The sequence below is a fragment of the Pseudomonas sp. GCM10022186 genome (assembly GCF_042656385.1).
Taxonomy (GTDB): Bacteria; Pseudomonadota; Gammaproteobacteria; order Pseudomonadales; family Pseudomonadaceae; genus Metapseudomonas.
The window spans coordinates 102,907-156,586 of the sequence record NZ_JBHSOU010000028.1 but is presented as its reverse complement, the minus strand read 5'-3'; the positions used below and the strand labels follow the sequence as shown (position 1 = coordinate 156,586).

Annotated in this window: 57 protein-coding genes (1 of these 57 cut by a window edge); 25 read left to right on the top strand and 32 right to left on the bottom strand. The window is 66.8% G+C overall.

All coding sequences use genetic code 11. The features are described from left to right. The 3 genes from ACFPU0_RS12805 to ACFPU0_RS12795 all read right to left on the bottom strand — a co-directional run. Positions 1-981 carry the beginning of an HAD family hydrolase gene (locus ACFPU0_RS12805; protein ID WP_377693409.1) on the bottom strand. 1,884 nt of this gene lie to the left of the window's left edge, so only the first 981 of its 2,865 coding nucleotides appear in the window; it begins with the start codon at positions 979-981; its stop codon lies off the left edge, out of view. A gap of 32 nt (positions 982-1,013) precedes the next feature. Continuing rightward, on the bottom strand, positions 1,014-1,313 hold the full coding sequence (locus tag ACFPU0_RS12800) for a hypothetical protein (protein WP_377693407.1): 300 nt from the start codon (positions 1,311-1,313) through the stop codon (positions 1,014-1,016). A gap of 72 nt (positions 1,314-1,385) precedes the next feature. Continuing rightward, positions 1,386-3,503 (bottom strand): hypothetical protein, encoded by a 2,118-nt coding sequence (locus ACFPU0_RS12795; protein WP_377693405.1) that lies wholly within the window; start codon positions 3,501-3,503, stop codon positions 1,386-1,388. A gap of 358 nt (positions 3,504-3,861) precedes the next feature. Here ACFPU0_RS12795 and ACFPU0_RS12790 point away from each other — a divergent pair, with 358 nt between their 5' ends. Then, positions 3,862-4,299, top strand: a complete 438-nt coding sequence (locus ACFPU0_RS12790; RefSeq protein ID WP_377693404.1) for a rhodanese-like domain-containing protein — start codon at positions 3,862-3,864, stop codon at positions 4,297-4,299. Here ACFPU0_RS12790 and ACFPU0_RS12785 read toward each other — a convergent pair. Then, positions 4,280-4,612, bottom strand: a complete 333-nt coding sequence (locus tag ACFPU0_RS12785; RefSeq protein WP_377693402.1) for an EscU/YscU/HrcU family type III secretion system export apparatus switch protein — start codon at positions 4,610-4,612, stop codon at positions 4,280-4,282. The two genes, ACFPU0_RS12790 and ACFPU0_RS12785, sit on opposite strands and share 20 nt — an antisense overlap. 121 nt (positions 4,613-4,733) lie before the next feature. Beyond that, positions 4,734-6,272 (bottom strand): flagellar hook-length control protein FliK, encoded by a 1,539-nt coding sequence (locus tag ACFPU0_RS12780; protein WP_377693503.1) that lies wholly within the window; start codon positions 6,270-6,272, stop codon positions 4,734-4,736. A 151-nt stretch (positions 6,273-6,423) separates the two neighbouring features. Here ACFPU0_RS12780 and ccmA point away from each other — a divergent pair, with 151 nt between their 5' ends. From ccmA to ACFPU0_RS12725, 11 genes are all read left to right on the top strand, one after another. Next, positions 6,424-7,059 (top strand): cytochrome c biogenesis heme-transporting ATPase CcmA, encoded by a 636-nt coding sequence (gene ccmA / locus ACFPU0_RS12775; protein ID WP_377693401.1) that lies wholly within the window; start codon positions 6,424-6,426, stop codon positions 7,057-7,059. Continuing rightward, a complete protein-coding gene (ccmB, locus tag ACFPU0_RS12770) occupies positions 7,056-7,727 on the top strand; it encodes a heme exporter protein CcmB (protein ID WP_271408429.1) in 672 nt (223 codons plus the stop codon). The genes ccmA and ccmB overlap by 4 nt, the downstream gene beginning before the upstream one ends. A gap of 73 nt (positions 7,728-7,800) precedes the next feature. Then, complete coding sequence (locus tag ACFPU0_RS12765; RefSeq protein ID WP_377693399.1) at positions 7,801-8,553, top strand: heme ABC transporter permease; 753 nt, start codon at positions 7,801-7,803, stop codon at positions 8,551-8,553. After that, positions 8,553-8,729 (top strand): heme exporter protein CcmD, encoded by a 177-nt coding sequence (gene ccmD, locus ACFPU0_RS12760; RefSeq protein ID WP_077521965.1) that lies wholly within the window; start codon positions 8,553-8,555, stop codon positions 8,727-8,729. The genes ACFPU0_RS12765 and ccmD overlap by 1 nt, the downstream gene beginning before the upstream one ends. Further along, positions 8,726-9,172 (top strand): cytochrome c maturation protein CcmE, encoded by a 447-nt coding sequence (gene ccmE, locus ACFPU0_RS12755; protein WP_377693397.1) that lies wholly within the window; start codon positions 8,726-8,728, stop codon positions 9,170-9,172. The genes ccmD and ccmE overlap by 4 nt, the downstream gene beginning before the upstream one ends. Positions 9,173-9,176: 4 nt before the next feature. After that, the gene (locus ACFPU0_RS12750; protein ID WP_377693395.1) at positions 9,177-11,150 is read left to right on the top strand and encodes a heme lyase CcmF/NrfE family subunit; all 1,974 of its coding nucleotides are present in this window, start codon (positions 9,177-9,179) and stop codon (positions 11,148-11,150) included. Further along, complete coding sequence (locus ACFPU0_RS12745) at positions 11,147-11,683, top strand: DsbE family thiol:disulfide interchange protein (RefSeq protein ID WP_377693393.1); 537 nt, start codon at positions 11,147-11,149, stop codon at positions 11,681-11,683. Before ACFPU0_RS12750 ends, ACFPU0_RS12745 begins: the two co-directional genes overlap by 4 nt. Continuing rightward, on the top strand, positions 11,680-12,168 hold the full coding sequence (locus ACFPU0_RS12740; protein WP_377693392.1) for a cytochrome c-type biogenesis protein: 489 nt from the start codon (positions 11,680-11,682) through the stop codon (positions 12,166-12,168). The genes ACFPU0_RS12745 and ACFPU0_RS12740 overlap by 4 nt, the downstream gene beginning before the upstream one ends. Continuing rightward, entirely contained in the window at positions 12,165-13,376 is a 1,212-nt protein-coding gene (ccmI, locus tag ACFPU0_RS12735; RefSeq protein WP_377693391.1) for a c-type cytochrome biogenesis protein CcmI, read from the top strand. The genes ACFPU0_RS12740 and ccmI overlap by 4 nt, the downstream gene beginning before the upstream one ends. Then, positions 13,373-13,825, top strand: coding sequence for a hypothetical protein (locus ACFPU0_RS12730; RefSeq protein WP_377693390.1), 453 nt, complete (start codon positions 13,373-13,375; stop codon positions 13,823-13,825). Before ccmI ends, ACFPU0_RS12730 begins: the two co-directional genes overlap by 4 nt. A 414-nt stretch (positions 13,826-14,239) precedes the next feature. Next, positions 14,240-14,794, top strand: coding sequence for a DUF4124 domain-containing protein (locus tag ACFPU0_RS12725; RefSeq protein ID WP_377693389.1), 555 nt, complete (start codon positions 14,240-14,242; stop codon positions 14,792-14,794). 33 nt (positions 14,795-14,827) lie between these two features. Here ACFPU0_RS12725 and ACFPU0_RS12720 read toward each other — a convergent pair whose 3' ends face one another. The 3 genes from ACFPU0_RS12720 to ACFPU0_RS12710 all read right to left on the bottom strand — a co-directional run bounded on the left by ACFPU0_RS12720 (position 14,828) and on the right by ACFPU0_RS12710 (position 19,167). Beyond that, a complete protein-coding gene (locus ACFPU0_RS12720; protein WP_377693387.1) occupies positions 14,828-15,478 on the bottom strand; it encodes a hypothetical protein in 651 nt (216 codons plus the stop codon). A 310-nt stretch (positions 15,479-15,788) separates the two neighbouring features. Continuing rightward, positions 15,789-16,787 (bottom strand): sulfate ABC transporter substrate-binding protein, encoded by a 999-nt coding sequence (locus ACFPU0_RS12715; protein ID WP_377693385.1) that lies wholly within the window; start codon positions 16,785-16,787, stop codon positions 15,789-15,791. A gap of 199 nt (positions 16,788-16,986) precedes the next feature. After that, the gene (locus ACFPU0_RS12710) at positions 16,987-19,167 is read right to left on the bottom strand and encodes a patatin-like phospholipase family protein (protein WP_377693383.1); all 2,181 of its coding nucleotides are present in this window, start codon (positions 19,165-19,167) and stop codon (positions 16,987-16,989) included. A 72-nt stretch (positions 19,168-19,239) separates the two neighbouring features. Between ACFPU0_RS12710 and ACFPU0_RS12705 the strand changes: the two genes are divergently transcribed. Next, positions 19,240-19,524, top strand: coding sequence for a SelT/SelW/SelH family protein (locus ACFPU0_RS12705; RefSeq protein ID WP_377693381.1), 285 nt, complete (start codon positions 19,240-19,242; stop codon positions 19,522-19,524). A gap of 214 nt (positions 19,525-19,738) precedes the next feature. Here ACFPU0_RS12705 and ACFPU0_RS12700 read toward each other — a convergent pair whose 3' ends face one another. The 3 genes from ACFPU0_RS12700 to ACFPU0_RS12690 all read right to left on the bottom strand — a co-directional run bounded on the left by ACFPU0_RS12700 (position 19,739) and on the right by ACFPU0_RS12690 (position 21,791). After that, a complete protein-coding gene (locus ACFPU0_RS12700) occupies positions 19,739-20,623 on the bottom strand; it encodes a DMT family transporter (protein ID WP_377693380.1) in 885 nt (294 codons plus the stop codon). Further along, positions 20,620-20,955: a tRNA-binding protein gene (locus ACFPU0_RS12695; RefSeq protein WP_377693378.1), complete on the bottom strand. Its 336-nt coding sequence runs from the start codon at positions 20,953-20,955 to the stop codon at positions 20,620-20,622. The genes ACFPU0_RS12700 and ACFPU0_RS12695 overlap by 4 nt, the downstream gene beginning before the upstream one ends. Before the next feature lie 83 nt (positions 20,956-21,038). After that, positions 21,039-21,791 (bottom strand): AraC family transcriptional regulator, encoded by a 753-nt coding sequence (locus tag ACFPU0_RS12690; RefSeq protein WP_377693377.1) that lies wholly within the window; start codon positions 21,789-21,791, stop codon positions 21,039-21,041. Positions 21,792-21,926: 135 nt separating this feature from the next. Here ACFPU0_RS12690 and ACFPU0_RS12685 point away from each other — a divergent pair, with 135 nt between their 5' ends. Together ACFPU0_RS12685 and ACFPU0_RS12680 are read left to right on the top strand one after the other, a co-directional pair. Further along, positions 21,927-22,760 (top strand): UDP-2,3-diacylglucosamine diphosphatase, encoded by an 834-nt coding sequence (locus ACFPU0_RS12685; RefSeq protein WP_377693376.1) that lies wholly within the window; start codon positions 21,927-21,929, stop codon positions 22,758-22,760. Beyond that, positions 22,757-23,788: a glycosyltransferase family 4 protein gene (locus ACFPU0_RS12680; protein ID WP_377693375.1), complete on the top strand. Its 1,032-nt coding sequence runs from the start codon at positions 22,757-22,759 to the stop codon at positions 23,786-23,788. Before ACFPU0_RS12685 ends, ACFPU0_RS12680 begins: the two co-directional genes overlap by 4 nt. A 119-nt stretch (positions 23,789-23,907) precedes the next feature. Here ACFPU0_RS12680 and ACFPU0_RS12675 read toward each other — a convergent pair whose 3' ends face one another. Together ACFPU0_RS12675 and ACFPU0_RS12670 are read right to left on the bottom strand one after the other, a co-directional pair. Beyond that, a complete protein-coding gene (locus ACFPU0_RS12675) occupies positions 23,908-25,278 on the bottom strand; it encodes an adenylate/guanylate cyclase domain-containing protein (protein ID WP_377693373.1) in 1,371 nt (456 codons plus the stop codon). A 147-nt stretch (positions 25,279-25,425) separates the two neighbouring features. Further along, a complete protein-coding gene (locus ACFPU0_RS12670; protein WP_377693372.1) occupies positions 25,426-25,743 on the bottom strand; it encodes an Mpo1-like protein in 318 nt (105 codons plus the stop codon). Positions 25,744-25,885: 142 nt separating this feature from the next. Between ACFPU0_RS12670 and ACFPU0_RS12665 the strand changes: the two genes are divergently transcribed. Next, positions 25,886-26,887 carry an AraC family transcriptional regulator gene (locus ACFPU0_RS12665; protein ID WP_377693371.1) on the top strand — a complete coding sequence of 334 codons (1,002 nt, stop codon included), beginning with the start codon at positions 25,886-25,888 and terminating at the stop codon, positions 26,885-26,887. Between the two features lie 166 nt (positions 26,888-27,053). Here ACFPU0_RS12665 and ACFPU0_RS12660 read toward each other — a convergent pair whose 3' ends face one another. Beyond that, positions 27,054-28,508, bottom strand: coding sequence for a TrkH family potassium uptake protein (locus tag ACFPU0_RS12660; RefSeq protein ID WP_377693370.1), 1,455 nt, complete (start codon positions 28,506-28,508; stop codon positions 27,054-27,056). Between the two features lie 101 nt (positions 28,509-28,609). Then, a complete protein-coding gene (locus ACFPU0_RS12655) occupies positions 28,610-30,064 on the bottom strand; it encodes a TrkH family potassium uptake protein (protein ID WP_377693368.1) in 1,455 nt (484 codons plus the stop codon). 218 nt (positions 30,065-30,282) lie between these two features. On the opposite strand from ACFPU0_RS12655, the gene ACFPU0_RS12650 reads away from it, so the two are divergent. Then, the gene (locus ACFPU0_RS12650) at positions 30,283-30,840 is read left to right on the top strand and encodes a nitroreductase family protein (protein ID WP_377693367.1); all 558 of its coding nucleotides are present in this window, start codon (positions 30,283-30,285) and stop codon (positions 30,838-30,840) included. On the opposite strand, the gene ACFPU0_RS12645 is transcribed toward ACFPU0_RS12650, so the two are convergent. The 6 genes from ACFPU0_RS12645 to ACFPU0_RS12620 form a co-directional block, all read right to left on the bottom strand. Continuing rightward, positions 30,841-32,166, bottom strand: a complete 1,326-nt coding sequence (locus tag ACFPU0_RS12645) for a sensor histidine kinase (protein WP_377693366.1) — start codon at positions 32,164-32,166, stop codon at positions 30,841-30,843. It lies immediately after the preceding gene. A gap of 81 nt (positions 32,167-32,247) precedes the next feature. Continuing rightward, entirely contained in the window at positions 32,248-32,658 is a 411-nt protein-coding gene (locus ACFPU0_RS12640; RefSeq protein ID WP_377693365.1) for a Spy/CpxP family protein refolding chaperone, read from the bottom strand. Between the two features lie 176 nt (positions 32,659-32,834). Next, entirely contained in the window at positions 32,835-33,512 is a 678-nt protein-coding gene (locus ACFPU0_RS12635) for a response regulator transcription factor (RefSeq protein ID WP_377693364.1), read from the bottom strand. Positions 33,513-33,520: 8 nt separating this feature from the next. Next, positions 33,521-33,688: a hypothetical protein gene (locus tag ACFPU0_RS12630; RefSeq protein ID WP_377693363.1), complete on the bottom strand. Its 168-nt coding sequence runs from the start codon at positions 33,686-33,688 to the stop codon at positions 33,521-33,523. A 39-nt stretch (positions 33,689-33,727) separates the two neighbouring features. Continuing rightward, positions 33,728-34,027 carry a YciI family protein gene (locus tag ACFPU0_RS12625; protein WP_377693361.1) on the bottom strand — a complete coding sequence of 100 codons (300 nt, stop codon included), beginning with the start codon at positions 34,025-34,027 and terminating at the stop codon, positions 33,728-33,730. A gap of 8 nt (positions 34,028-34,035) precedes the next feature. Beyond that, complete coding sequence (locus tag ACFPU0_RS12620) at positions 34,036-34,626, bottom strand: septation protein A (protein ID WP_377693359.1); 591 nt, start codon at positions 34,624-34,626, stop codon at positions 34,036-34,038. Positions 34,627-34,692: 66 nt separating this feature from the next. On the opposite strand from ACFPU0_RS12620, the gene ACFPU0_RS12615 reads away from it, so the two are divergent. Further along, positions 34,693-35,559 carry a PHP domain-containing protein gene (locus tag ACFPU0_RS12615; RefSeq protein WP_377693357.1) on the top strand — a complete coding sequence of 289 codons (867 nt, stop codon included), beginning with the start codon at positions 34,693-34,695 and terminating at the stop codon, positions 35,557-35,559. A gap of 13 nt (positions 35,560-35,572) precedes the next feature. Continuing rightward, positions 35,573-36,202 carry an L-threonylcarbamoyladenylate synthase gene (locus ACFPU0_RS12610; RefSeq protein WP_377693356.1) on the top strand — a complete coding sequence of 210 codons (630 nt, stop codon included), beginning with the start codon at positions 35,573-35,575 and terminating at the stop codon, positions 36,200-36,202. A 9-nt stretch (positions 36,203-36,211) separates the two neighbouring features. Here ACFPU0_RS12610 and ACFPU0_RS12605 read toward each other — a convergent pair whose 3' ends face one another. Then, on the bottom strand, positions 36,212-36,568 hold the full coding sequence (locus tag ACFPU0_RS12605) for a PA2779 family protein (protein WP_377693354.1): 357 nt from the start codon (positions 36,566-36,568) through the stop codon (positions 36,212-36,214). A 288-nt stretch (positions 36,569-36,856) separates the two neighbouring features. On the opposite strand from ACFPU0_RS12605, the gene ACFPU0_RS12600 reads away from it, so the two are divergent. The 3 genes from ACFPU0_RS12600 (at position 36,857) to rluB (ending at position 39,748) form a co-directional block, all read left to right on the top strand. Next, positions 36,857-37,555 (top strand): segregation and condensation protein A, encoded by a 699-nt coding sequence (locus ACFPU0_RS12600; RefSeq protein ID WP_377693502.1) that lies wholly within the window; start codon positions 36,857-36,859, stop codon positions 37,553-37,555. Further along, positions 37,556-38,344 carry an SMC-Scp complex subunit ScpB gene (gene scpB / locus ACFPU0_RS12595; RefSeq protein WP_377693353.1) on the top strand — a complete coding sequence of 263 codons (789 nt, stop codon included), beginning with the start codon at positions 37,556-37,558 and terminating at the stop codon, positions 38,342-38,344. It abuts the gene before it with no gap. 111 nt (positions 38,345-38,455) lie between these two features. Next, positions 38,456-39,748, top strand: a complete 1,293-nt coding sequence (gene rluB, locus ACFPU0_RS12590; protein ID WP_377693351.1) for a 23S rRNA pseudouridine(2605) synthase RluB — start codon at positions 38,456-38,458, stop codon at positions 39,746-39,748. A gap of 98 nt (positions 39,749-39,846) precedes the next feature. Here the strand turns inward: rluB and ACFPU0_RS12585 are convergent, their stop codons facing one another. Further along, a complete protein-coding gene (locus tag ACFPU0_RS12585) occupies positions 39,847-40,089 on the bottom strand; it encodes a hypothetical protein (protein WP_377693350.1) in 243 nt (80 codons plus the stop codon). A 182-nt stretch (positions 40,090-40,271) separates the two neighbouring features. Between ACFPU0_RS12585 and ACFPU0_RS12580 the strand changes: the two genes are divergently transcribed. Then, positions 40,272-40,919 (top strand): FadR/GntR family transcriptional regulator, encoded by a 648-nt coding sequence (locus tag ACFPU0_RS12580; protein WP_377693501.1) that lies wholly within the window; start codon positions 40,272-40,274, stop codon positions 40,917-40,919. A 29-nt stretch (positions 40,920-40,948) separates the two neighbouring features. Further along, positions 40,949-42,229, top strand: coding sequence for a CynX/NimT family MFS transporter (locus ACFPU0_RS12575; RefSeq protein WP_377693348.1), 1,281 nt, complete (start codon positions 40,949-40,951; stop codon positions 42,227-42,229). A gap of 180 nt (positions 42,230-42,409) precedes the next feature. Here ACFPU0_RS12575 and ACFPU0_RS12570 read toward each other — a convergent pair whose 3' ends face one another. After that, positions 42,410-43,342, bottom strand: a complete 933-nt coding sequence (locus ACFPU0_RS12570; RefSeq protein WP_377693347.1) for a LysR family transcriptional regulator — start codon at positions 43,340-43,342, stop codon at positions 42,410-42,412. 120 nt (positions 43,343-43,462) lie between these two features. Between ACFPU0_RS12570 and ACFPU0_RS12565 the strand changes: the two genes are divergently transcribed. Then, positions 43,463-44,212, top strand: coding sequence for a 3-oxoacyl-ACP reductase family protein (locus ACFPU0_RS12565; RefSeq protein WP_377693346.1), 750 nt, complete (start codon positions 43,463-43,465; stop codon positions 44,210-44,212). A 105-nt stretch (positions 44,213-44,317) separates the two neighbouring features. On the opposite strand, the gene ACFPU0_RS12560 is transcribed toward ACFPU0_RS12565, so the two are convergent. The 8 genes from ACFPU0_RS12560 to ACFPU0_RS12525 all read right to left on the bottom strand — a co-directional run bounded on the left by ACFPU0_RS12560 (position 44,318) and on the right by ACFPU0_RS12525 (position 53,439). Next, positions 44,318-45,241: an aldo/keto reductase gene (locus ACFPU0_RS12560; RefSeq protein ID WP_377693344.1), complete on the bottom strand. Its 924-nt coding sequence runs from the start codon at positions 45,239-45,241 to the stop codon at positions 44,318-44,320. Beyond that, the gene (locus ACFPU0_RS12555; RefSeq protein WP_377693343.1) at positions 45,238-46,521 is read right to left on the bottom strand and encodes an NTP/NDP exchange transporter; all 1,284 of its coding nucleotides are present in this window, start codon (positions 46,519-46,521) and stop codon (positions 45,238-45,240) included. The genes ACFPU0_RS12560 and ACFPU0_RS12555 overlap by 4 nt, the downstream gene beginning before the upstream one ends. Before the next feature lie 213 nt (positions 46,522-46,734). Further along, positions 46,735-48,057 carry a sigma-54-dependent transcriptional regulator gene (locus ACFPU0_RS12550; RefSeq protein ID WP_377693342.1) on the bottom strand — a complete coding sequence of 441 codons (1,323 nt, stop codon included), beginning with the start codon at positions 48,055-48,057 and terminating at the stop codon, positions 46,735-46,737. Next, a complete protein-coding gene (locus tag ACFPU0_RS12545; RefSeq protein WP_377693500.1) occupies positions 48,054-49,964 on the bottom strand; it encodes a sensor histidine kinase in 1,911 nt (636 codons plus the stop codon). Before ACFPU0_RS12545 ends, ACFPU0_RS12550 begins: the two co-directional genes overlap by 4 nt. Positions 49,965-50,093: 129 nt before the next feature. After that, positions 50,094-50,828 carry an amino acid ABC transporter ATP-binding protein gene (locus tag ACFPU0_RS12540; RefSeq protein ID WP_377693341.1) on the bottom strand — a complete coding sequence of 245 codons (735 nt, stop codon included), beginning with the start codon at positions 50,826-50,828 and terminating at the stop codon, positions 50,094-50,096. After that, a complete protein-coding gene (locus ACFPU0_RS12535) occupies positions 50,825-51,493 on the bottom strand; it encodes an amino acid ABC transporter permease (protein WP_377693340.1) in 669 nt (222 codons plus the stop codon). The genes ACFPU0_RS12540 and ACFPU0_RS12535 overlap by 4 nt, the downstream gene beginning before the upstream one ends. Next, positions 51,490-52,236: an amino acid ABC transporter permease gene (locus ACFPU0_RS12530; protein ID WP_377693338.1), complete on the bottom strand. Its 747-nt coding sequence runs from the start codon at positions 52,234-52,236 to the stop codon at positions 51,490-51,492. Before ACFPU0_RS12530 ends, ACFPU0_RS12535 begins: the two co-directional genes overlap by 4 nt. A gap of 294 nt (positions 52,237-52,530) precedes the next feature. Next, positions 52,531-53,439 (bottom strand): glutamate/aspartate ABC transporter substrate-binding protein, encoded by a 909-nt coding sequence (locus ACFPU0_RS12525; RefSeq protein WP_377693337.1) that lies wholly within the window; start codon positions 53,437-53,439, stop codon positions 52,531-52,533. Between the last annotated feature and the right edge of the window lie 241 nt (positions 53,440-53,680).

Genomic DNA, 53,680 nt, shown 5'->3' with positions numbered 1-53,680 from the left:
GTAGATCAGGTTGGCCGGGATGAAGGCTTCCAGGTAACGCCCGGCGCCGAGGTCGGTGAAACCGAAGTTGAACACCAGGCGCGGGCCTGGGCTCCAGGTGATCTGCGGCTGATAGGAACCGGCCGTCGAGGCCTGCGGCATGCCGACCGCGTAAGTCAGGCGCAGGTTGTGACTGCTACCGGCTTCCAGCACTCGGGCGAGCACCCGCAGGCTGGAATGGGCGCCGCCGCCGAAGTCGTGGGCGGCCACCTCGGCGAGCGGGATGGGGGCGCCGTCCAGCCAGGCGCCCGTGGGTGTCTGGCGCAGGTCGAAGATCGGGCATCCGGCGTTGGCGCCCAGGCGAAACTCCAGGGTCGCATCGCCGCTGGCCTGTTGGGTCGCGGCGTCGAAACGCAGGGCCGCGCTGATTTGCGCGATGTCCACCGGAACCGCCCAGAGACCGTCCACCAGGCGTGGCGGTGGCGCCAGGTCGAGGTTGCCGACGTCGCTATCGGCCAGTGCCGGCAGCCGCTCGAGCAGTGCCCGGAGGCCGGCGACGCACTCGCCGTCGCCGGGCACGCAGGCGCCGCCATTGCGCTTGCGGATCGCGCGCCAGCCGAAGCCCCGCGCGGCGAGCACGTCCGCTGCCGTTTCGCTGACGAAGATCGCCCCCGGGCTGGCCGCATCGTGCCCGGCCTTGACCAGGGCCAGGTCGAAGATCGGTTGCGCCGGTTTGCCGACGTTGCCCGGGATCTCCGTGGACAGGGTGACCAGCCCGGACTCTATGTAGCGGGCCAGGCGCAGTTGCTCGAGCTGGGCCTGGACGGCGGCGATGTCGGTTCCGGCCGGCTGGTTGCTCAGCAGGCCCAGGCGATAGCCGCGGGCCTTGAGGATCTGCAGGCAGTCGAGGGTGTCGGCGTAGCGCTGGCGCACGCCGCCGACGGTGGTGACCAGGGTGTCGCCCAGGTCGAAGAAGACCGTGGTGGGGTAGGGGCCTGGCATATCGCCCTCCTGGCAACGGTTCAGGCCGGGGCTCAGGCGTCGCGCAGGTAGGCGACCCGGCAGCCCGAGGCATCGGTGATGGTGAGAATGTCGACGTCCAGCTGGTAGGCGTAGGTGACCACGGCGTCGTTGGCGGTGGCGAGCGCGAGTTGACCGGGAGCCCGGAGTGCCCAGGTGCCGCCATCCCACCAGGTGAAGCTGCCGGGTGGGTCGCCCAGGCCGAAGTACAGGCCATTGGCTTCGAAACAGAGCTGCGCGGCGTATCCGTTCGCGCTGGCCTTCTCCGTGATCCTTCGCCAATTGCCCACCAGCCGCGGATCCAGTTCCGCCATCTTCGAGTCTCCCAGCGGATTGATCGGGGCGATGCGCCGGCCAGTGCCGGCGCATCGCTTTCCTTCAGCGCGTTACTTGGCGCGCACCAGGTTGGCCGACTTGGCCTTGCCCTTGAGCGCCTTCGCCAGGTCCTTGGAGGCGGCGCCGCCCGCGTCGTCGATCAGCGCAGCGAGCTTGCTGCGTTCCGCGTCGCTCATCACGGCGTCCTGTTCGAGCAGGGCCACTGCGGCCTTGACGTCGGGTTTGCGTTTGCTGAAGCGGCGTGCCAGGCGCTTGGCCGCGATGGCGGCGAAGTGCGGCCGGAGCACGGACGAGTCGAGGGCCGCCTGCAGTGCATCCAGGCCCTCGCCCAGGTGGTCGCCGCCGATCGCCAGCACCAGGTGCAGGTCGGGGGTGGCGAGCACCTTGTGCGCCGCCTCGGCATGGCGCGCGTCCACCGCGGCGGTGACCATCACCGTGGCGCTGCCGGCCGCGCGGGCGACCATGCCCTCGATTTCCCAGTGCACCTCGACCCTGACTACGTGGATGCCGGGAACCCCGAAGAGCGCACCTTCGGCACCCCGCAGCAGGGTCATGGAGTCTTCCAGGCGCTCGCCGGGCTGCAATACCCGGAAGGGGTGGTCCTCGATGCAGTGCACCACGGTGCGGAAGCTGCGCACGCTGCCGGCCGGGTCGGTGACGCTGCCACTGACGAAGTCGCTCTTCAGGCTCAGGGTCGCCGGTACCCGCACCGGCTGATCACCCTGGTTGACCAGGGCCACGTCGACGCGCACGGGCGCACCCAGCGGCACTTCGCCGAGGAGCGGGGTGATCTCCACCGCCAGGCCGAAGACTTCCGCCTCGAGGTCGGTCGGGGTGATCGCCGGGGTGCTGGTGGACGCACCGCCGAAGGCCACCGAACCGGGACGCACGAAGGGGTCGGGATAGTGGCGCAGCTGCTTGAGGTTGTCCGGGTGGAAGGACCACTGGATGTTGCTGGGGAAAGGCGTGGCCGGCGTGCCGGCGGCGGCGATCACATCGCTGGTGCACATGAAGCCGTGATCGGCGAAGTTGTGATAGAGCCCCATGGCGTGCCCCAGTTCATGCACCGCGGTGCGGAAGTAGGGGGCGGCCGCCGTGCCGAAGCGCTGGCCGCTGACCGTGCCCCAGCCCGGGTCGATGATCCAGTGGGAGGAGATGCCGAGGCCTTCGCGGGGCACGTTGTTGGAGTCGGTGCCGCTGGCGTCGTACATGATCCCTCGCGGCGTGGAGTCGATGTTCTTCACCGCCAGGATGTGATAGCGCCACTCGCTGTCGAGGTTCACCACCGCGCGGCGCGCCAGCATCGCGGCGTGCATCTCGGCATCGGACCAGGAGTTGCCGGAGGGCTCGGCGACGTTGGTGTCGCTGAGGTTCACCGCGGCCTGGAAGCCGATGGCATCCATCACCGTGGCCCAGGTGTGGCCGGCGCCGCTGTTGGTGGGCTGCTCGGAGCCGGACACCGTGTCGATCTCGATGCTGCAGCGGCGGAAGTAGCTGGACAGCCAGCCCATGGTGAGTCGCCCGACCACGGTGTTGGCGGCGTTCTTCACATCGCCTTCGGCGTAGTCCGACGGCGAGGGATAGCCGGCCGGCGCCGTCATCCGCGTCATCTGCGCACTGAGGGTGGATTCCAGGGCCCAGCTGTTCGGCGCGGTGAAGCGGTACAGCTGGAAGGTCAGGCCGAAGCTGTTGCCCAGGTAGAAGTACTCCGGTAACGCGGTGACGCGGATGTAGTAGCGGTAACGCGAGCGCGCCAGGATCGGGATGCCCGAGGCCGGATTGGGCCCGGCGAGGAGAATCGGCTTGAGCGAGAGGTCCGGGGTGATGCCCGGTTGCCCCTGGAGGACCGGGAAGGGCGAGGGGATGGGAATGGGCAGGAAGATCACCGGACGCTGGTAGAGGTCGCCGCTGGCGGTGCGTCCTTCGCTGTGGCTCTCCACCCGCAGGGTCCCGTCGTAGGACACCAGGGGGGCGCCGCTGGGCTTGTAGTTCAGCAGCCAGCAGCCGGCGCGCACGCTGCGGATCGGCGGCAGGATGATGCGCCCGGGGTTGGCCAGCGGCAGGTTGGGATTGAGCGCGGTGGGGGTGGCTGCCGGGCCGTCGTCCTGGGTGGGGAGGATCAGGTCGGGCATGGGGGGAACGCCAAAGGTTTCTGGCAGGTTGGACACGTTGAACACTCCTATTCAACAAGGGGCGTACCCTGCCCGTGAAATCCAACGTCTGCGCGGGCTACTGCACTGATCCGGTACGGCGCCCCTGGTATTGTTTCCTTCACTGAGGTCGGGTCATGCATGGCGACAATCGCATGACGTCAAAAAGTATGGGCCGGCGCCAGCATCTGTAAAACACCGCTCATCGTCTGGAGGCCGCATGGCACGCGGGTTCCAGCTTTTTCAGAGGCATCCGCGGGAGGCTTAGAGCGGCGTGTTCTTACGCGGCTGCCGGGCGTCGCCAAGAGTTCCAAGTCGCCGCAGCCTGCCTGGCCTAAGCTGAAATTCCGGGGCTTCTCTCCGGGGAGGTCCGGCCATGCGTCTACTTCCGATCCTGCTTTTCTGCCTGGTGCCGCTGCTGCAGGCCCAGGAAGCCCCCATGGAAGTAAAGGGCGCAATGACGGTGAACGTGCTGCAGGCGCGCTACCTGTACGAGCGCGGTGCGGTCTTCATCGATATTCGGCCCACCCGCGAATGGGCCTGGGGTCATATCCACGGCGCCCTGCATCTCGACCTGCTCGGCCGTTTCAATGACCTGTCCCAGTCGCACTGGCCGCGCCAGGTGCCACTGGTCATCTACTGCGACAGCGAAGTCTGCCCCCATGGCGCGGAAGCCGTGCGGCTGGCGGTGAGCTGGGGCTATCGGCAGGTGTTCTATTTCCGCGAGGGTTACTTCGCCTGGCAGCTGCAGGACTTCCCCCAGGGCAAGGGCCTGAAGGGCGAGCGGCTGGTGTTCAGTCGCCCGGTCCGCTGAGTCGCGGCAGCGGCTGCGTGGCGTCGCGCTCGGTGTCGGGGGCGAAGCCGGCCGGGCATTTGCCCTTGAGGTACCAGGCGAAGGCGATGATCTCGGCGATGGTGCGGTACAGCGCCTCGGGGATGGCGTCGCCCAGTTCCAGCCGTGCCAGCAGGCGCACCAGTTCGGCGTTCTCGTAGATCGGCACTTCGTATTCGCGGGCGATGGCGAGGATGGTTTCGGCCAGCTCGTCGTCGCCCTTGGCGGTCAGGTTGGGGGCGCTGGCGCCGTCATAGGAGAGGGCGATGGCCTGGCGGGGGTGCTTGTCGTTCATTCCGGCTTCCTTGCAAAAGTGCAGCGCGAAGGCAAGTGAGCAACGACGAGACAGTACGAGTGGTACGGCGAGGAGCTGCGAGCGCAGCCGACAAAGCTGAACGCATGCAAGGGAGTTGGAATCATGCGGTCTCGTCCACCCAGCGTTGCTCCAGTGTCGTGCGTTGCCCCTGGGGTGGCCGACCCTGGCGGCAGGCCAGTTCGCCGACGTCGAGGCCTGCGGCCTGCAGGCGGTCGCGCAGGTACGGCAGTTCGCGGTCGATCAATCCCGCGGTGTCGGCGCGCTCGGTCCAGAGCTGGCCGGACAGGCTGCCCCGCATCAGTTGCGCCTGGACCTGCAGCGGCCCGAGGGGCTCCAGGTCGAAGGCCAGTTCGACGCGCCAGAGGCTCTCCTTGCGCTCCTGTTTTTCCGGCTGGCCGTCCTGTTCCTGCTGCAGCCTGATCTGCAGCGGGACTATGTCCTGCTGGTTGCGCATGGGCACTTCCAGTTGCCAGGTGGTCAGGAGGTTGCCCTCGGGCGTCACCTGGGTCTGGGCCAGGCTGGCGAGCTGATGGGTCTGCAACCGCGAGACGGCGGCGGCGGCCAGCTTGAGCAGGGCTTCCAGGTCGCCTTCTTCAGCGGCCGCCCGGGCCAGGCGCGCGGGCAGCGGGAAACTCAGCGCCTGTTGGCGGGCATTGGCCTGGCCGAGGGCGCCCAGGGCGCTGCGGATGAAGGCCGGCAGGGCCTGGGCCATGGCATTGCCGGTGCCGATATCCGGCAGGCTGGCCGGGGTTGGCAGGGCTGGCAGCAACTGGGCCACCAGGCGCAGCAGGTTGGCCTTGAAGTCCTGGGGCAGGGCGCCGTGCTGGCCGGCCAGCAGGCGCGATTCCAGCAGGGTGCCGCTGTTCTCCAGGGCCTGGGCCAGCACCTTGGGGTCGCCGAGCTGGCGCATGTCGGGCAGGGTGCCCAGCAGTTTGTCCACGGCAACCCGCAGGCTTTCCGGCAGGTTTTCCCGGTTCGTCGCCTGGAGCGCGCCGATCAGGCCGTCCAGGGAGCCCTGGCGACTCTGCTGGCCGGCCAGCTGCTGGATGAGCGCGAGCTGGTCCAGCTGCGTGGCCAGGGGCAGGAACTGCAGCATGCGGCTGCCCTGGACCTGGGCGCTGAGCAGGCTGCCGACCACCAGTGGCCGCGGGCTTTCGATGCTCAGCTGGCGGCCGGCGAGCGGCGTATTGAGCAGCTTGACCAGCACTTCGTAGAGCGCAGCCCCGGCCTTGCCCCGGGCGGCAGGCTCGCTGGCCACCACCTTGCCCTGGACCAGGGTGCCCAGCGGCAGCAGGTCCAGATCGAGGCTGCCGAGGGCCGCTTCGGCCACCTTGAGGACCATGGCCAGGCGGGTGTCCGAGAGCGCGGTGACGTTCAGTTGGCTGCCCTCGACCAGCGGCCGCGGGCTGATGGCCTCCAGGGTGGCCTGGCTGCCATTGCCCAGGGTGAGCTTCAGCAGCACCTGGAAGCTCTGGGCGGTTTCCTTGAGGGCGACGACTTCGGCCTCGGCGCTTTCCCCTGCGGCCAGCAGGCCGTCCAGCGGCTGCAGCAGCCGGAGCGCCAGGTCCGCGGCGTTCTGCGCAGGAAGGGCGAGCGGCTGGCTGGGCGGGAGAGGGCGAGTACCGCCGATTTCGGTCATCAAGGGGTTACAACCTGTCGAAAAAGCTCGCTTCGGGGGCCAGGGTTGGCATGTATAATGCCGCCCCGTCCGGGCCGGCCACGAGCCTTGGCGCTCACCAGTATAGCGGCCGGCACCTCCCTGACTTGAATGCTTCCCGGGTATCCATGCCGTGACCAGTCCGTATCTTGAGACCGTGGCCCTCGCCTGCGAGCGGGACTGGCGCCTGCTGTTCGAACGGCTGGACCTGCAACTGGCCCGGGGCGAGATGCTCCAGGTCGCCGGCCCCAACGGCAGCGGCAAGACCAGCCTGCTGCGCCTGCTCTGTGGCCTGATGCAGCCCACCGCCGGGGAAGTGCGCCTGAATGGCAAGCCGCTGGCCAGCCAGCGCAGCGAGCTGGCGCGCAACCTGTTGTGGATCGGCCATGCCGCCGGCATCAAGGGCCTCTTGACCGCTGAAGAGAACCTGCGCTGGCTCTGTGCCCTGCATCAGCCGGCCGAGCGCGAGGCCATCTGGGAGGCCCTGGGGGCGGTGGGCCTGCGCGGTTTCGAAGACGTGCCCTGCCATACCCTGTCGGCCGGCCAGCAACGCCGCGTCGCCCTGGCACGCCTGTACCTGGACGCGCCGCCCCTGTGGATACTCGACGAACCCTTCACCGCCCTCGACAAGCAGGGCGTGGCCCAGCTCGAGGCCCATCTGGCGCGACATTGCGAAGAGGGCGGCCTGGTGGTCTTCACCACCCACCACAGCATGGGCCTGGTGCCCGCCGGCTATCGCGAACTCGACCTGGGGCAGCGCCGCGCATGAGCAACGTCTTTACCCTGCTGGTCGCCCGTGAAGCCCGGCTGCTGGTGCGCCGTCCGGCGGAATTGGCCAATCCCCTGGTGTTCTTCGCCATAGTGGTCGCATTGTTCCCGCTGGCGGTGGGCCCCGAGAGCCAATTGTTGCAAAGCCTTTCTCCCGGGTTGGTCTGGGTAGCGGCCCTGCTGGCCGTCCTGCTCTCGCTGGACGGGCTTTTCCGCAGCGATTTCGAGGATGGCTCGCTGGAACAGTGGGTCGTTTCGCCGCACCCCCTGCCGCTTCTGGTCCTGGCCAAGGTGCTGGCACACTGGCTTTTTTCCGGATTGGCCCTGGTGCTGCTGGCGCCGCTGCTGGCTCTGATGCTCGGCCTGCCGGCGCGCTGCCTGCCGGTGCTGCTGCTCTCGCTGCTGCTCGGCACCCCGGTGCTGAGCCTGCTGGGCGCGGTGGGCGCGGCGCTGACCGTGGGGCTCAAGCGCGGCGGCCTGCTGCTGGCGCTGCTGATCCTGCCGCTGTACATCCCGGTGCTGATCCTCGGCAGCGGGGCGTTGCAGGCGGCCTTGCAAGGACTGCCGGCGGTCGGCCACCTGTTGTGGCTGGCCAGCCTCACCGCCCTGGCGGTGACCCTGACACCCTTTGCCATTGCCGCCGGCCTGACCATCAGCGTCGGCGAATAAGAAATAGAGTTGCCTGAACCATGAGAAAGCTGTTGATGACCCGACTGGCCGAAGCGCCCCGCAGGTGGTCCCGATGAACTGGGTCTGGTTCCACAAGCTTGGCTCACCGAAGTGGTTCTACGAGATCAGCGGCCGCTGGCTGCCCTGGTTCGCCTGGGGCGCCGTGGCGCTGATCGCCGTCGGCCTGGTCTGGGGCCTGGCCTTCGCGCCGCCGGACTACCAGCAGGGCAACAGCTTCCGCATCATCTATATCCACGTGCCGGCGGCCTTCCTCGCCCAATCCTGCTACATCATGCTGGCGGTGTGCGGCGTGGTCGGCCTGGTCTGGAAGATGAAGCTGGCCGACGTCGCCCTGCAGGCCGCCGCCCCCATCGGCGCGTGGATGACCTTCATCGCGTTGCTCACCGGCGCCATCTGGGGCAAGCCCACCTGGGGCGCCTGGTGGGTGTGGGATGCCCGACTTACGTCGATGCTCATCCTCCTTTTCCTCTACTTCGGTGTGATTGCCCTCGGCCAGGCGATCAGCAATCGTGACAGTGCCGCCAAGGCCTGCGCGGTGCTGGCCATAGTCGGGGTGATCAACATTCCGATCATCAAGTACTCGGTGGAGTGGTGGAACACCCTGCACCAGCCGGCCACCTTCAAGGTCACCGAGAAACCGGCCATGCCGCCGGAAATGTGGCTGCCGCTGCTGGTCATGGTGCTCGGCTTCTATTGCTTCTTCGGCGCCGTGGTGCTGATGCGCATGCGCCTGGAAGTGCTCAAGCGCGAGTCCCGCGCCAGTTGGGCCAAGGCCGAGATTCAGGCACAAGTGGGTAGGGGCTGATGAGTTTTTCTTCCTTCACCGAATTTCTCGCCATGGGTGACCATGGCCTTTATGTCTGGACCGCCTACGGCATCAGCCTGGTGGTACTGGCCATCAACGTCGCCATGCCGCTGATCGCGCGGCGGCGTTACCTGCAAGACGAGGCGCGTCGTTTGCGCCGGGAGGAGTCGAAGTGAATCCGGTTCGCAAGAAGCGCCTGTTCATCATCATCGCCATCCTGGCGGGGGTGGGGATCGCCGTGGCGCTGGCGCTGTCCGCGCTGCAACAGAACATCAACCTGTTCTACACCCCGACCCAGATCGCCAACGGCGAAGCGCCGCAGGACACCCGCATCCGCGCCGGCGGCATGGTGGAGAAGGGCTCGGTGCAGCGCTCGGGCGATTCCCTGGACGTGCAGTTCGTGGTCACCGACTTCGCCAAGAGCGTGACCATCCGCTACCACGGCATCCTCCCCGACCTGTTCCGCGAGGGGCAGGGCATAGTCGCACTCGGCAAGCTGAATGCCGACGGCGTGCTGGTGGCCGATGAAGTGCTGGCCAAGCACGACGAGAACTACATGCCGCCGGAAGTCACCAAGGCCCTCAAGGACAGCGGCCAGCTCCCCAGGAAAGAGGGTTGATTCGATGATTCCCGAACTCGGCCACCTGGCCCTGATTCTCGCCCTGTGCATGGCCGTGGTGCAGGCGAGCCTGCCGCTGATCGGCGCCTGGCGCGGCGACCGCCAGTGGATGAGCCTGGCCCAGCCGGCGGCCTGGGGGCAGTTCGCCTTCCTCGCCTTCGCGTTCGGCTGCCTGACCTACGCCTTCATGGTGGATGACTTTTCCGTCGCCTATGTCGCCAGCAACTCCAACAGCGCGCTGCCCTGGTACTACAAGTTCAGCGCCGTATGGGGTGCCCACGAGGGCTCGCTGCTGCTCTGGGCGCTGATCCTCGGCAGCTGGACCTTCGCCGTGTCGATCTTCTCCCGGCAGCTCCCGGAAGTGATGCTGGCCCGCGTGCTGGCGGTGATGGGGATGATCAGCATCGGCTTCCTGCTGTTCCTGATCGTCACCTCCAACCCCTTCAATCGCCTGCTGCCGAACATGCCGGCCGACGGCAACGACCTCAACCCGCTGTTGCAGGACTTCGGCCTGATCGTGCACCCGCCGATGCTCTATATGGGCTACGTGGGCTTCTCGGTGGCCTTCGCCTTCGCCATCGCCGCGCTGCTCGGTGGTCGCCTGGACGCCGCCTGGGCGCGCTGGTCGCGGCCCTGGACCATCATCGCCTGGGCCTTCCTCAGCGTCGGTATCGTGCTCGGCTCCTGGTGGGCCTACTACGAACTGGGCTGGGGCGGCTGGTGGTTCTGGGACCCGGTGGAAAACGCCTCCTTCATGCCCTGGCTGGTGGGCACCGCGCTGATCCACTCCCTGGCGGTGACCGAGAAGCGTGGCGTGTTCAAGAGCTGGACCGTGCTGCTGGCCATCGCCGCCTTCTCCCTGAGCCTGCTGGGTACCTTCCTGGTCCGCTCCGGCGTGCTGACTTCGGTCCATGCCTTCGCCTCCGACCCGGAGCGCGGCGTGTTCATCCTCGCCTTCCTGCTACTGGTGGTGGGCGGCTCCCTGACCCTGTTCGCGGTGCGCGCGCCCGTGGTCAAGAGCCAGGTGGGCTTCGCCCTCTGGTCCCGCGAGACCCTGCTGCTGGCGAACAACCTGGTGCTGGTGGTGGCGGCGTCGATGATCCTGCTCGGCACCCTCTACCCGCTGGTGCTGGATGCCCTGTCCGGCGCCAAGCTGTCGGTGGGCCCGCCGTACTTCAACGCCCTGTTCCTGCCGCTGATGGGCATCCTCATGCTGGCCCTCGCCGTCGGCGTGCTGGTGCGCTGGAAGGACACCCCGCTGAAGTGGCTGCTGGGCATGCTCGGCCCGGTGCTGATCGGCAGCCTGGCGCTCGGCGTGCTGGCCGCTTTCCTCTACGGCGACTTCCACTGGGCGGTGCTGGCCGTCGGCTTCCTCGCCGCCTGGGTGGTGCTGGCCGGTGTTCGCGACCTGGTCGACAAGACCCGTCACAAGGGCCTGCTCAAGGGCGCCGCCGGCCTGACCCGCAGCTACTGGGGCATGCAACTGGCCCACGCCGGTATCGCCGTCTGCGCCCTGGGCGTGGTGCTTTCCAGCCAGTACAGCGCCGAGCGCGACCTGCGCCTGGCACCGGGCGAGTCGGTGGAGCTGGGCGGCTATCGCTTCCTCTTCGAAGGTGCGCTGCACCATGAAGGCCCGAACTTCACCTCCGACAAGGGCACCATGGCCATTTTCGATGGCGAGCGACAGATCACCGTGCTGCACCCGGAGAAGCGCCTCTACACCGTGCAGCAATCGGTGATGACCGAGGCCGGTATCGATGCGGGCTTCACCCGCGACCTCTACGTCGCCCTCGGCGAGCCCCTGGGCGACGGTGCCTGGGCGGTGCGTGTGCATGTGAAACCCTTCGTCCGCTGGATCTGGCTCGGCGGCCTGCTGATGGGCCTGGGCGGCCTGCTGGCGGCCTTCGACCGGCGCTACCGGGTGAAAGTGAAGACCCGCGTCCGCGAGGCGCTGGGCATGGCCGGAGCCCAAGCATGAAGCGTCTGATCCTCGTACTGCCCCTGCTGGGCTTCCTGGCCATCGCGGTATTTCTCTATCGTGGCCTGTTCCTCGATCCGGCCGAGCTGCCCTCGGCCCTGATCGGCAAGCCGTTCCCGGCCTTCTCCCTGCCCGATGTCAGTGGCGAGCGCAGCCTCACCGAGGCCGACCTCAAGGGCAAGCCGGCGCTGGTCAACGTCTGGGGCACCTGGTGCGTGTCCTGCCGGGTGGAGCACCCGGTGCTGAACAAGCTGGCGCAGATGGGCGTGACCATCCATGGCGTCAACTACAAGGATGACAACGCCGCCGCGCTGAAATGGCTGAAGGAGTTCCACAACCCCTACCAGCTGGACATCCGCGACGAGCAGGGCACCCTCGGTGTCGACCTGGGCGTCTACGGCGCGCCGGAAACCTTCCTGATCGACAAGGACGGCATCATCCGCCACAAGTTCGTCGGCGTGATCGACGAGACCGTCTGGCGCGAACAGCTGGCGCCGCTGTACCAGGCGCTGGTCGATGGAGAAGGCAAATGAAACGCCTGATCGCCGCAGCCGTTCTGGGCCTGGCCCTCACCGGTATCGCCCGCGCCGCCATCGACACCTACGAATTCAAGGACGAAGCCGAGCGCGAGCGCTTCCGCACCCTCACCGAAGAACTGCGCTGCCCGAAGTGCCAGAACCAGAACATCGCCGACTCCAACGCGCCGATTGCCACCGACCTGCGGCGGGAAATCCACCGCATGCTGGAAGAGGGCAAGAGCAACCAGGAGATAGTCGACTTCCTGGTGGCCCGTTATGGCGACTTCGTGCGCTACAAGCCGCCGGTCAACGCCCGCACCCTGCTGCTCTGGTACGGCCCCGCCGGCCTGCTGGTGGGCGGCCTGGTGGTGCTGGGCATCATCGTCGTGCGCCGCCGCCGGGTGGAGAACAGACCCGGCCAGGTAATGCTTTCCGCTGATGAGCAGGCGCGCCTCGATGCGTTGCTGAACTCCGAGAACCAGGACAAGAAAGACCCATGATCGATTTCTGGCTCGCCGCCGGCCTGCTCCTGCTGGTCGCCCTGGCCTTCCTGCTGCTTCCCGTGCTGCGTGGCCGCAAGGCCCAGACCGAGGAAGACCGCACGTCCCTCAACGTCGCCCTGTACCAGGAGCGCCTGGACGAGCTCGAATCCCAGCGCGCCGCCGGCACCCTGACCGCCGAGCACTACGAGGACGGCCGCGCCGAGGCCGCCCGTGAACTGCTGGCCGATACCGAGGGTGCCGACAACGGCCGCTCCTCCCGTCTGGGCAAGGCGCTGCCGCTGCTGGCGGCCATCCTGGTCCCGGCGCTCGGCTTCGGTCTCTACCTGCACTGGGGGGCCAGCGACAAGGTTGAGCTGGCCCGCGAGCTGCGTGAGCAACCGCGCAGCATCGAAGAGATGACCTCGCGCCTGGAACGGGTGGTGGAAGCCCAGCCGGAGTCCGCCGAAGGCTGGTACTTCCTTGGCCGTACCTACATGGCCCAGGATCGCCCGGCCGATGCCGCACGCGCCTACGAGCAGGCGGTCAAGCGCGGTGGCCGCCAGCCCGAACTGCTCGGCCAGTGGGCCCAGGCGCTGTATTTCGCCAGCCAGAAGAAGCTGACCCCCGAGGTCAAGGCGCTGACCGAGGAAGCGCTGAAGGCCGATCCCAGCGAGATCACCAGCCTCGGGCTGCTGGGCATTGCCGGCTTCGAGGAGGGGCGCTTCCAGGACGCGATCACCTACTGGGAACGCCTGATCACCCAGCTGCCGGCCGACGACCCTTCCCGCGGCGCCCTGCAGGGCGGCATCGACAAGGCTCGCGAGAAGCTCAGGGAAAGCGGCGTGGTCGTCGAAGAACCGGCTGCCGCTCCGGCGCCCTCCGGCGCCCAGCTCAAGGTTCGCGTCGACCTGGCCGCTGCGCTCAAGGACAAGGTGCAGCCCGGCGACAGCGTGTTCATCTTCGCCCGCGCCACCTCCGGCCCGCCCATGCCGCTGGCGGTCAAGCGCATGACCGTGGCCGACCTGCCGGTGGAGGTCAGCCTGAGCGATGCGGACGCCATGATGCCGCAGCTCAAGCTCTCCAACTTCCCCCAGGTGCAGTTGGTCGCCCGGATTTCCCGCAGTGGCAATGCGACCGCGGGTGAATGGATAGGAAGCAGTTCGCCGCTGTCTACTGGTACGTCGGATACCCAACGACTGACCATCGACAGCCCGGACAAGAAATGACGACCCGTACCGCACTCCCGGCAGCGCCGAGCACCCGCTTCGGCCTGCCCCTGATCTGCCTGCTCCTGACCCTGGCCGGCTGCGCCGGCCAAGGCCCCTACCACGAACCCGACGAGCCCGAGTGGGAACCTTCCCGCAAGCCGCCAGCGGTTCAGACGCCTCCTCCGCAGCAGCCGCCACGCGTCATGCCGCCGACCCAGCCGCAGCCGCCCAAGCAGGCTCCGCGCATGAAGGCCCACCCGCGCTTCGCCCCGCCGCCGGGGGGCAATTGCTACTGGGATACCGGCCTGGGTGTCTACGTGCTGGAAGGCCAGCACAATGTCTTCTACCGCGAGCGTGTCTATTACCGCTGGGATAGCGGCTGGAGCTACTCCAACGGCCCGCAGGGCCCCTGGCTGCCCACCGATGCCAGCGGCGTACCGGCGGGACTGGGGCGGCGCTTCCACTGAGCCACCTTTGACGGGCGGGCCTGTGGCCCGCCTGGCGAGTAGACATCCAGATCCGTAGAACCTGAACTCGCTCTTGCCCCCTGCAAGGGGGCGAGGCCACCTACTCACCTGGGGAAAAACTCCTGCACTTGCCCCCGTCGTAGGGTGCGCCATGCGCACCGATTGCGGGATCGGCTCCTGCGCTTCGCTCAACCCTTGGTGCGCGCGGCGCACCCTACCAGGTCAGCTCAGTCGCTCGAGCCAGACAACTTGAGCCGCAACAGGCAGAGCCGGTGACTCATGACCATGCTCTAAGGACGTGTTTTCCCGAGCTCGAATGAATTCGCCCCTGCTGCTAAAACACGGCATGCCCCTGTTGCACCGCTGAAACAGCTTGGGTACTGTGCTGGCATTCCGCCACTTCGGAGGCCATGGATGCTACACCGTATCGTGCTCGCCACCCTTGCCGTATCGCTGGCCCAACCCCTTGCCGCCCAGGTCTACCAATGGCGCGATGCCGACGGGAAGCTGCATTTCACCGATACACCGCCGCCCCAGAGCCGCTCGGTGGAGACCCAGCACCTGCAGGTCAAGGGGCCTGATGCAGGGCCGGCGAAGCCGGACGGGCCGCCCAGCGCCGCTGTGTCGGAAGTCGCGCAGCGCTCGCCCGATGCTGGCCAGTTGCATCAGAAGGGCAGTCAGCAGTGCTCCACCGCCATCGCGCGGATGCCCGGGCTGATCAACGAGACGCAGAAGCTCGGTCGCGATGCGCTGCGCAAGCAGAAGATCACCCAGAACCAGCTGGACAAGGCCATGTACAAGATGGACGACTTCTACAAGGGCCTGAAGCGCAATCAGCGCGAGTGCGTCAGCGAATACCTGGCCAGCGAAACGAACCGCACTTCCATCGATTGCCTGGCCGATACCCCCGATGTGCTGAGCTTCGGCCAGTGCATGGAATTCGCCGACTGGGTGGAAACCTTCAGGTAGGCAGGCCGGGCGCGGCAGCGCCCGGTGCGAGGGTCACTGGCGGTCGGGCAGGGTAGTGGGGGACTCTTGCGTCCGGTTGCGCCTGTGCGCCATGGCCACCAGCAGGCGCATGGCCCCGTAGCCCGCGACGATCAGCAGTGGGTAGGCCACCATCAGCTCGGCCAGGCTGTACTTCCACGCCAGCGGCCGCCCAACCCCCAGCAGTGCGGCATAGAACCAGGACACCGCCGATACGGTGCCGGCGAACAGCGTCAGCGTGCGCATGCCGGGTTCGAGGCCGAGCAGGCTCCCGGTGCGGGCCAGGGCAGGCATCACCGCGCGGTGCAGCAGCATGCCGTTCAGCGTCAGCAGGGAAACGATCAGCACCTTGGCCTGCAGCTTGGGGTTGAGCAGGTAGGTCCAGCCCTTGACCGACATGTCCAGCAGGATGATCGCGGCACCGGTCAGCCAGAGCACCAGCAAGGCCAGCGAAATGGTGCGCTGCAGCGATTCGAGGTGGGCACTTCCACAGTGGGCGGAGTCGTCGCCGCGCAGCAGTTGCCGGGCCATGGCGAGGTCGCTGGTGAGGACCAGGCCGACCGCCACGCAGCAGGCGATCAGGTGCATGTAGAGGACGGCGAGGCGCACCAGTTCGAAGTTGGCTTCCTGCTTCAGCAGCGCGGTCACCAGGTGAAAGAATTCCATGCTCTATCTCTTGTTCTATGCAATCGCCATCCCCTCCGCGCCTGGACAGGCGCGGGCTGCAGCGGTTCGGCCAGCCCGTGGCGAGAAGCTGACCGAGACTTGTTCCCGTGCGGCCGGCGATGTTATTTGTAAATAATTATTAATGTCAAAAGAATAGATAGTGACGCTCGTTCCGATTTGTGCATGTTCGGATGAGCGGTCGTCAGGACGTAGGTGGCCGGGCGGGTGCCGGCACTGGGGGGATGTGCTGCTGGAGGCGCTGACGGCCCTGGGATGGAAACCTGCCCGCTGACGCGGGCAGGTGCGGGTGTTACTGGCCGCTGTAGATCTGGTCGAAGATGCCACCGTCGTTGAAGTGGGTCTTCTGCACCTCACGCCAGTCGCCGAAGGTCTTCTCCACGGAGAGGAATTCCACCTTGGGGAAGCGGTCGGCGAACTTGGCGAGGATCTCCGGATTGCGCGGACGCAGGTAGTTGTTGGCGGCGATGGTCTGGCCTTCGTCGCTCCACAGGTACTTGAGGTAGGCCTCGGCGGCGGCGCGGGTGCCTTTCCTGTCCACCACCTTGTCGACCACGGCCACCGGCGGTTCGGCTTCGGCGGAAACGCTGGGGTAGACCACTTCGAAGCCGCCACGGCCGAACTCGCGGGCGATCATCTCGGCTTCGTTCTCGAAGGTCACCAGCACGTCGCCGATCTGGTTCTGGATGAAGGTGGTGGTGGCGGCGCGGCCACCGGTGTCCAGCACCGGCGCCTGCTTGAACAGCTTGCCGACGAAGTCCTTGGCCTTGTTCTCGTCACCGCCGTTCTTCAGCACATAACCCCAGGCGGAGAGGTAGGTGTAGCGGCCGTTGCCGGAGGTCTTGGGGTTGGGCACCACCACCTGCACGCCGTCTTTCAGCAGGTCCGGCCAGTCCTTCAGGCCCTTGGGGTTGCCCTTGCGCACGATGAACACGGTGGCCGAGGTGAAGGGTGCGCTGTTGTTCGGCAGGCGGGTTGCCCAATCCTGCGGCACCAGGCCGCCATTGTCGGCCAGGGCATTGATGTCGGTGGCCTGGTTCATGGTGATGACGTCGGCGGGCAGGCCGTCGATCACCGCGCGAGCCTGCTTGCTGGAGCCGCCGTGGGACATCTGCAGGGTGATGTTCTCGCCTTTTTCCGCGTTCCAGTGCTTCTGGAACGCGGCGTTGTAGTCCTTGTAGAAGTCGCGCATCACGTCGTAGGAGACGTTGAGCAGGGTCGGCGCGGCCTGGGCTGCGCCAGCCAGGGCCAGGCCAGCGGCGAGGAGGGAGGCGGAGAACAGTCGTTTCACGGGGCGTTCCTTCTGGGGCAGTTTGATCGGCCGACTATAACGGAATGGCATATGTCTTTTTAATACTGAAAAGTCATTTGGTTATTCCGACTCTACAAGATTCGCAGGGTGGACCACGCTTCACCGGTCCACCATTCGAGGTTCGGTCGGGCGCCACTGGTGGATGAAAAGAGCGTCATCCACCGCAGTCACCGTCCGCTCAGAACACCCGCCCGAGGTTGAGGTAGAGCGCCCGTTCCGCTTCGTCGTTCAGGCCGTAGCTGAAGTCCAGGGGCCCCAGGGGCGTGTCGAAGCTGATGAAGATGCTCGCGGCATTGATATAGCCGCTGTCGAAGCTGTTGTCGTTGTTCCAGGCGCGGCCGCGTTCCAGGCTGCCGCCGAGGTACACCGGGAAATCCAGCGGCAGGAAGGAGCGGCGCGTCAGGCGGCGGTAGTAGATCGCGCGGCCCAGGCTGATGTTCTGTCCGCTGAGGGCGTCCTGGCGGAAGCCCGAGAGCTGCCGCGCGCCGCCCAGCAGGAAGCTGGAGGTGATCACGTCGGCCTGGTCCAGGGTGCGCCCGTAACGGCCGCCGAGGACGAAGGTGTCCGGGCCTGAACCCAGCGCCTTGTCCAGGCCGAACTGCCATTGTCGATAGCGCTCGTCCGAGCCCAGGTCCGGGTCGTACTGGCGCAGGGTCAGGCTGATGTCCTCGCCCTCGTGGGGGTAGTCGACGTTGTCCAGGGTGTCGAAGGAGTACTTCAGCTCGTAGTAGCCCTCGGTGAACTCGAAGCTGGGCAGGTCGCGCTCGCCCACCCGCACGTCGGCCTGGCCCCAGGCCTGGCCGACGCCGAAGCGGATCTCGCCGTTGTTGGCGATCTGCCGGCCCAGGTTGAGGCCGTAGCCGTAGCGTTCCAGGCGGTACTCGGCTATGGGATCGTTGTCCTGGACGGCCTCGACATTCTGCGCCTCGCCGAACAGATAGGGGGCGACGAAGTAGCGCGAGCCGGCGTCCAGCGGCTGGTAGAACTCGCTGTAGAGCTCCTGGTGGTCGCCCAGTTGCAGGCGCGTCAGCCATTCGGCGCCCAGTTCGTTGATGCCGTTCTTGCGGTAGCTGGCGCCCAGGTTGAAGGCACTGTCGCCGCGCATGTCGTCGGAGAGATTCAGGCCCAGGCGCAGGTAGTCGGTGCCGGCGCGCTTGCCACGGGCGTTGATCACCAGGGCATTGCCGTCCTTGCGTTTGACCACCCGGTATTGCACCTGCTCGAAGTAGTCCAGGCCGTAGAGGGTACTCATGTCGCTCTGCAGGCGGTCCAGGTCAAGCGGCTGGCCCAGTGGCTGGCGGATGTAGCGGCGGATCACCGAGTCGCCGATCTTCGAGTCGTTCTCGATCAGGATGCTGCGGATCACCGGTGTGCGTTCGCTGGGCAGTCGCGCGCTGTCCAGGGCCGGGTCGCGGTCGCCGGCCTGCGGGCGCAGCTCGGCCAGGGGCCCGGCGAGGATCCGGGTGGCACGGTAGCCGGCCTCGATCATCTCGCGGGAGCGGCCGAAGTCGGTGGCGCTGTAACCGGCCAGCGGCGGCTGGATCAGCACGTCCGTGGGCTCCAGGGTGGCCAGCTGGGCTTCGGAGTTGGTGCGGGTCATCAGGGTGACGGACTGGTTGAGCACGTCCACTACCGTGGTCAGCTCCTTGCGTGAACGCAGCGGCGTACCGATGTCCACCACTATCACGCGGTCGACGCCCATTTCGCGGGCCACGTCCACCGGGATGTTGTCCACCATGCCGCCGTCCACCAGCAGTTTGCCGTTCACCTCGACGGGGGCGAATACCGCCGGAATGGACATGCTGGCGCGGATCGCCTGGGGCAGGTGGCCACGGCGGAACACCACCTTCTCGCCGGTGGCGATATCGGTGGCGACGGCGCGGAAGGGAATGGCCAGCTTGTCGAAGTCGCGGGTGTCGCTGGTGTGCACCAGCAGGCTTTCCAGCAACAGGGCGAGGTTCTGGCCCTGGATCACCCCGAGCGGCAGGCCGAGGCTGCCATCGTCGCGGAAGCTCAGGCGCTGCTTGACCAGGAAATCACGGTCGTCCTGCTTGCGGCGGAAGGGGACTTCCTGCCGCGGCGGGTTGTCCGACAGCGCCTGCTGCCAGTCCATGCGGGTGGCCAGCTTCTCCAGTTCGTCCACCTGGTAGCCCGCCGCGTAGAGCCCGCCTATCACCGCGCCCATGCTGGTGCCGGCGATGGCGTCGACCTTGATGCCCTGTTCCTCCAGTGCCTTGAGCACGCCGATATGGGCCAGCCCGCGGGCGGCGCCGCCGGACAGCACCAGGCCGATGCGCGGTTCGGGCTGGGCGAGGCAGAGCAGGGGGAGGAACAGCAGGCAAAGCAGCAGGCGGCGCATAACACATCCCTGGTCAGGCGGAGGGCGGAAGGCGGCTATTATAGGGCGCCCGATCCTGTCGCCGAGCTGAGCATGTCCACGACCAAGCCCGAAATCGTCATCACCTATTGCACCCAATGCCAGTGGCTGCTGCGCGCCGCCTGGCTGGCCCAGGAACTGCTCAGCACCTTCAGCGACGACCTCGGCCGGGTGAGCCTGGAACCGGGCACCGGCGGGGTGTTCCGCATCACCTGCGACGGCGTGCAGATCTGGGAACGCAAGACCGATGGCGGTTTTCCCGAGGCCAAGGCGCTGAAGCAGCGGGTGCGCGACCGGATCGACCCGGCGCGGGACCTGGGCCACAGCGACCGTTCCTGATACCCATCAGCCGTCAGGGGCCGCTGCGCGGCCCTTGGCGAATGAATTCGCCCCCACAAGGTGCCGGCTTGGCCTGGACCGACGCACCTTTGCGCGCCGACAGGGCGATGGCGAAGATGATCGGTTCGTAGGATGGGTTGAGCTTGCGATACCCATCAGCCGATCCGCATGGGTATCGCTCCGCTCGCGGAACGCCGCCCGCCCCATCCTGCGATCAGGCCTGGGCGGTCGCGGGCCGCTCCTGCGCGGCAGCGCCCTTCCTGGCGGACAGGGCGATGGCGGAGATGATCAGCGCGCCGCCGGCCAGCATGCGCAGGCCGGGTTGCTCGTCGAACAGCCACCAGGCGAAGGCGATGCCGTAGACCGGCTCCAGGGCGAAGATCACCGCCGTGGTGCGGGCCTTCAGCACCTTCAGGCTGGCCACGAACAGGCTATGGGCGAGTCCGGTGCAGAACACCCCGAGCAAGGCGATCCACAGCCAATCCATGGGCTTGACCTCGTGCAGCAGCGGCCAGCTGAAGGGCGCCAGGATGAGGACGATGGTGAGGTTCTGGCAGAGCGCGGCCTTCACCGGGTCCAGCCCCTTGACGCTGACGCGGTTGAGCAGCGACAGCAGCGAGAACAGCAGCCCCGAGAGAATGGCCGAGAGCAGGCCCCGGGTGGCCTGGCTGGCGAATTCGAAGCTGGGCGTGACCAGCACCAGGCCCAGGCTCACCAGGCCGACTATGAGGATTTCCTGGGTGCGGATGCGTTCGCGGAACAGCAGCCCTTCCAGCAACAGGGTGAAGGCCGGGAAGCTGGCGAAACCGAGGGTGGCGATGGCCACTCCGCCCACCTGCACCGCGTGGAAGAAGGTGATCCAGTGGGTGCCCAGCAGCACGCCGCCGAGAGCCAGCATGGCCAGTTGGCGCAGGCCCGGATTGGCGCTGCGGGTTCGGCTGATGAGCTGGGCGAAGAGCGCCAGGGCGATCACCGCGAACAGGCCGCGGCCGAAGGTGATGACCATGGGCGCGGTGTTGGCGAGCTTGCCGAAGATGCCCGAGAGCCCGAACAGCAGGGCGCCCAGGTGGATGGCCAGCAGCGCGTGGCGTTCCTTCATGCCAGGCGTGCCCCGTTGGGCAGCGGCTTGTCGAAGCTGGCCAGCACCACCTTGTTGTCGTCGTCATGCACGCCGGTGACGAGGATTTCCGAGCGGACGCCGGCAATGCGCTTGGGCGCGAAGTTGCAGACGCAGAGCACCTGGCGGCCCACCAGATCCTCTGCGCCGTAATGGGCAGTGATCTGGGCGCTGGAGGTCTTCACCCCGAGCTCGCCCAGGTCCACTTCCAGCACATAGGCCGGCTTGATCGCCTTGGCATTGGGGGCGGCGGACAGGATGGTGCCGACGCGCAGTTCGACGCGCTGGAAGTCGTCCCATTCGATGGTGGACATGGAGTTCTCCCTGAAAGACGGTCGAGCCAGTCTAGTGGCGACGAAAGGAATTGTCTGTCGCCAGGCTCGCGGGCTTTGTCGCGTTACTCGCGGGTGTTGCGCAGGGCGCGCGGGGTGATGCCGAACTCGCGGGAGAGGGCTGCGGTGAAGGCGCTCTGGGAGCTGTAGCCGACCCTGGCGGCGATCTCGCCTACCGCCAGGCCGCTTTCCAGCAGCAGCTGGCGGCCCAGGTGCAGGCGTCGGGAGCGCACGTAGTCCATGGGTGTCTGCCCGGTCTCGGCGAGGAAACGCGCATGGAAGCGCGCCACCGACAGGCCGCAGAGGCGCGCCAGGTCGGCAACCTGCAGGGGGTGGGCGGCGTGCTGGTCGATATGGGCCTCCAGGGCCGCCAGGGGCAGGGCGCTGTTTTCTTCCACCCGGCCCCCTGGCGCGGCCAGGCTGGCCAGGAGCAGGCCGGCGGACTGGCCGGAAATCACCTCGTCGGCCAGGGGGCTGGCGGCGATCCAGCTGACCAGCTGGCTTTGCGCCGGATTCAGGTTCACGGCGCCGGGGCGTTCCAGCAGGCGTCGGCCGGCGTCGAAGTGCCGGCCCAGGGTGGTGCGCAGCCAGTCGTCGCCGGGGACGTCCACCACCAGGCACAGGCTGCCGCCGGGGCTGCCGCAGGCGTGCCGGGCTTCCGGCGGAACCACCGCCAGGGTCTGGCGTTCGACACGCGCGCCGTGGCCGTCCACTTCGAAGTCCAGGCTGCCGTTCAGGCCGAATACCAACTGGGCGTGGTCGTGGCTGTGGACCAGCAGATCGTGGTTGTACTGGCGCAGGGACAGGATCGAATGCATGGCGGTCACCTCGGGGCAGGCGGCCATTCTACTCCCTGTTGCGTCGCACGCGCTGTCACGGCCCTGCAACCTCGCGTTCATTGCCGCTTCACCGCTGGGGCCCACCATCGGCGAAACCCCCGCCGGAGGTCGCCCATGAGCAGCGTCGAACGCCTGGAACCCATCAGCAAGACCAAGCCCCGCAAGCAGCGCGTGCGCACCCTGTGGATTTCCGATGTCCACCTGGGCACTCGCGACTGCCAGGCCGAGCACTTGTCGCGCTTCCTCAAGCAGTACCACGCCGACCGCATCTACCTGGTGGGCGACATCATCGACGGCTGGAAGCTCAGGGGCGGCATCTACTGGCCCCAGGCCCACACCAACGTCATCCGTCGCCTGCTGACCATGAGCAAGCGTGGTACCGAGGTGATCTACGTCACCGGCAACCACGACGAATTCCTGCGCCGCTACTCGGCCCTGATGCTGGGCAACATCCAGCTGGTGGACGAGGCAGTGCACGAGACCGCCGATGGCCGCCGCCTGCTGGTGATCCATGGCGACCAGTTCGACGTGATCACCCGCTACCACAAGTGGCTGGCCTTCCTCGGTGACTCCGCCTACGAGTTCACCCTGACCCTCAACCGCTGGCTCAACCACTGGCGCGAGCGCTGGGGCTACGGCTACTGGTCGCTGTCGGCCTACCTCAAGCACAAGGTGAAGAGCGCGGTGAACTTCATCAGCGACTTCGAGGAAGCCATTGCCCACGAGTGCGTCAGGCGCGGCCTGGACGGCGTGGTCTGCGGCCATATCCACCACGCGGAAATCCGCAAGGTGGGCGAAGTGGACTACCTCAATTGCGGCGACTGGGTGGAGTCCTGCACGGCGCTGATCGAGCACTGGGACGGCAGCATCGAACTCTATCGCCTGGCCGACGCCCAGGCGCGGGAACTGGAAGCACGCGCGATGGAGCTGGTCGAGCCGGCGGCATGAGGATACTGATCGTCAGCGACGCCTGGCTGCCCCAGGTGAATGGCGTGGTCACCAGCCTGCAACACCTGGTGGCCGAACTGGAGACCCTCGGGCATCAGGTGCTGTTGCTCTCGCCCCAGGGTTTCCGCTGCCGGCCTTGCCCGAGCTACCCGGAAATCCCCCTGGCCTGGGACCTCTGGCGGATGGGGCCGATGATCGAAGCCTTCCAGCCCGACTGCGTGCACCTGGCCACCGAGGGCCCGCTGGGCTGGGCGGCCAGGCACTGGCTGGTCAAGCGCGGCCTGGTATTTTCCAGCGCCATCCACACCCGCTTTCCCGAATACGTGCACGGCCGCTGGCCGCGGATACCCCTCGCCTGGGGCTATGCCTACCTGCGCTTGTTCCATCGGCCCAGTCGGGCGGTGCTGGTGAGTACCGAGCGCATGCGCGAGACCTTCGCCAGCCACGGCCTGGTCTGGCTGAACCTGTGGCGCAAGGGGGTGGACACGGCGCTGTTCCGCCCCCTTGGGTTGCCCAGGCCGGAGCGACCGGTATTCCTTTGCGTCTGCCGCCTGGCCCCCGAGAAGAATCTGCAGGCCTTCCTCGAACTGGAGCTGCCGGGGGAGAAATGGGTGGTGGGCGACGGTCCGCTGCGTGGCGAACTGGAAGCGCGCTATCCCGCGGCGCGATTCTTCGGCTATCGCCAGGGCGAGGAGCTGGCGCGTCTTTACGCCCAGGCCAGCGTGCTGGTGTTCCCCTCGCTGACCGATACCTACGGCCTGGTGATGCTCGAGGCCCTGGCCTGCGGCACGCCGGTGGCGGCCTTCCCCGTGGCGGGGCCGCTGGATGTGCTGGAGCCGGGCATCACCGGTTGCCTGGACGAGGACTTGCGCAGCGCCTGCCTGAGGGCGTTGCAGCTGGATCGCGAGCGCTGCGCCGAACGGGCCGCGCGCCTTTCCTGGCGGGCTTCGGCGCTGGAGTTCCTGGCGCGGCAGCCGCTGCTGGATGGCGAGCCGTGCCCATCCATGACGGCGATCCCTGAACTGTAGGGGCGAATTCATTCGCCAAGGGCAGCGCAGCTGCCTCTTTTCAACCTCGATTGGCAGCCCTTCGGCCTGCTTGGCGAATGAATTCGCCCCTACAAGGTTGCAGCCCTGGCAGCCGGGATTCAGGGAATGATCTTGTCCTTCAGCTTTTCCGCCGCCTGCTGCAGGGCCTGGATGACCTTGGCCTTGTCGTAGGTTTCGATGCTGTTGGTATCCAGGTACATGGAGAAGCCCGGCAGTTCGTGCTCGACATAGCTGGAGGCGGCGCCCAGGTCGCGGCGGAAGTCCACCACCTGGTAGATCTGCACCGGGCGGGTGAAACCCTTGACGTTTATCTGGCCCTTGTCGCGGCACATGATCACGTCCTTCACCAGCGAGTAGGTTTCGTGGGAGATGAGGATTTCCCCGGTGTCGGAGGCGTTTTCCAGGCGGCTGGCCAGGTTCACCTCGCGGCCGATGATGGTGTAGTCCATGCGCGTGTCGGCGCCGAAGTTGCCCACGGTGCAGTAGCCGGTGTTGATGCCCATGCGGATTTCCAGGGGCTTGGTGATGCCCTGGGCGCGCCACTGCTGGCGCAGGACCTTCATGTGCTTGCGCATGGCCACCGCCATGGATACGGCTGCCACGGCGTCCTTCTTGGCGCCCTGGGTGGTGGGGTCGCCGAAGAACACCATGACGCTGTCGCCGACGAACTTGTCGATGGTGCCGCCGTACTTGAGGGCGATCTTCGACATGTCGTTCAGGTAGTTGTTGAGCAGGTCGGTCAGTTGCTCGGCTTCCAGTTCCTCGGACAGCTCGGTGAAGCCCTTGATGTCGGAGAAGAACACGCTGAGCTTCTTGCGCTGGGTTTCCAGGCGCACGCTCTTCTTGCCGCTGAAAATCATCTCCCAGACCTGGGGCGACAGGTATTTGGCGAGGTTGCGCGCCAGCCGCGCGGCCTTTTCCTGTTCGCGCTTGATCTCGCTGCGGGCCTGGGCCAGGCGCAGGCCCTGCTGGTGGACGAAGAAGGCGATGATGCAGATGTAGAGGCTGGTGAAGAGCACGCTGATCAGGGCCACCAGGGCCGGGGTGCCGCCCTTGAACTCAGGCTGCAGCAGGACTCCGACGGCGCCCATGCTGGCCAGCGTGCCGGACAGCACCAGGGCCGTCTGGCGCAGGCCGCCGAGGATCATGGCGCTGAAGCCGAGGGTGAGCAGGATCATCAGCGCGGGCACCACGGAGAAACCCAGCAGGGTCACCGCGGCGCCGGAGTGGAAGGTGTCGACCGCGAGCAGGATGCGATCGGTGCGCTCGCCCGGGAAACGCAGGCCGATGTGATGGGCCAGGTGCGGGTAGAGCAGGGCGTAGGGCACCATCCAGAGGATGTCGATGCTGAAATGCTGGACATAGGTGCCGGCGGCGATGCTTGCGGCGATGGCCATGTAGGCCAGGACCCGGGAGTAGTACTCGCGCAGGACGGGCGTCGCGGAGGAAGTGTCGAGCAAGGGCTTCATGGCTGGGCTCTGTCCCTGATGCTTTCTTGACGCCGGGCTGGGGCGTTCGGGGAACGCTGCAAGTCCTGGGCCACGGCGTTGGCAGGAGCGGGATCATAACCAAGCCCGGGACCTGCGGCCAGAGGGCCGGCGGTCCGGGCTGCCGGGTCAGAAGCGGATACGGCCGGTCAGGGCGTCCTTGAGCATCACCCAGTCGCCCATGAAGCTGTAGAAGGGGTACTTGAAGGTGGCCGGCTTGTTCTTCTCGAAGACGAAGTGGCCGACCCAGGCGAAGCCGTAGCCGGCCAACGGCAGGGCCAGCAGCCAGAGCCACTGCTGGGTGACCAGGGCGTAGCCGAGGATGCCCAGCACCAGCAGGCTGCCTACGTAGTGCAGGCGGCGGCAGGTGTCGTTGCTGTGCTCCTGCAGGTAGTACGGGTAGAACTCGGCGAAGCTTTGGAAGCGGTTGGCGGACGCGGCGGGCATGGTGGCGGCTCCAGGTTCTTGTTGTCTGCTGAGTGTAGGACCGGCGCTTGCGCGAGCCAGTGACAAAGAGCGCCACTTTAGTATCCTTGCCGGCACGCCGCCCTGCCGGCGGCTGCCTCGAATTCCAGAACAAGAAGGCGCCATGAGCGAACGCACGACATCTTCGAGCTGGGCCCTGGGAATAGTCCAGGCCCTGGAAATGGGCGGAGTGGACTGCCGCAACCTGTTTCCCGAACTCGGTCTCGATTACCTGGCCCTGAACGACCCCGACGCCCGTTTCCCCCAGGACGGCATGACGCGCCTGTGGCTGCGCGCCGTGGAGCTGTCCGGCAACCCGGCGATCGGCCTGAACATGGCCAAGGTGGTGCGCCCGGCGTCCTTCCATGTGGTGGGCTATGCGCTGATGTCCAGTCGTAGCCTCAAGGAGGGCTTCGCTCGCCTGGTACGTTACCAGCGGATCATCGCCGAGGGTTCCGACCTCAGCTTCTGCGCCAAGCCCGAGGGTTACGAGCTGCGCCTGGCCATCCATGGCGATCGCTTGCCGCCGGCCCGGCAGAGCGCGGAGGCTTCCATGGCTTATTGCCTGGCCTTCTGCCGCTGGATGACGGGGCGGCCGATCAACCCGCTGGAAATTCGCTTCCAGGGGCCGGCGCCAGCGGACCTGGAACCCTATCGCCAGGTGTTCCAGGCGCCGCTGCGCTTCAATGCCGAGCATTGCGCGCTGCTGTTCAGTCGCGCCGACATGGAGACGCCTCTGCCCACGGCCAACGAATCCCTGGCCCAGTTGCACGACCGCTTCGCCGGTGACTACCTGGTGCGCTTCTCCGGCACCCGGGTCACCCACCAGGTACGCCAGGTGCTCTGCCGCCTGCTGCCCCAGGGCGAGCCCAAGCGCGAGGTGGTGGCCAGTTCCATGCACCTGTCCCAGCGCACCCTGCAGCGGCGGCTGCAGGAGGAGGGGGTGAGTTTCCAGCAATTGCTCGACGACACCCGTCGTGAGCTGGCCGAGCAGTACCTGGCGCAACCCAACCTGACCCTGCTGGAAATCGCCTATCTGCTGGGTTTCGCCGATCCGAGCAATTTCTTCCGCGCCTTCCGCCGCTGGTTCGACAGCACGCCCGGTGAGTACCGCGCGCGGCTGTAGGAGCGAATTCATTCGCGATTGGATCGGGGTTCGTGGCGCGTAGGGTGAAAATCCCTTTGGGGATTTCCACCGTCGGTGTCTCGCGCGGGCTCTCTGGTGGATAGAAAAGCGCTATCCACCCTTGTAGGGCTGACACAGCACGGCGGCTCATCCGATGCTTCCTGCCTCAATGCCGCCAGAAGTAGGGCGTCAGCAGTACCAGCACGGTGAGGATTTCCAGGCGGCCCAGCAGCATGCCGAGGGTCAGCAGCCACTTGGCGCTGTCCGGCAGGCTGGCGAAGTTGCCCGCCGGGCCGATGATCTCGCCAAGGCCCGGGCCGACACCGGAAACCGTGGCGGCCGCGCCGGTGAGGGCGGTGATCCAGTCCAGCCCCAGCAGCGACAGGCCCAGGGCGATGGCGCAGATGATGATGGTGAAGAAGAAGGAGAAGGTCAGGATCGAGCGGACGATGTCGTCGTCCAGGCGATGGCCGTTGTAGGCCTGCTTGATCACCGCCCGTGGGTGCACCAGCTGCTTGAGGTTGGCCTTGAGCAGGATGTAGGCCACCTGGAAACGGAAGATCTTGATGCCGCCGGCGGTGGAGCCGGAGCAGCCGCCGACGAAGCCCAGGTAGAAGAACAGCATCAGTGAGAAGTTGCCCCACAGGCTGTAGTCGCCCAGGGCGAAGCCGGTGGTGGTGAGCACCGAGGTGGTGTTCACCGCCACGTGGCGCAGGGCGTCCAGCCAGTGCAACTGGGTGGTCAGCCAGTACCAGGTGCCGAGCACCAGCCAGATGACCAGCAAGAGGCCGAGGAAGCCGCGCACCTGCTCGTCCTTGAACAGCGCCATGCGATGGCCCCGCAGGACCGACACATAGAGCATGAAGGGCAGGCTGCCGAGGATCATCACCACCACCGCCACCCAGTGCACCGCCGGCTGCTCCCACTTGGCCAGGGACAGGTCGGAGGTGGAGAAACCGCCGGTGGAAATGGCCGACATGGCATGGTTGACCGCGTCGAACATGCCCATGCCGGCAAGCCAGAAGGCCAGGGCGCCGAGCAGGGTGAAGCCGACGTAGATGGCGACTATGTACTTGGCCACCATATGCGAGCGCGGCAATACCTTCTCGGAGCGGTCGGATGATTCGGTCTGGAACAGTCGCATGCCGCCGATGCGCAGCAACGGCAGGATCGCCACCGCCATGCCGATGAAGCCGATGCCGCCCAGCCAGTGCAACAGCGAACGCCAGATCAGGATGCCTGGCGACATGTTGTCCAGCCCGCTCAGCACCGTGGCGCCGGTGGCGGTGATGCCGGACATGCTTTCGAAGTAGGCATCGGTGTAGCTGATGTGCTGGGTGAAGAGAAAGGGCAGGGCGGCGAAGGTGCCGACGACTATCCAGCTCGACACCGTCAGCAGGTACATGTCGCGGGGGCGCAGGTGCACCTGCTCCGGCCGCCCGGGAATCACCAGCGCCAGGCCGGCGACGAAGGTGATCAGGCTCGACCAGACGAAGGCGTTGATGTCGCCGGTACGCTCGTAGAACACCAGGGTCAGCACGGGAATGGCCATGCTGACCGCCAGGGTGATCAGGAAGATGCCGATGAGAAAGCCGATGATGCGAAGGGTCGGCAGGGCCATGGGGTCCGTTTCTGGCTGAGGGGCGAAAGGCGCAATTCTAACCGTGCCAATCGCCCTGTAAACCCGGAAGCCCGTCGCCGGCGATCCCGGCCGGCTGGCCGCTAGTGTCTCCAGAAGGCCGGGGTGAACAGCACCAGCACGGTGAGGATTTCCAGCCGGCCGAGCAGCATGCCGATGGTCAGCAGCCATTTGGCCGAATCCGGCAGGCTGGAGAAGTTGCCCACCGGGCCGATGATCGGACCCAGGCCCGGCCCCACGTTGCACACCGCCGTCGCGGCGCCGGTGAGGGCGGTGACCCAGTCGAGGCCGATCAGGCAGAGGCCGAAGGCGATCACGGCAATGGTAGTGGTGAAGAAAAAGGAGAAGGTGATCAGCGAGCGGACGATCTCGTCGTCCAGGTTGTGTCCGTTGTACTGCTGCTTGATCACCGCGCGGGGATGCACCAGTTGCTGCAGGTTGGCCTTGAGCAGCTGCCAGGCCACCTGGAAGCGGAAGATCTTCAGGCCGCCGGCGGTGGAGCCGGAGCAGCCGCCGATGAAGGTGAGGTAGAAGAACAGCATCACCGAGAAGCTGCCCCAGAGAGTGTAATCGCCGAGGGCGACGCCCGTGGTGGTGACCACCGAGGTCACGTTCACCGCAACGATGCGCACGGCGTCGAGCCAGGCGTTGTCCGAATTGGCCCAGAGCCAGGTACCGACGAGCAGCCAGGTGACCACCAGGAACCCGAGGAACCCGTGCACCTGATGGTCGCCCAGAAGGGCCGTGCGATTGCCGCGGAAGGTGGCGACCAGGAGAGTGAAGGGCAGACTGCCGAGAATCATCACCACCACCGCCACCCAGTGCACCGCCGGCTGCCGCCAGTTGGCCAGGGATGCGTCCGAGGTGGAGAAGCCGCCGGTGGAGATCAGCGACATGGCGTGATTGATCGACTCGAAGGGAGTCATGCCCGCCAACCAGAACGCCAGGGTGCCGAGCACCGTCAGCCCGGCGTACACCAGTACGATGAACTTGGCCACCATGTGTGAACGCGGCATGACTTTCTCGCCCCAGTCGGAGGACTCGGTCTGGAACAGGCGCATCCCGCCGACCCGCAGCAGCGGCAGGATGGCCACCGCCATGCCGATGAAGCCGATGCCGCCCAGCCAGTGCAGCATGGAACGCCAGATCAGCAGGCCGGGGGAAGCGTGGTCCAGGCCGGTGAGCACGGTGGAGCCGGTGGTGGTGATGCCGGACATGGTCTCGAAAAAGGAGTCGGTGTAGCTGATGTGCTGGATCAGCACCATGGGCAGGGCGGCGAAGCCGCAGACCACCATCCAGCTCGCGGTGGTCAGCATGTACATGTCTCGTGGCCGCAACTGGGTGTGGGCCGGGCGCCCGGGGCCGACCAGTGCCAGGCCGGCGATGAAGGTGATCAGGCTCGACCAGAGGAAGGCGAAGATGTCATCGGTGCGCTCGAAAGCCAGCAGGGTGAGCATGGGAATGACCATGCTCACGGCCAGCGTGATGAGGAAAATCCCGATGATGAAGCCGATGATGCGCAGGGTGGGCAGGGACATGGAGCCCTCTGGAACGGTGGTCGAGCGCGGCATTCTACTGGCCCGCCGAGCCTGGCGATATGCCTGCGGGGTGGCGCCTCACCAGTTCATCGCGCTGAATGGGACAGCTGTCGGGGCGCCGGACCTTGCAGCGGATCGCGTAGCCTGAACCCGGCTTTCTCGAGACTGAGTCGCGTTATCGGCTAGAATGCCGGCTCCCTGAATTCTGGAGGTGGCCGATGGAGGCTCTCGACGCTCTGCTCAACCGCGTATCCCTGGCCCGTCTGCAGGAGCCGGCGCCGAATGCCGCCCAGCGCGAACTGCTGTTCCGTGCCGCCCTGCGTGCGCCGGACCACGGATACCTGCGCCCCTGGCGTTTCCTCACCATCGAAGGCGAGGCCCGCGCGAAGCTCGGCGAGCTCTTCGTTTCCGCCGTGCTGGCCAAGGACCCGCAGGCCCCCGAGGCGGCCATCAGCAAGGCGCGCAACATGCCGCTGCGGGCACCGCTGATGGTGGTGGTGATCGCCACTCTGCAGCCAGGCCACAAGGTGCCGGAGGTCGAGCAGCTGCTGTCCGCCGGCTGCGCCGCCCATGGCATCCTGCTGGCCGCCCATGCCCAGGGCCTGGGGGCCATGTGGCGTACCGGCGAGATGGCTTACGACCGCACCGTGGCCGCCGGCCTGGGGCTCGGCGAGCAGGAGCGTGTCGTCGGCTTCCTCTACCTGGGCAGCGTCGAGGGGGAGCGCCGCGCCGCACCGGAGCTGGCTCCGGCGGACTTCGTCCAGGCCTGGGGCTGATCAGGCCTTTGCCGGCAGCGGCAGTTCCAGGGTGGCGATGAAGCCGCCCTCGGCATGATTGCCCAGGCTCAAGGTGCCACCGTGACGCTCCACGGCCCGACGGGCGATGGCCAGGCCCAGGCCGTGGCCGGCGCCGGACTGGTTGGGGGCGCGGAAGAAGGGCTCTCCCAGTTGCGCCAGGTGCTCGGCGGGAACGCCCGGGCCATGGTCGCGGACCGTGATCGCCAGGCCGCTCGCTTGTTCCTTCACCGTCACTTCCACCGCCTGGCCCTGTGGATTGAAGCGCAGGGCATTGCGCAGCAGGTTGTCCAGCGCCCGCTCCAGCATGTCGGGCCAGCCTTCGAGCTGGGGTTCGCCGCTGCAGTCGATGCGGACCTCCTGGTCCGGCGCCAGCAAGCGCGCATCTTCCCGCAGCTTCTCCAGTAGCGGCCGCAGCTCGATGAGGTGGCGCGCGCCGGGTTCGGCGTCCAGGCGGGCGAGGGCGAGGATTTCGCTGATCAGGGCCTCCAGCCGGTCGCATTCCTGACCCAGGCGTGGCCAGAGGGCTTCCCGCTGGTGGGGTTCGGCCCGTTCCGCCAGCGCCAGGGCGATGCGCAGGCGCGCCAGGGGCGAGCGCAGCTCGTGGGAAACATCACGCAGCAACTGGCGCTGGCTGCCGATCAGGCCCTGCAGGCGTTGGCCCATGCGGTTGAAGTCGCCGGCCAGCACGCCCAGTTCGTCGCGACGACGCGCCAGGCGGGCCAGGCTGTCCTGTTGGTAGGCGGTCTGGCCGAGGTCGTGCACCGCGCTGCGCAGGCGATTGAGGGGGCGGGTGATCGAAAGGGTCAGGGCCAGGCTGAACAGTGTCATCACCACCAGGGCGATGACCAGGGCGCTGATCGGCCAGAGCAGGCTGTCGCGGTGCCAGGCGTCCAGTTCGGGGTAGGGAATACGGTAGATCAGCAGGTAGGACTCACCGCTGGACGGGCTGGTGTATTCCTCGGTGAGGCGTCGCCAGGGCAGGCGTCGCGGGTTCTTCTGGCGCGCCTCGAAGGCGGCGGCGCGGCGCGGGAAGGTACCTTCCACCACCAGTTGGCCGGTGTCATTGAGTATCTGCACGTGGATTCGCGCGCGATGGCGGAAATGCTCCAGGTAGCGCTGGGTATCGTCCGCGCCCTGGTCTTCGTAGCGCTGCACCAGGTGTTCGGCCAGCCCCTGCAGGGACGGGTGGTGGCTGAGGATCCAGGCGTCCTGGTTAAGGGCGCGGCCGAGCAGGATGGAAAGGCCGGCCACCAGGGCCAGGGCGAGCCAGAGGGTGGCCAGGATTCGCCAGAAAAGTGAGCGCAAGTGGGGCTCCCGAACGACAAAGCCCATCAGACCGTTCGGTCTGATGGGCGGGGTTGTGGTTGGCGGACGAGCCGCACGGATTTACTCGGCCTTTTTGGCTTTCTCGGCCTTCCAGGCTTCGAACTCGGCGCGTTCCGCGCGGCGTTCTTCCATCTTCTTCTGGAGCTCGTCGAAGCTCTTCTGCTGTTCCGGCTTGAGCTGGGCGCGAATGGCTTCGCGGTTCTTGGTCTCGGCAGCCTTGAGTTCGTCCTGCATGGCTTTCTTCTCGGCGGCCGGCAGCTTGTCCAGGTAACGCTGGGTGATCTCGTGGCGGGACTTCATCTGCTCGCGCATCAGCTTGCCGATTTCATGGCGCTGTTCCTCGGTGAGGTTCAGCTCCCTGAACATATGGCCACCGAAACCGCGCTCATGGCGCGGGCCGCCTTCCGGCATGGCCATGGCCAGGGTCGGCAGGGTAGCGGCGAGCAGCAGGGCGGTAAGGGTCTTGCGCATGGTGTTTCTCCTGGTCTCGATTCCGGCCGGTTGCCGGATGTGCCCAGTCTAGGGAGGGCAAGGTCAAGGGCGGTCAGTCGGAGGTAAAGCCTGCGTAAATACCGGACCTGTTCACGATCCTGCGAGCCTGTTTTCAACGTCGCAGGGCCGACGCGCAGCTGATCGTGGGCAGGTTTTCAGGCGCTGTAGTAGTAGCCGCGACTCCGCAGGGCGAGGATGCGCGGGCGGCCGTCGGCATGGGGGCCGAGCTTCTTGCGCAGGTTGCTCACATGCATGTCCAGGCTGCGGTCATAGAGGGTCAGCTTGCGGCCCAGGGCCAGTTGCGCCAGTTGCTGCTTGTCCAGGGGCTCGCCGGGCTGGCGCAGCAGCGCTTCGAGCAGGCGGCCCTCGGACAGGGTCAGGCTGATCTCGTGATTGCCGATGCTGACGATGCCGCGCACGGGGCTGTAGCAGAGGTCGCCCAGCTCCAGCTGGCTGGAGGGTTGCGGTGGCTGGGTACGGCGCAGCACCGCACGCAGCCGCGCGGTGAGTTCGCGAGGATCGCAGGGTTTGGCGAGGTAGTCGTCGGCGCCCAGCTCCAGGCCGAGAATCCGGTCCAGCGGTTCGCCACGGGCGGAAAGCATGACGACCGGCAATTCCGGATGGTCGGTGCGCAGCTGCTTGAGCAGTTCCAGGCCGCTGCCATCGGGCAGCATCACGTCCAGCACGACCGCCGACGGCGTGTGCTCGGACAGGGCGGTTCGTGCCGACTGGCCATCATGGCAGGCGCGGACGCTGAAGCCTTCCTGGCTGAGCCAGCTGATCAGGAGCTCACAGAGTTCCTGGTCGTCGTCGATAAGCAGCAGTTCGCTCATGGTGCGGTTCAGTTGATCCATTGACGGCGCTGGCGGCGCCCGCCGCGGGCGACCAGGGCATCGTTCGCCGCGGCCGTAACCGCCGGGTCGCTTGCCGGTTGCTGGGGTGTTTCAGCCTGGGCCAGGCTGCAGAGCAGCGCGGCGGTAAATGGCATGGGCGATTGACCGGCGTGCATTGGCGCTCCTTTATCCTGGCCTGGCTGACGATCACCGGGTCAGGGGAATACCTGCCTGAACGGCTTGACCACCACTTCGGCGTAGACACCCGCGGCTTTATAGGGGTCGGCATCGGCCCAGGCCCTGGCCGCTTCAAGGGATTCGAACTCGGCGACGATCAGGCTGCCGGAGAAACCGGCACTGCCCGGGTCGTTGCTGTCCACTGCCGGGTGCGGGCCGGCCAGCACCATGCGGCCTTCGGCCTTGAGCTGCTCCAGGCGGGCGAGGTGCGCGGGGCGGGCGGCGAGGCGGTTTTCCAGGGAACCGGCCACGTCGGTGGCGATGATGGCGTAGAGCATGGGAGTCCTTACTGTTGGGGCTTTTCGGTTTCGCCGTCGTGGATGTGACGGGCCAGATAGACGCCCTGGCCGACCAGGAAGAGCACGGTCATGCCGAGGCTGCCGAAGACTTTGAAGTCCACCCAGAACTCGTGGAAGGTGAAGGCCACGAAGAGGTTGGCGAAGCCGCAGACCAGGAAGAAAGCGATCCAGGCGAGGTTCAGGCGCACCCAGATGGGCTGTGGCAGGTTCAGCGCATGGCCCATTACGCGCTGGATCAGGGGCTTGTCGCCGATGAAGTGGCTGCCGGCGAACGCCAGGGCGAACAGCCAGTTGACCACGGGCGCCTTCCACTTGAGGAAGGTCTCGCTGTGGAAGGCCAGGGTCATTCCACCGAACACCAGGCAGGCCACCAGGGTCAGCCACTGGCCTTTTTCCAGGCGGCGCTGGTGCAGGAAAATCGCCCCGTAGACGATCACCGAGCTGATGATCAGAACCGCGGTGGCGCTGAAAATACCGCCTAGCATATAGGTATGCCCGGCCAGCTCGACGGCGCGTGGTTCCAGTTTGTAGACGATGAAGAAGAGGATGAGCGGGATGAAGTCGATGAATTGTTTCACGGCGGCAGCCAGAAGCGGGATGTGGCGGCATAATAACAAACCATTCCCCTAGCGAAAGCGAACCCCATGCAGATCGACCTGCATTGCCACAGTACGGCCTCCGACGGCGCCCTTGCCCCCGCGGTCCTGGTTGCCCGCGCCTTCGAGCGCGGCGTCCGCCTGCTGGCGCTGACCGACCACGACACCCTGGAGGGCCTCGACGAGGCCCGCGAGGCGGCCGAGGCGCTGGATATGCAACTGATCAACGGTATCGAGCTGTCCTGCACCTGGGGGGGCGCCACCATCCATGTACTGGGTTATGCCTTCGCCACCGACGCCCCGGCCTTGCAGGAGGCCATCGCCGACCTGCATCGCGGCCGCTGGGCGCGGGCCGAGGAAATAGCCCGGCGCCTGGCCGCCAAGGGCATGCCCGGCGCCCTGGAAGGCGCAAGGGCGGTGCAGCAGGAACTGGGCGACAGCGGCAATGCGCCCGCGCGTCCGCACTTTGCCGAGTTCCTCGTCCGCGCTGGCCATGTCGGCGACCGCGCCGAGGCGTTTCGCAAGTGGCTCGGGGCCGGCAAGCTGGGAGACGTCAAGCAACATTGGCCGACCCTCGCCGACGCGGTGGGCACCCTGCGTGCCGCCGGGGCCTGGATCAGCCTGGCGCACCCCTGGCAGTACAACTTCACGGGCGCCAAGCGGCGCAAGCTGGTGGCGGATTTCCTCCAGGCCGGTGGCCATGCGCTTGAAGTGGTGAACGGCCTGCAGCCGTCCGACCAGGTGGGAAGCCTGGCCGTGCTGGCGCGAGAGTTCGGCATGCTGGTCAGTGCCGGTAGTGATTTCCATGCACCCTGCGAATGGTCGGAGCTGGGCATGTACCGACCCTTGCCGGATGACCTGCCGCCGATATGGGGGCGCTTCCGCCATGCACACAGCCCTATTGCTGCCCTCTGAACAGGGAGATGTCGTGAGTCAGTTCTTCCAGGTACACCCGGAAAACCCGCAACCGCGCCTGATTCGGCAGGCCGTGGAAATCATCAAGGCAGGTGGGGTGATCGTCTATCCCACCGACTCCTCCTACGCCCTGGGCTGCCTGATCGGCGACAAGGGCGCCGTGGAGCGCATCCGCCGCCTGCGCCGGCTGGACGAGAAGCACAACTTCACCCTGGTCTGCCGCGACCTCTCGGAGATCGGGGTATTCGCCAAGGTGGACACCACTGCCTTCCGCCTGATCAAGGCGCATACGCCGGGCCCCTACACCTTCATCCTCAACGCCACCCGCGAAGTGCCGCGCATGCTGATGCACCCGAAGCGGCGCACCATCGGCCTGCGGGTGCCGGACCACCCCATAGCCCTGGCACTGCTGGAGCATCTGGGCGCGCCCCTGATGAGTACCAGCCTGATCCTCCCTGGCGAGGACCTGCCGATGAGCGATCCGTACGAGATGCGGCACATCCTCGAACACCAGGTGGACCTGATCATCGACGGCGGCCACGGTGGCATGGCGGCTTCCACGGTGATCAACCTGGCCGAAGGCGAGCCCGAAGTGTTGCGCGTGGGCTGCGGCGATCCGCAGCCCTTCCTCGAAGAGGAGTGAAGCCGGCGCCTACAGCAATATCGCCAGCACGATTATCAGTATCAGGATGAGGAGGAACTCCGTGGTACTGATATTGCCGCCGGCGGGCACCGCATCCATTTTCTGCACCAGTTGTGCCGCTTCCTCGTTGGTCAGGGCCTGGACCCTGGACCGCGCGGTGGCGGCATCCACACCCATGGCGCGCATCTGCTCCTCTACCTCGGATTTGCTGAGAAATGCCTCGATCCTGGCGCGATCATTCGATTGCTGCTGGGCCGAGACCGCCTCATCGGTACCTATCAAGCCTGCCTGCGCCGTGGATAGCGGGACCAGGGCGAGGCAGAGGAACATGAGGACGGCACTTAACATCAGGGTGAAGTGTTTCATCGGAACCTCCATGAGCGTTCTGTTCCAGACCTGACCAGCAGAGCTGCTTCGTGCTTTTTAAGTCTGGCACATGGTGCTAATTTTCCCGCTTTCCCGCCGACCGGTCCCGACTGGCAGGCTTTTTTCCCCAAGGCAGCGGACCCGCTGCGAGAGGAACCGATGCAGGACACACCGCCCCTTGAGGCCCAGGACAGCCAGGCCGGCGCCCAGCAGGAGCTGCCCTTCGCCCTCGTCTATGGCCAGGCGGTCACCGAGCTGCCGCAGGACCTCTATATCCCGCCGGACGCCCTGGAAGTCTTCCTCGAAGCCTTCGAAGGCCCCCTCGACCTGTTGCTGTACCTGATCCGCAAGCAGAACATCGACATCCTCGACATCCCGGTGGCCGCCATCACCCACCAGTACATGGCCTATGTCGAGCTGATGAAGTCGGTGCGCCTGGAACTGGCCGCCGAGTACCTGGTGATGGCTGCCATGCTGGCCGAGATCAAGTCGCGCATGCTGCTGCCGCGCTCCAGCGAGGTGGAGGAAGAGGAAGAAGACCCGCGCGCCGAGCTGATCCGCCGCCTCCAGGAGTACGAGCGCTTCAAGCAGGCCGCCGAAGGCATCGACCAGCTGCCGCGGGTCGGGCGCGACACCATAGTGCCGCGGGTGGACGCTCCCGAGGCCCGGGCGCGCAAGCTGCTGCCGGACGTCGCCCTGGAAGAACTGCTGCTGTCGATGGCCGAGGTGCTGCGGCGTGCCGACATGTTCGAGAGCCACCAGGTCACCCGCGAGGCGCTGTCCACCCGCGAACGCATGAGCGAGGTGCTGGAGAAGCTCAAGGGCGGCGCGTTCGTGCCCTTCGTCTGTCTGTTCACGGTGGAGGAGGGGCGTCTCGGCGTGGTCGTCACCTTCATGGCGGTGCTGGAGCTGATCAAGGAACAGTTGGTGGAACTGGTGCAGAATGAGCCCTTCGCTCCCATTCACGTGCGCGCTCGGGCCGAGTAGATGAACCTCAACGACCCCAACGAACTCGCCTCGCTGCTGGAGGCCTTTCTCCTCGCCTCCGGCAAGCCCCTGTCCCTGGAGCGCCTGGCCGAGCTCTTCGAGGAAGCCGAGCGCCCGGAACTGGCGGTGATCCGCTCGGCGTTGGCGATCCTGGCGCGCAGCTGCGAAGGCCGTGCCTTCGAGTTGCGCGAAGTGGCGTCCGGATACCGCCTGCAGATCCGCGAACGTTTTTCTCCCTGGGTCGGCCGGCTCTGGGAAGAGCGCCCGCAGCGTTACTCCCGTGCGATGCTGGAAACCCTGGCCCTGGTGGCCTACCGCCAGCCCATCACCCGCGGCGAGATCGAGGACATCCGCGGCGTCGCGGTGAACAGCCAGATCGTCAAGACCCTGCTGGAGCGCGAGTGGATCCGTGTGGTCGGCTACCGCGATGTGCCCGGCAAGCCGGCGATGTTCGCCACCACCCGCGCCTTCCTCGACCATTTCAACCTGAAGAGCCTGGAAGAGCTGCCGCCGCTCGCCGCCTTGCGCGAGCTGGAGCCCGAGCCGGTGCTGGCCCTGGAAGACGGCGAGGCCCCGGTGCCCGAGGGGCTGCAGGCCCGCGCCGATGCCGAGCAGCCGGCCGAGCCGCGGGAGGAAACCAGCTTCCGCAGCCTGCTGGCCGAACTGGACAGCATGGAGGAGGGCCTGAAGACCGACTTCGACGACCTGCTCCTCGCCCCGGCGGACGAGGCGGAAGCCGTGGCCACCGAAGCGGGAGACGAGACGCTGCCCGACGAAAGCCTCAGTTGAGGATCGCCGCCCGGCGGCGAGGCTGGCGCGGCGCCCGGGTTCAACTAGCCTGAGGCCCACCGGCCGCGTATGATGCGCGGCCTTTTTACTGCTACACCGGGAGGTGCCCAGATGAGTGACACAGAATACAGCCCCGCAGGGGAAAAGCTGCAGAAGGTCCTGGCCCGCATGGGGCTGGCCTCGCGCCGCGATATCGAGGCCTGGATCGGCGAAGGCCGGGTGAAGGTCAACGGTGAAGTCGCCAGCCTCGGCCAGCGCGTCGACCGCCATGACGCCATCAGCGTCGACGGCCGCCTGCTCAAGCGCGAGGAAGAAGCCGAAAGCGTTCGCCGCGTGCTGATCTACAACAAGCCCGAAGGCGAAGTCTGCACCCGTGACGATCCGGAAGGCCGTGCCACCGTGTTCGAGCGCCTGCCGCGGCTGAAGGCCGGTCGCTGGATCAATGTCGGCCGCCTGGACATCAACACCACCGGCCTGCTGCTGTTCACCACCGACGGCGAACTGGCCAACCGCCTGATGCACCCCTCCTTCGAGATGGACCGCGAGTACGCCGTGCGCGTGCGTGGCGAGGTCACCGAGGAGATGCTGGAGAACCTCAAGCGGGGTGTGATGCTGGAAGACGGTCCGGCGAAGTTCACCGACATCCAGGAAGCCCCCGGCGGCGAAGGCCTCAACCATTGGTACCACTGCGTGGTGATGGAAGGCCGCAACCGCGAAGTGCGCCGCCTGTGGGAATCCCAGGGCCTGGTGGTCAGCCGTCTGAAGCGTGTGCGCTTCGGCCCGGTGTTCATCACCTCCGACCTGACCATGGGCCGCTGGCGCGAAATGTCCCAGAGCGAAGTGGACATCCTCAGCGCCGAGGTGGGCCTCAAGCCCGTTGCCCTGCCGAACATGAAGGAGAAGTTCCGCGACCGCCTTGACCGCCTGCAGCGCAAGTCGGCCAAGCCTGTCGCCGCCCGTGCGCCACGCCGTGACGGCGATGAGCGTCCGGCCCGTGGGCCGCGTCGTGAAGGGGACGAGCGGCCGGCACGTGGCCCGCGTCGCGAGGGCGACGAGCGTCCGGCTCGTGGCCAGCGTCGCGAGGGTGACGAGCGTCCGGCGCGTGGTCCGCGTCGCGAGGGCGACGAGCGTCCGGCGCGTGGCCAGCGTCGCGAGGGTTACGAGCGTCCGGCTCGTGGCCAGCGCCGTGAGGGCGACGAGCGTCCCGCCCGCGCCCCGCGTGGCACGCCGGTCGCCGAGCGGCCGCGCGACAGCAACAAGAAGCGTCCGGCCAAGCCCCAGGGCGAGCGTCCGGCCGTCGAACTGGCCGACCGCCCGAACCGCAAGCCGCAGCGTCCGCAGCACAAGCGCAGCGGCCCGCCGGGTGGCGAAGGTCAGCGTCCGGGTTTCGGCCGCAAGCGCTGATCGGTCGGCAAAGAAGAAGGGGCTCATTGAGCCCCTTTTTCATTTTTCGGCATTCCTCGCGGCAAGCGTCAGCCTCGCTGGCCAGCAGCCGTTGCGACTCAGCCTTTGCTCGGCATTTCCTTCGGCAGGTCTTTCCCCGCTTCCGGCACCTTGGGATGCAAGATGGCGCTGCGCAACTTTTCGTAGTCCTCGTAGGGCAGGCCACTGCGGCTGAGCATTTCCAGGGCGAACTGCTTCACCTCGGCGTCGGTGTAGGGGCGCTGCTCGGGTTCGGGTTGGCTGGCGCAGCCGGTCAGGACCAGCGCCATTGCGGCCAGCGCAAGGGTATGGGCGTGCTTCATGGGAGTCCCCGAGCAGTACGTTGGTAAGTGCGTGCAGGCTACCAACGGCAGGGGAGGGGGAAAAATCATCCCGGCCGATAATGACTATTTCGTTACTCGCAAGGATGGTGCTTGCGGCGAAATGAGTCGGTGACTAGTCTTTGCCTTCTTCAAATTCATCCGATGATTGGATGTTTGCCATGATCGCAACCTCGCTCAAGCGCTCCCTGGTGGATATCGCCCTGGAGCAGATCCGCCAGCGCATCGATGCCGGCACCTGGCCGCTGGGCCAGCGCCTGCCCCCGGAACCCGAACTGGCCGAGATCATCGGCATCAGCCGCAACACCGTGCGCGAGGCGGTACGGGTGCTGACCTTCTCCGGGGTGCTGGAAGTGCGCCAGGGCGACGGCACCTATGTGCGTGCCTGCGCCGACCCCCTGGCCACCATGCAGGCCCTGGCGCGCAGCTCGGTGGAACAGGCCCTGGAAGCGCGGGGGATGATCGAGATCGAGGCCTCCCGGCTGGCCGCCCTGCGCCGTACCGAGGACGACCTGGCGGCCCTGCGCGTGGCGCTGGCCGCCTCCAGCGCGCGCTCCGGCTTCGATGACCTGCAGGATTACATCGTGCATGACCTGGCCTTCCACCAGCGGGTGGTGGACAGCGCCCACAACCCGGTGCTCAGCGAGCTGTACCGCTATTTCTCCCAGGTGATCCGCGTGGGGCTGGAACGCACCATCTCCGATCCTGAGCGGCCGCAGCCGAGTTTCGACCTGCACCGCGAACTGCTGGACGCCATCGAACGCCAGGACGCGGATGCCGCCGCTGCGGCCAACCGCGCGTTGCTGATCTGACTTCGCCCCCTCTTTGCGGAACTGCCTTGATGACCTCTTCACCTTCCCTGGATGATGCCTGCGAGACTCCAGCCTGCCCGCCGGAAGAATTGCTGATCGACGCCGAGGCCGACGACGAGCCCCGTCCCCGTGCCCTGCCCGGCAGCGCCTGGCTGTTGCTGGCCGGCCTGGTGATGGTGGCGCTGAACTTGCGCCCGGCACTCTCCAGCCTGGCGCCGATGCTCAACCTGGTGCGCGACGCCACCGGCCTCTCGGCTTCCGGCGCCGGTCTGCTGACCACCTTGCCGGTGTTCTGCCTCGGCCTGTTCGCGCCACTGGCGCCGATCCTGGCGCGACGCCTGGGCAGCGAGCGCACGGTGCTGCTGATCCTCTTCAGCCTGGCCGGCGGCATCCTGCTGCGCAGCCTGTTCCCGCTGGCCGGGCTGTTCCTCGGCAGCCTGGTGGCGGGGGCGAGCATCGGCATCATCGGCGTGCTCCTGCCGGGCATCGTCAAGCGCGATTTCCCCCATATCGCCGGGCTGATGACCGGGGTCTACACCATGGCCCTGTGTCTCGGCGCCGCCCTGGCCGCCGGCGCCACGGTGCCCCTGGCCGGGCTGATGGACGACGCCTGGCAACCGGCCCTGGCCTTCTGGGCGCTACCGGCGATCCTCGCCGCGCTGATCTGGCTGCCCCAGGCGCGCCAGGGACAGCACGCCCACCGCCAGGCCTACAAGGTTACCGGCCTCTGGCGTGACCCGCTGGCCTGGCAGGTGACCCTCTACATGGGCCTGCAATCCTCCCTGGCCTACATAGTGTTCGGCTGGCTGCCGTCGATCCTGATCGACCGCGGCCTTTCCGCGGTGGAAGCGGGCCTGGTGCTGTCCGGCTCGGTGATGACCCAGTTGATCAGCGCCCTGGGCGCACCCTGGCTGGCCAGCCGTGGCCGCGACCAGCGTCCCGCCGTGCTGCTGGTGATGGGCCTGACCCTGGCCGGGCTGCTGGGCATGCTCTACGCGCCGCTGTCCGGTATCTGGGGCTGGGCCGTGGTGCTGGGCCTGGGGCAGGGCGGCACCTTCAGCATCGCCCTGGCGCTGATCGTGCTGCGCTCGCGGGATGCCCATGTCGCCGCCAACCTCTCCGGCATGGCCCAGGGCGTGGGCTATACCCTGGCCGCCATGGGCCCGCTGATGGTGGGCGTGGTGCACGACCTGACCCACGGCTGGAGCGCGGTGGGGATCATCTTCGTGGTGGTGAGCCTGGCCGCCACCGCCTTCGGCCTGGGCGCCGGGCGCAATCTGTATGTGGATGCGAAAAGCGAGCATCTTTGACGGCGCGCCCCGTGTCATTCGATGGGGTTCGCCCTGTGTAGGGTGGACCACGCTTCACCGGTCCACCTTTCGGGGTTTGGCCGGGCCCCGTTGGTGGATGTAAAAAGCGACATCCACCCTACGCACTGTTCGTAGGATGTGGTAGAGCGGAGCGAAACCCATCAGGGACATCGCCCGAAATCATGGCTGCCAGTTGGCACTGAACTTCTCCGCCAGCCTTTGCTGGCGGAAGCGTTCGACGATGAAGTCGATGAACACGCGGGTCTTGGCCGGCAGCAGCTTCTGGGCGCTGAAGTAGAGGGACAGGCTGCCGGTGTCCACGTACCAGTCCGGCAGCACCCGCACCAGGCTGCCGCCCTGCAGGTGGGGCAGGGCATGCGCCGTGCTCACCAGCGTCACTCCCAGCCCCTGCATGGCCGCATGGCAGGCCGCTTCCGGGTCGCTCATGGCCATGCGCATCTTCAGTTCGAAGCTGGCCTGGCGGTCGTCGCGGGTGCGCAGCGGCCAGGTGCGAACACGGCCGGTCTGCGGCGAGCGGATGAGGATGCCGTCGTGCCGGGCCAGGTCTTCCGGCGTCCTGATCGCTGGGTGCCGCGCCAGGTAGTCCTTCGACGCCAGCAGCACCCGGTGGGCCGGCGCCAACTGGCGAGCGATGACGCCGGGCGGCAGTTCGAAACCGCCGCCGATGGCTGCGTCGAAGCCTTCGCCGATCAGGTCCACGGGGCGGTTGTCGAAATGCCAGTCGGGAATGATGGCGGGGTAGCGGGCGAGGAAGTCGCCCAGGTGCGGCAGGATGTAGTCGCGGCCGAAGGCCACGCCCATGCTCACCTTGAGGGTGCCCGCCGGCTGGCCCTGGCTGCTGGCGAGGTTGGCCACCGCGCTCTGGATGCTCGCCAGGCCGCCGCTCACTTCGGCCAGGAAGCGCTCGCCGGCTTCCGTCAGGGTCAGGCGGCGGGTGCTGCGCAGGAACAGCCGCACGCCGAGGCTGGATTCCAGCCTGGCCACGTTCTTGCCTACCGCTGCTGGCGTCAAACCCAGTCGCCGCGCGGCTTCGGCGAAGCTGCCGGCCTCGGCGGCACGGACGAAGCTCTCGATGCTGCTGAGGGTTTCCATGGAATCTCCATAAACCATTGGTATCGACTGAATATAGCGATTGCCGGCTTATCGGTTGTGAGTCTCCACTCGATACTGGGGCCGTCTTCCACTCCTCCCCCAAGTTCCAGGAGATCCCGCATGAGCACTCTGAAATCCCTCGACGGCAAGGTCGCATTCATCCAGGGCGGTTCCCGTGGCATCGGCGCCGCCATCGCCCAGCGCCTGGCCAAGGAGGGCGCTGCCGTCGCCCTGACCTATGTCGCCTCTGCCAGTGCCGCCCTCGAGGTGGTCGCAGCGATCGAAGCCGCCGGCGGCCGCGCCATCGCCATCCAGGCCGACAGCCGCGACGAAAAGGCCATCCGCGCCGCCATTCGCCACGCGGTGGAGACTTACGGCCGCCTCGACATCCTGGTGAACAACGCCGGCGTGCTGGCCGTGGCGCCCATCGAGGAATTCAGCATCGAAGACCTCGACCGCACCCTGGCGGTGAACGTGCGCAGCGTGGTGATCGCCAGCCAGGAAGCCGCCCGCGTGATGGGCGAGGGCGGCCGCATCATCACCATCGGTAGCACCAACGCCGAGCGCATGCCCTTCGCCGGCGGTTCGGTCTATGCCCTGAGCAAGGCGGCGGTGGCCGGCTTCACCAAGGGCCTGGCCCGTGACCTGGGGCCGCGCGGCATAACCGTCAACAACGTGCAGCCGGGCCCGGTGGACACCGACATGAACCCCGACAGCGGTGAGTTCGCCGAGGGCCTGAAGCAACTCATGGCCCTGCCGCGCTACGGCCGGGCCGAGGAGATCGCCAGCTTCGTCGCCTACCTCGCCGGTCCTGAGGCGGGCTATATCACCGGTGCGAACCTGATGATCGATGGTGGTTTCGCGGCCTGACGGTGTGTGTAGGGTGGATCACGCTTTATCGATCCACCATCGGTGCCGAGCCTGGCCTCGCTGGTGGATGTGAAAAGCGACATCCACCCTACAGGAAGCGGAACCTCATACCGCCTGGATCAGACGCTCGCGGAAGGCCTGGTCCGCTTCCTTGCCCCGGCCGGCCTGGAGGTTGTCCAGCATGTGGCGGGGGTTGCCGGTGCCGGGGATCACGCAGGTCACCGCCGGGTGGCTGAGGCAGAACTTCAGCAGCAGTTGCGGCCAGCTCGTGCAGTCGTAGTCGGCGGCCCATTTCGGCACGGGTTGCTGCAGGAGGTTGCGCAGCAGGTTGCCGCCGCCGAAGGGGCGGTTGATCAGCACGGCCACCCCGCGCTCCCTGGCCAGGGGCAGGATGCGCTGCTCCGCTTCGCGGTCGCTGACGGCGTAGTTGATCTGCAGGAAGTCCAGCTGTTCGGCGCGCAGTACCTTTTCCAGCTGGTCGTAGGCGCTGGAGGTGTAGTGGGTGACGCCCAGGTAGCGGATGCGGCCTTCCTCCTTCCATTGCCGCAGGGTGACCAGGTGCTCCTGCCAGTCCACCAGGTTGTGCACCTGCATCAGCTCGATGCGCTGGCGCTGCAGCAGGCGCAGGGACTGCTGCATCTGCTCCACGCCCTGCTGGCGGCCCTGGGTCCAGACCTTGGTGGCGACGAAGGCGCGCTCGTGGGCCTTGAGTTCGTTCAGCAGGCCGCCCACCGCTTCTTCCGCCTGGCCGTACATGGGCGAGCTGTCGACCACCGAACCGCCGGCGGCGAACAGCGCTTCCAGCACCTGGCGGCAATCGGCCCAGGCCTCGGCGTCGCCGCGGGCGATGTCGAAGCCGCGGTAGGTGCCGACGCCGATCACCGGCAACTGTTCGCCGCTGGCGGGAATGGCGCGGCGGCGCAGGGGCTGCTGGCCCGTCTCGGCGGCGAGGCCCAAGGGGCTCATGGCGAGTAGCGCCGCGCCAGCGCTGAAGCGGAGGAATTCGGCGCGGGTGATGCCGGTTCTCATGGTCGGACCTCCTGCGGGGTGGCTGTCTGTTCATGGTGGCGGCCGAGGCGCCAGCCCACTGCGCTCCAGGCCAGAGCCACGCCGGCGCCCACCAGGGCCACCAGCGCGGCGCCGAGGCCGATGGCGTCGAGCAGGGCCTTGAGCCAGGCGCTGACGGCGTCGCCTCCGCGATAGACCACGGTGTCGATGAAGTTCTTCGCCCGGTATTTCTGCTGGGCGCCGAGCGGTACGAAGAGCATTTCCCGCCCCGGCCGGACGAAGGCGTATTCGCCTACCCGGCGCAGGACCATCAGCGCAGCGAGCACGGCGAACTGCGGCAGCAGGGCGAGGGCGAGGAAGCCCAGGGCCACCAGCAGCGGCACCACGCCGAGCAGGGCGCCGACGCCGAAACGCTGGGCCACGCGGCCGGCAATGAACAGCTGACAGACCAGCGAGAGCGCCTGGACGATGAAGTCGATCAGGGCAAACACGCGCACCTGCTGCTGGCTGTCGGGGAACAGCGCCGCCACTAGCCGCGCCTGCTCGAAGTAGAGGAAGGTGCTGGTGCAGGACAGCAGCAGGACGAAGGCACAGATGCCCAGCAGATAGGGCGAGCCGAATACCAGCCCGATGCCGGCGAAGGGATTGCCGGGCACCGGCCGTTCCGGCGGTTCGGTTTCCGCGCCGGGCCGGCCGGCGCCGCCAATGGCCCGCCAGGCCATCAGGTAGCGGCGCAGCGGCAGGGTGGGCAGCAGGAGCAGGGCGGCCAGCACCAGCAGCCCGGCCGTACCCAGGGGCCCCACCAGCAGGCCACCGGCCAGCGGCCCCAGCAGCCCGCCCAGGCTGGCCCCGGCGGCGATGGAGGGGAACAGGCGCTTGGACTGGCGACGGTCGAACACATCGGCCAGCAGGCTCCAGGCCAGGGACACCACGAACAGGTTGTACACCGACAGCCAGACGTAGAAGGCCCGCGCCGCCCACAGCGGGTCGGGCGTGCGCCACAGCAGCCAGGCGAAGCCCAGCAGGTTGGCGGCGAAGAACAGGTAGACCCAGTCGAGGAACACCCGCCGTGGCACCCGCGCGTTCAGCCAGCCATAGGCCGGCACCGCCAGCAGCATGGCGACGAAAGTGGCGCTGAACAGCCATTGCAGGTTCTCCACGCCGCCGGCGATGCCCATGGTCTCGCGCACCGGGCGCAGCATGAAGTAGCCGCCGAACAGGCACAGCAGCAGGGCGAAGGCGGCCAGGGCCGGGGCCAGTTCACCGGCCCTGGCGTGGATGGCGCGGTGCAGCAGGGACATGGCGGTGGTTCGTGTGGGGTGGTCTGGAGGTTTTAGACCATGGTGGCGGGGCGGGGTGGGATTCTTTGTGGGGGCAGGTGTTGCAGGGGGCGATTTCTGTGGGGGCGATTTCAATCGCTAAGCAGGCCGAAGGCCTGCCATTCGGGGGCTGTTGGGGCAGCTGCGCTGCCCTTGGCGAATGAATTCGCCCCTACAGGATCGTTTCCGCCCCTTTCACAACCCGTACTTCTTCACCTTGTCGAACAGGGTGGTCTTGGCCATGCCGAGGGCGATGCTGGCCTGGCTGAGATTGCCGCCGTGGCGTTCGAGGGCGGCGCCGAGCAGGGATTTCTCGAAGGCTTCCACCGCCTCGGCGAAGCGCGGTTCGTTGCCATCTGGCGCCTGGCCGCTCTTCTTGAACACCGGCAGGCCGAGGGCGAAGCGTTCGGCGACGTTGCGCAGCTCGCGCACGTTGCCCGGCCAGTCGTGGGCCATGAGCGCCGAGACGGTGGCGTTGTCCAACTCGGGCGCGGCGCGGTCGAAGCGCAGTGACGACAGCTGCAGGAAGTGCTCGAACAGCAGCAGGATGTCTTCGCGGCGGTCGCGCAGGGGTGGCAGCTCCAGGGTGACCACATTGAGGCGGTAGTAGAGGTCGCTGCGAAAGCGCCCGGCACGGCCGGCTTCGTCCAGGTCGAACTTGGTGGCGGCGATGACGCGGCAGTCCACCGGGATCGGCTGGTTGGAGCCCAGGCGTTCCAGGGTCTGCTCCTGCAGCACGCGGAGGAACTTGATCTGCAGGTTGATCGGCATGCTCTCGATCTCGTCGAGGAACAGCGTGCCCTGGTGGGCGTGCTCGATCTTGCCGATGCGGCGCTTGCCGGCACCGGTGAAGGCGTGGGCCTCGTGGCCGAAGATTTCGCTGTCGAACAGGTTCTCCGGCAGGCCGCCGCAGTTGAGGGCGACGAACTCTTTTGCCTGGCGCCGGCTGTAGTCGTGCAGGCAGCGGGCGACCAGTTCCTTGCCGGTGCCGGTCTCGCCTTCGATCAGCACATTGGCCGAGGTGTCGGCGACGTTGGCGATCAGTTCGCGCAGGGCCTGGATGGCCGGCGAGCGGCCGATGATGCGCTGCTCCAGGGACTGCCGGCCGGCCAACTGGCGGCGCAGGCTCGACACCTCGCGGGCCAGGGCGCGCTGCTCCAGGGCACGGCGGGCGACGTCCACCAGGCGTTCGGGGGAGAAGGGCTTCTCCATGAAGTCGTAGGCGCCGTTGCGCATGGCGCCCACCGCCATGGAAATGTCGCCGTGGCCGGTGATCAGTACCACCGGCAGGCTGCGGTCGCGGGCCTTGAGACGTTCCAGCAGGGTCAGGCCGTCCATGCCGGGCAGGCGGATATCGCTGATGACGATGCCGGCGAAGTCTTCGCCCACCTGGCGCAGGGCTTCCTCGGCGCTGCCGACACCGATGCTGGGGATGTCTTCCAGGGCCAGGGCCTGCTGGCAACCCATCAGGACGTGAGGGTCGTCTTCGACGATGAGGACGTTGAGGGGCTCGGTCATTGGACGGGGCTCGCGGAGTCTTGGGGGCTTTCCAGCAGCGGTAGGCAGAGTTCGAAGGCGGTGCCGCCGGCTTCCGGATGATGGGCCGCCAGGCTGCCGCCGGCGGCGGTGGCCAGGCTGGCGGAGAGGGTCAGACCCAGGCCCAGGCCGTGTTCGCCGGGCTTGGTGGTGAAGAAGGGCTCGAACAGGTGCACGCGGTTGGCCGGGTCGATGCCGGGGCCGTTGTCGCGCACTTGCAGACGGTAGTTGTCGCCGTCGGCGGCGCCGGCCAGCCAGAGCTGGCAGTCGGCCTGGCCGCTCATGGCGTCCAGGGCGTTGGCGATGAGGTTGACCAGGATCTGCTCCAGGCGGGTCTGGTCGATGGCCAGCAGCACATCGGCGAAGTCCCGGTGCAGGGTCAGGGAGGTCCGCTCCAGGCGCGTGTGCAGGAGGAACAGGGCCGCGTCCACTGCCTTGCCCAGGCGCGCCTGGCCGTGGTCGTCGGAGCGCCGGGCGAAGGCGCGCAGGCTGGCGGTGATGCGGCCCATGCGGTCCACCAGTTCGTTGATCGCTGCGAGGTTGGTGCTGGCGGTGTCCAGGGCGCCCCGCGCGAGGAAGCGCACGGTGTTGCCGGAGAGGGTGCGCAGCGCCGCCAGGGGCTGGTTGAGTTCGTGGGCGATGCTCGTGGACATCTGCCCGATCACTGCCAGTTTGCCGGCCTGGACCAGGCTGTCCTGGGCCTTGCGCAGGTTCTCTTCGGTCTGCTTGCGTTCACGGATTTCCGCCAGCAGGCGGCTGTTGCTGGCGCGCAGGTCCTGGGTGCGTTCGGCGATCCTGCGTTCCAGCTCGTTGTTGGCCGCCAGCAGCGCCTCGCGGGCGGCCAGGCGGGTGGCGATGACCTTGCGCCGCTCGTTCCAGGCGATCAGCAGGAAGGCCAGCAGGGCGAAGCCAACGGCGGCCAGCATGCCCTGGATCACCGCTTCGTGGCGCAGATCGGCGAGCGGCGAGAGCAGGGTGAAGTGCCAGGGCGTGTCGTTGAGGGTGCGGGTCTGCGCCAGGTAGGCGACTTCGCCTTCCGCCTCGCCGCGGGGGCCGCTGGCGGCGAAGCTGATGGCTTCCAGGCCTTCGCCCAGCACCTCGCGGGAGCGCGGCTCCCATTCGTTCAGCGCCCACCAGTAGTACTGCAGGCTGCGCGCCAGGCGTTCCTTGTCCTCGGCCGACAGCGGACGCACGGCCTTCATGCGCAGGGCCGGGTCGCTGGAGAGGATGATGATGCCGTTCTCGTCGCTGACGAAGGCTTGCAGGCGGGCCTTCTCCCAGCGCTCCTGCAGGGCTTCCAGCTTCACCTTGACCACCGCCACGCCGATGATCCGGCCCTGGTAGCGCAGGCCATGGGACAGGTAGTAGCCGGCTTCGCCCGAGGTGCTGCCGATGCCATAGAAGCGGCCTGGTCGGCCCTGCACGGCTTCCTGGAAATAGGCGCGGAAGGACAGGTCCTCGCCCAGGTAGCTGTCGGCATCGCGCCAGTTGCTGGTGGCCAGCACGCGGCCGCTGGTATCCAGCAGGTAGATGGCGCGGGCGCCGCTGCGGCGGTTCAGGCCTTCGAGGTAGTCGTTGACCAGGTTGCGTCGGTAGGGCGTGGGGTGCAGCAACAGGTGGCTGACGCCGTTCTCCAGCTCCAGCAGGCTGGGCAGGTAGGTGTAGCGGTTGATCTCGCTTTCCACGGCGCGGGCGTGGAGTTCCAGCTGGCGCTCGCCGTTGTCCCGCAGCGCTCGGATGCCCGACTCCTCGCTGAGGTGATAGCCGACATAGCCGAATCCCAGCATGCACAGGACGAGCAGCAGGAACAGCGAAAGATGGCGGAGCAGGCGCGGTTTCACGGTCAATGCGGGCGGTACGGCGCGGAGGCTGGCGGTAGGGCATTGCATCATAGACATCCGGGCCGTTCCAGTCGCCGCCCGGCGCAGGGCGCCGAGCGGCGGGAGGGGGAGAGAGTACGGGCGGCCTTGCCCTCTCCCCCGGCCCCTCTCCCACGAGTGGGAGAGGGGAGGGTTGCATCAGTGTTGCAGGATCTTGGCGAGGAACTGCTGGGCGCGCTCGGAGCGGGCGTTGACGTCGCCGAAGAACTCGTTCTTGGCGCAGTCTTCGACTATCTGTCCGCGGTCCATGAAGATCACCCGGTCGGCCACCTTGCGGGCAAAGCCCATCTCGTGGGTCACGCACATCATGGTCATGCCTTCCTGGGCCAGCTCGACCATCACGTCCAGCACTTCGTTGACCATTTCCGGGTCCAGCGCCGAGGTGGGTTCGTCGAACAGCATCACCACCGGGTCCATGGCCAGGGCGCGGGCGATGGCGACGCGCTGCTGCTGGCCGCCGGAGAGCTGGCCGGGGTGCTTGTGGGCATGGGCCTTGAGGCCGACGCGGTCGAGCAGCTTGAGGCCCTTGTCCATGGATTCGTCCTTGCCGCGGCCGAGCACCTTGGTCTGGGCGATGGTCAGGTTCTCGGTGATGGACAGGTGCGGGAACAGCTCGAAGTGCTGGAACACCATGCCGACGCGGGAGCGCAGCTTGGGCAGGTTGGTGGCCTTGTCGGCGATGGAGGTGCCGTCGACCACGATGTCGCCCTTCTGGAAGGGCTCCAGGGCGTTCACGCACTTGATCAGGGTGGACTTGCCGGAGCCGGACGGGCCGCAGACCACCACCACTTCACCCTTCTTCACCTCGGTGCTGCAGTTGGTCAGCACCTGGAAGTCCCCGTACCACTTGTTGACGTTCTTGATGGAAATCATACGGCTAACCTTTTCTGCAGGAGTTTGACCGACTGGGAGGCGATGAAGCTGACGCTGAAGTAGACCAGGCCGGCGAAGATGAGGAACTCGTGGGGCTGGCCGATGATGTCGCCACGGGAGCGGGCGGCGTTGAGGAAGTCCATCAGGCCGACGGTGTAGACCAGCGAGGTGTCCTGGAAAAGGATGATGCTCTGCTGCAGCAGCAGCGGGGTCATCTTGCGGAAGGCCTGGGGCAGGATGATCAGGCGCATGCTCTGGCCGTAGGTCATGCCCAGGGCGGAGGCGGCGCCCATCTGGCCTTTCGGGATGGCCTGGATGCCGGCGCGGACGATTTCGCAGAAGTACGCCGCCTCGAACATCATGAAGGCCACCAGGCAGGAGGTGAAGGCCCCCACCGGGGTGTCCTCGCCGGTGATCGCCCGCAGGAGGAAGGGCACCGCGAAGTAGAACCAGGTGATCACCAGCAGCAGCGGGATGGAGCGGAAGTAGTTGACGTAGAGCCCGGCAATCTTCGACAGCATCGGGTTGTGCGACAGGCGCATCAGGGCCAGCAGGGTGCCCAGGGCCACGCCGCCGAAAACGCCCAGCAGCATCAGCTTGAGGGTCATCAGCAAGCCGTCGCCGAGGCCCGGCAGGGCGGGGATGATCGCGGAAAAGTCCATCATTTACCCCCTACGGAGATCAGGCCGGGCACTGCCACCTTTTTCTCCACCAGGCGCATGAACAGCATCAGGCTCATGTTCAGGGTGAAGTAGATCAGGGTGGCCAGGGTGAAGGCTTCGAACAGGTTGGCGGAGAACTCGGCGGTCTGCTTGGTCTGTGCCAGCAGCTCCATCAGGCCGATCAGCGAGGCCACCGAGGAGTTCTTGAAGATGTTGAGGAACTCGGAGGTCAGCGGCGGGATGATGATGCGGAAGGCCTGGGGCAGCAGCACGTAGCGGTAGATCTGTGGCAGGCGGAAGCCCATGGCGCGGGCAGCGCCGAGCTGGCCCTTGGGCAGCGCCTGGATGCCGGTGCGCACCTGCTCGCAGACGCGGGCGGCGGTGAACAGGCCGAGGCAGACCACCACGCTGAGGTAGGCCGAGGTGGCGGGGTTGAGGTCCTGCTTGAACCAGATTTCCAGCGGTTCGGGCAACAGGTCCGGCACCAGGAAGTACCAGAGGAACAGCTGCACCAGCAGCGGTACGTTGCGGAAGGCTTCCACGTAGACGGTGGCGATGCCGGAGACCCAGCGGTTCGGTACGGTGCGCATCACGCCGAGCAAGGATCCCAGCAACAAGGCGATGATCCAGCCCGCCAGGGCGATGGCGATGGTCCAGCCCAGGCCGGTGACGAACCAGTCCAGGTAGATTTCGCTGCCGATCCCGGTGGACTTGAAGAACACGCCCCAGTCCCAGTTGTAATTCATCAGGGTTGTCCCCTATCAGGTCGATCTGTCTGCGGTTGAAGGCAGTGGAAGGGGGGATGGCTTTCTGGTGTGCGGCGAGATTTCAGGCCGACTCCGGACAGCCCCCTCTCCCTTCAGGGAGAGGGTTGGGGAGAGGGTGTTTGCCGGTAAGTGCCAGCCAGCGCCCAGCTCCCCTCACCCCCGGCCCCCGCCCTGCGCCCCTGCCCAAACGCTTCGCGCTTGGGCGTTCATCGGCACTGGAAGCAGTGCTTCCAAAAGCGTGCCTCTTCACCCCGGAGGGAGAGGGGAGCTAGGTCAGATTTCTTCAGCCGACTTGTCGGTGGGATTGGCCACCAGCTTCTTCAGCTCGTCGCTCATGGGGAAGTTCAGGTTCAGGCCCTTGGGCGGGATGGGCTGGGTGAACCACTTGTCGTAGATGCCGTTGATCTCGCCGGAGGTGAAGGTGGCGGCGATGGCCTTGTCGACCACTTTCTTGAAGGCTTCGTCGTCCTTGCGAACCATGCAACCGTAGATTTCGAAGGACTGCGGGGTGCCGGTCACGACCCAGTCATCCGGCTTCTTGGCCTTGGCCATTTCGCCGTAGAGCAGGGCGTCGTCCATCATGAAGGCCACCGCGCGGCCGGATTCGAGCATCAGGAAGGACTCGCCGTGGTCCTTGGCCGAGATGATGTTCATGCCCATCTGCTTCTCGGCGTTCATGCCTTTCAGCAGGCGCTCGGAGGTGGTGCCGGCGGTGGTCACCACGTTCTTGCCCTTGAGGTTGTCGAACTCGTTGATGCCAGCGGATTTCTTCGACAGCAGGCGGGTGCCGACTTCGAAGATGCCCACGGAGAAGCCGACCTGCTTCTGGCGCTCCAGGTTGTTGGTGGTGGAGCCGCACTCGATGTCCACGGTGCCGTTCTGCACCAGCGGGATGCGGGTCTGGGAGGTCACCAGGTTGTAGCGGACCTTGAGTTCCGGCATGCCCAGCTCCTGCTTGATGGCCTCGACCACTTTCAGCTGGATGTCATGGGAGTAGCCGATGGGCTTGCCCGGCTCGGTGCCGAGGTAGGAGAAGGGGATGGAAGCGTCACGGTGACCGAGGGTGATGGTGCCGGTCTCCTTGATCTTCTTCAGGGTACCGGTCAGCTCGGCGGCGAAGGCCGGAGCACTGATCAGGGTTGCTGCGATAGCGGTGGCCAGAACCTTGGGGAGCATACGCATGAACGACAGTCCTCGATGTTGTTTGTTCTTATCGGCGCGACAAGGAAGTTCGCGTCCGTCGGGGATCTGTATTGGCAGGATGCGTGCCAGCTGTATGGTGGCTTGAATTTGTAGATAAGTGATTGATAGTTAACGATTTTATTTAGATAGGGTGCTAACTGGAATTTAACCCTGTCCGGGCTTCCGAATATTCGCTCCGAACATCGTTCGGATTTCCGAACGACGCGGGCGAATTGACCAT

Excerpts from the sequence above, each read along its gene's own strand:
- ACFPU0_RS12675 (WP_377693373.1), bottom strand. The coding sequence starts at position 25,278 with ATGAAGCCCTTGCTCGACACTTCCTCCGCGACGCCCGTCCTGCGCGAG.
- ACFPU0_RS12685 (WP_377693376.1), top strand. The coding sequence starts at position 21,927 with ATGAGCAGCGTCGAACGCCTGGAACCCATCAGCAAGACCAAGCCCCGC.
- ACFPU0_RS12530 (WP_377693338.1), bottom strand. The coding sequence starts at position 52,236 with ATGAATTACAACTGGGACTGGGGCGTGTTCTTCAAGTCCACCGGGATC.
- ACFPU0_RS12630 (WP_377693363.1), bottom strand. The coding sequence starts at position 33,688 with ATGCACGCCGGTCAATCGCCCATGCCATTTACCGCCGCGCTGCTCTGC.
- rluB (WP_377693351.1), top strand. The coding sequence starts at position 38,456 with ATGAGTGACACAGAATACAGCCCCGCAGGGGAAAAGCTGCAGAAGGTC.
- ACFPU0_RS12780 (WP_377693503.1), bottom strand. The coding sequence starts at position 6,272 with ATGACCGAAATCGGCGGTACTCGCCCTCTCCCGCCCAGCCAGCCGCTC.
- ccmD (WP_077521965.1), top strand. The coding sequence starts at position 8,553 with ATGAGTTTTTCTTCCTTCACCGAATTTCTCGCCATGGGTGACCATGGC.
- ACFPU0_RS12570 (WP_377693347.1), bottom strand. The coding sequence starts at position 43,342 with ATGGAAACCCTCAGCAGCATCGAGAGCTTCGTCCGTGCCGCCGAGGCC.
- ACFPU0_RS12605 (WP_377693354.1), bottom strand. The coding sequence starts at position 36,568 with ATGAAACACTTCACCCTGATGTTAAGTGCCGTCCTCATGTTCCTCTGC.
- ACFPU0_RS12745 (WP_377693393.1), top strand. The coding sequence starts at position 11,147 with ATGAAGCGTCTGATCCTCGTACTGCCCCTGCTGGGCTTCCTGGCCATC.
- ACFPU0_RS12565 (WP_377693346.1), top strand. The coding sequence starts at position 43,463 with ATGAGCACTCTGAAATCCCTCGACGGCAAGGTCGCATTCATCCAGGGC.
- ACFPU0_RS12575 (WP_377693348.1), top strand. The coding sequence starts at position 40,949 with ATGACCTCTTCACCTTCCCTGGATGATGCCTGCGAGACTCCAGCCTGC.
- ACFPU0_RS12700 (WP_377693380.1), bottom strand. The coding sequence starts at position 20,623 with ATGAAGGAACGCCACGCGCTGCTGGCCATCCACCTGGGCGCCCTGCTG.
- ACFPU0_RS12585 (WP_377693350.1), bottom strand. The coding sequence starts at position 40,089 with ATGAAGCACGCCCATACCCTTGCGCTGGCCGCAATGGCGCTGGTCCTG.
- ACFPU0_RS12660 (WP_377693370.1), bottom strand. The coding sequence starts at position 28,508 with ATGGCCCTGCCGACCCTTCGCATCATCGGCTTTCTCATCGGCATCTTC.
- ACFPU0_RS12730 (WP_377693390.1), top strand. The coding sequence starts at position 13,373 with ATGACGACCCGTACCGCACTCCCGGCAGCGCCGAGCACCCGCTTCGGC.
- ACFPU0_RS12615 (WP_377693357.1), top strand. The coding sequence starts at position 34,693 with ATGCAGATCGACCTGCATTGCCACAGTACGGCCTCCGACGGCGCCCTT.
- ACFPU0_RS12790 (WP_377693404.1), top strand. The coding sequence starts at position 3,862 with ATGCGTCTACTTCCGATCCTGCTTTTCTGCCTGGTGCCGCTGCTGCAG.
- ACFPU0_RS12625 (WP_377693361.1), bottom strand. The coding sequence starts at position 34,027 with ATGCTCTACGCCATCATCGCCACCGACGTGGCCGGTTCCCTGGAAAAC.
- ACFPU0_RS12710 (WP_377693383.1), bottom strand. The coding sequence starts at position 19,167 with ATGCGCCGCCTGCTGCTTTGCCTGCTGTTCCTCCCCCTGCTCTGCCTC.
- ACFPU0_RS12560 (WP_377693344.1), bottom strand. The coding sequence starts at position 45,241 with ATGAGAACCGGCATCACCCGCGCCGAATTCCTCCGCTTCAGCGCTGGC.
- ACFPU0_RS12725 (WP_377693389.1), top strand. The coding sequence starts at position 14,240 with ATGCTACACCGTATCGTGCTCGCCACCCTTGCCGTATCGCTGGCCCAA.
- ACFPU0_RS12540 (WP_377693341.1), bottom strand. The coding sequence starts at position 50,828 with ATGATTTCCATCAAGAACGTCAACAAGTGGTACGGGGACTTCCAGGTG.
- ACFPU0_RS12740 (WP_377693392.1), top strand. The coding sequence starts at position 11,680 with ATGAAACGCCTGATCGCCGCAGCCGTTCTGGGCCTGGCCCTCACCGGT.
- ACFPU0_RS12525 (WP_377693337.1), bottom strand. The coding sequence starts at position 53,439 with ATGCGTATGCTCCCCAAGGTTCTGGCCACCGCTATCGCAGCAACCCTG.
- ACFPU0_RS12655 (WP_377693368.1), bottom strand. The coding sequence starts at position 30,064 with ATGTCCCTGCCCACCCTGCGCATCATCGGCTTCATCATCGGGATTTTC.
- ACFPU0_RS12705 (WP_377693381.1), top strand. The coding sequence starts at position 19,240 with ATGTCCACGACCAAGCCCGAAATCGTCATCACCTATTGCACCCAATGC.
- ACFPU0_RS12690 (WP_377693377.1), bottom strand. The coding sequence starts at position 21,791 with ATGCATTCGATCCTGTCCCTGCGCCAGTACAACCACGATCTGCTGGTC.
- ACFPU0_RS12750 (WP_377693395.1), top strand. The coding sequence starts at position 9,177 with ATGATTCCCGAACTCGGCCACCTGGCCCTGATTCTCGCCCTGTGCATG.
- ACFPU0_RS12640 (WP_377693365.1), bottom strand. The coding sequence starts at position 32,658 with ATGCGCAAGACCCTTACCGCCCTGCTGCTCGCCGCTACCCTGCCGACC.
- ACFPU0_RS12785 (WP_377693402.1), bottom strand. The coding sequence starts at position 4,612 with ATGAACGACAAGCACCCCCGCCAGGCCATCGCCCTCTCCTATGACGGC.
- ACFPU0_RS12545 (WP_377693500.1), bottom strand. The coding sequence starts at position 49,964 with ATGCAATGCCCTACCGCCAGCCTCCGCGCCGTACCGCCCGCATTGACC.
- ccmI (WP_377693391.1), top strand. The coding sequence starts at position 12,165 with ATGATCGATTTCTGGCTCGCCGCCGGCCTGCTCCTGCTGGTCGCCCTG.
- ACFPU0_RS12680 (WP_377693375.1), top strand. The coding sequence starts at position 22,757 with ATGAGGATACTGATCGTCAGCGACGCCTGGCTGCCCCAGGTGAATGGC.
- ACFPU0_RS12550 (WP_377693342.1), bottom strand. The coding sequence starts at position 48,057 with ATGACCGAGCCCCTCAACGTCCTCATCGTCGAAGACGACCCTCACGTC.
- ACFPU0_RS12800 (WP_377693407.1), bottom strand. The coding sequence starts at position 1,313 with ATGGCGGAACTGGATCCGCGGCTGGTGGGCAATTGGCGAAGGATCACG.
- ACFPU0_RS12635 (WP_377693364.1), bottom strand. The coding sequence starts at position 33,512 with ATGAGCGAACTGCTGCTTATCGACGACGACCAGGAACTCTGTGAGCTC.
- ccmB (WP_271408429.1), top strand. The coding sequence starts at position 7,056 with ATGAGCAACGTCTTTACCCTGCTGGTCGCCCGTGAAGCCCGGCTGCTG.
- ACFPU0_RS12650 (WP_377693367.1), top strand. The coding sequence starts at position 30,283 with ATGGAGGCTCTCGACGCTCTGCTCAACCGCGTATCCCTGGCCCGTCTG.
- ACFPU0_RS12555 (WP_377693343.1), bottom strand. The coding sequence starts at position 46,521 with ATGTCCCTGCTGCACCGCGCCATCCACGCCAGGGCCGGTGAACTGGCC.
- scpB (WP_377693353.1), top strand. The coding sequence starts at position 37,556 with ATGAACCTCAACGACCCCAACGAACTCGCCTCGCTGCTGGAGGCCTTT.
- ACFPU0_RS12535 (WP_377693340.1), bottom strand. The coding sequence starts at position 51,493 with ATGATGGACTTTTCCGCGATCATCCCCGCCCTGCCGGGCCTCGGCGAC.
- ACFPU0_RS12765 (WP_377693399.1), top strand. The coding sequence starts at position 7,801 with ATGAACTGGGTCTGGTTCCACAAGCTTGGCTCACCGAAGTGGTTCTAC.
- ACFPU0_RS12665 (WP_377693371.1), top strand. The coding sequence starts at position 25,886 with ATGAGCGAACGCACGACATCTTCGAGCTGGGCCCTGGGAATAGTCCAG.
- ACFPU0_RS12695 (WP_377693378.1), bottom strand. The coding sequence starts at position 20,955 with ATGTCCACCATCGAATGGGACGACTTCCAGCGCGTCGAACTGCGCGTC.
- ACFPU0_RS12720 (WP_377693387.1), bottom strand. The coding sequence starts at position 15,478 with ATGGAATTCTTTCACCTGGTGACCGCGCTGCTGAAGCAGGAAGCCAAC.
- ACFPU0_RS12670 (WP_377693372.1), bottom strand. The coding sequence starts at position 25,743 with ATGCCCGCCGCGTCCGCCAACCGCTTCCAAAGCTTCGCCGAGTTCTAC.